The sequence below is a fragment of the Microtetraspora malaysiensis genome, from assembly GCF_001528665.1.
GTDB lineage: Bacteria > Actinomycetota > Actinomycetes > Streptosporangiales > Streptosporangiaceae > Microtetraspora_A > Microtetraspora_A malaysiensis.
Window position 1 is genome coordinate 1 of the sequence record NZ_BBYJ01000045.1, and the last position, 41,299, is coordinate 41,299.

25 protein-coding genes are annotated in these 41,299 nt (G+C 72.4%); 14 read left to right on the forward strand and 11 right to left on the reverse strand.

Annotated elements, in window-relative coordinates:
• The 7 genes from AWQ71_RS38300 to AWQ71_RS38330 all read left to right on the forward strand — a co-directional run.
• The coding region (locus AWQ71_RS38300; protein WP_067143844.1) for a lantibiotic dehydratase at window positions 1–1,764 on the forward strand (1,764 nt) is incomplete at its 5' end.
• A complete protein-coding gene (locus AWQ71_RS38305) occupies window positions 1,761–5,288 on the forward strand; it encodes a non-ribosomal peptide synthetase (protein WP_067143846.1) in 3,528 nt (1,175 codons plus the stop codon). The genes AWQ71_RS38300 and AWQ71_RS38305, both read left to right, overlap by 4 nt.
• Entirely contained in the window at window positions 5,281–10,749 is a 5,469-nt protein-coding gene (locus AWQ71_RS38310; protein WP_067143848.1) for a type I polyketide synthase, read from the forward strand. The genes AWQ71_RS38305 and AWQ71_RS38310 overlap by 8 nt, the downstream gene beginning before the upstream one ends.
• A gap of 67 nt (window positions 10,750–10,816) precedes the next feature.
• Window positions 10,817–11,002, forward strand: a complete 186-nt coding sequence (locus tag AWQ71_RS38315; protein WP_067143850.1) for an MbtH family protein — start codon at window positions 10,817–10,819, stop codon at window positions 11,000–11,002.
• Window positions 11,003–11,004: 2 nt separating this feature from the next.
• Window positions 11,005–14,250 (forward strand): non-ribosomal peptide synthetase, encoded by a 3,246-nt coding sequence (locus tag AWQ71_RS38320; protein WP_067143889.1) that lies wholly within the window; start codon window positions 11,005–11,007, stop codon window positions 14,248–14,250.
• Window positions 14,247–19,745 (forward strand): non-ribosomal peptide synthetase/MFS transporter, encoded by a 5,499-nt coding sequence (locus tag AWQ71_RS38325; protein WP_067143852.1) that lies wholly within the window; start codon window positions 14,247–14,249, stop codon window positions 19,743–19,745. Before AWQ71_RS38320 ends, AWQ71_RS38325 begins: the two co-directional genes overlap by 4 nt.
• Window positions 19,742–20,716, forward strand: a complete 975-nt coding sequence (locus tag AWQ71_RS38330; protein ID WP_067143854.1) for a TauD/TfdA family dioxygenase — start codon at window positions 19,742–19,744, stop codon at window positions 20,714–20,716. The genes AWQ71_RS38325 and AWQ71_RS38330 overlap by 4 nt, the downstream gene beginning before the upstream one ends.
• A 31-nt stretch (window positions 20,717–20,747) precedes the next feature.
• On the opposite strand, the gene AWQ71_RS38335 is transcribed toward AWQ71_RS38330, so the two are convergent.
• On the reverse strand, window positions 20,748–22,088 hold the full coding sequence (locus AWQ71_RS38335) for an ABC transporter permease (RefSeq protein WP_067143856.1): 1,341 nt from the start codon (window positions 22,086–22,088) through the stop codon (window positions 20,748–20,750).
• Window positions 22,088–22,864 carry an ABC transporter ATP-binding protein gene (locus AWQ71_RS38340; RefSeq protein WP_067143858.1) on the reverse strand — a complete coding sequence of 259 codons (777 nt, stop codon included), beginning with the start codon at window positions 22,862–22,864 and terminating at the stop codon, window positions 22,088–22,090. The genes AWQ71_RS38335 and AWQ71_RS38340 overlap by 1 nt, the downstream gene beginning before the upstream one ends.
• 97 nt (window positions 22,865–22,961) lie before the next feature.
• On the opposite strand from AWQ71_RS38340, the gene AWQ71_RS38345 reads away from it, so the two are divergent.
• On the forward strand, window positions 22,962–23,783 hold the full coding sequence (locus AWQ71_RS38345; RefSeq protein WP_157570837.1) for a TetR/AcrR family transcriptional regulator C-terminal domain-containing protein: 822 nt from the start codon (window positions 22,962–22,964) through the stop codon (window positions 23,781–23,783).
• A 137-nt stretch (window positions 23,784–23,920) separates the two neighbouring features.
• Window positions 23,921–25,597, forward strand: coding sequence for a flavin-containing monooxygenase (locus tag AWQ71_RS38350; RefSeq protein ID WP_067143863.1), 1,677 nt, complete (start codon window positions 23,921–23,923; stop codon window positions 25,595–25,597).
• A 93-nt stretch (window positions 25,598–25,690) separates the two neighbouring features.
• On the opposite strand, the gene AWQ71_RS38355 is transcribed toward AWQ71_RS38350, so the two are convergent.
• Window positions 25,691–27,031 carry an APC family permease gene (locus AWQ71_RS38355; protein ID WP_067143865.1) on the reverse strand — a complete coding sequence of 447 codons (1,341 nt, stop codon included), beginning with the start codon at window positions 27,029–27,031 and terminating at the stop codon, window positions 25,691–25,693.
• Window positions 27,028–28,659 (reverse strand): amidohydrolase, encoded by a 1,632-nt coding sequence (locus tag AWQ71_RS38360; protein WP_067143867.1) that lies wholly within the window; start codon window positions 28,657–28,659, stop codon window positions 27,028–27,030. The genes AWQ71_RS38355 and AWQ71_RS38360 overlap by 4 nt, the downstream gene beginning before the upstream one ends.
• 83 nt (window positions 28,660–28,742) lie before the next feature.
• On the opposite strand from AWQ71_RS38360, the gene AWQ71_RS38365 reads away from it, so the two are divergent.
• The 3 genes from AWQ71_RS38365 to AWQ71_RS44540 all read left to right on the forward strand — a co-directional run bounded on the left by AWQ71_RS38365 (window position 28,743) and on the right by AWQ71_RS44540 (window position 31,504).
• A complete protein-coding gene (locus tag AWQ71_RS38365; protein ID WP_157570838.1) occupies window positions 28,743–29,576 on the forward strand; it encodes a TetR/AcrR family transcriptional regulator in 834 nt (277 codons plus the stop codon).
• Between the two features lie 120 nt (window positions 29,577–29,696).
• Entirely contained in the window at window positions 29,697–31,052 is a 1,356-nt protein-coding gene (locus tag AWQ71_RS38370) for a transaminase (protein ID WP_067143891.1), read from the forward strand.
• The gene (locus AWQ71_RS44540; RefSeq protein ID WP_067143871.1) at window positions 31,049–31,504 is read left to right on the forward strand and encodes an Lrp/AsnC family transcriptional regulator; all 456 of its coding nucleotides are present in this window, start codon (window positions 31,049–31,051) and stop codon (window positions 31,502–31,504) included. The genes AWQ71_RS38370 and AWQ71_RS44540 overlap by 4 nt, the downstream gene beginning before the upstream one ends.
• Window positions 31,505–31,576: 72 nt before the next feature.
• Here the strand turns inward: AWQ71_RS44540 and AWQ71_RS38380 are convergent, their stop codons facing one another.
• The gene (locus tag AWQ71_RS38380; protein ID WP_067143873.1) at window positions 31,577–32,344 is read right to left on the reverse strand and encodes a transposase; all 768 of its coding nucleotides are present in this window, start codon (window positions 32,342–32,344) and stop codon (window positions 31,577–31,579) included.
• Between AWQ71_RS38380 and AWQ71_RS38385 the strand changes: the two genes are divergently transcribed.
• Window positions 32,325–32,804 carry a TIR domain-containing protein gene (locus tag AWQ71_RS38385; RefSeq protein WP_245658944.1) on the forward strand — a complete coding sequence of 160 codons (480 nt, stop codon included), beginning with the start codon at window positions 32,325–32,327 and terminating at the stop codon, window positions 32,802–32,804. The genes AWQ71_RS38380 and AWQ71_RS38385 overlap by 20 nt on opposite strands.
• A gap of 128 nt (window positions 32,805–32,932) precedes the next feature.
• The gene (locus AWQ71_RS38390; RefSeq protein ID WP_067143877.1) at window positions 32,933–33,706 is read left to right on the forward strand and encodes a class I SAM-dependent methyltransferase; all 774 of its coding nucleotides are present in this window, start codon (window positions 32,933–32,935) and stop codon (window positions 33,704–33,706) included.
• 96 nt (window positions 33,707–33,802) lie between these two features.
• Here AWQ71_RS38390 and AWQ71_RS38395 read toward each other — a convergent pair whose 3' ends face one another.
• The 6 genes from AWQ71_RS38395 to AWQ71_RS38420 form a co-directional block, all read right to left on the reverse strand.
• Window positions 33,803–34,252: a group II truncated hemoglobin gene (locus AWQ71_RS38395; RefSeq protein ID WP_067143879.1), complete on the reverse strand. Its 450-nt coding sequence runs from the start codon at window positions 34,250–34,252 to the stop codon at window positions 33,803–33,805.
• 354 nt (window positions 34,253–34,606) lie between these two features.
• Window positions 34,607–35,479 (reverse strand): potassium-transporting ATPase subunit C, encoded by an 873-nt coding sequence (locus AWQ71_RS38400; RefSeq protein WP_067143881.1) that lies wholly within the window; start codon window positions 35,477–35,479, stop codon window positions 34,607–34,609.
• Entirely contained in the window at window positions 35,479–37,614 is a 2,136-nt protein-coding gene (gene kdpB / locus AWQ71_RS38405) for a potassium-transporting ATPase subunit KdpB (protein ID WP_067143883.1), read from the reverse strand. Before kdpB ends, AWQ71_RS38400 begins: the two co-directional genes overlap by 1 nt.
• A 1-nt stretch (window position 37,615) precedes the next feature.
• On the reverse strand, window positions 37,616–39,277 hold the full coding sequence (kdpA, locus tag AWQ71_RS38410; RefSeq protein ID WP_067143885.1) for a potassium-transporting ATPase subunit KdpA: 1,662 nt from the start codon (window positions 39,275–39,277) through the stop codon (window positions 37,616–37,618).
• Complete coding sequence (gene kdpF / locus AWQ71_RS38415; RefSeq protein WP_067143887.1) at window positions 39,277–39,366, reverse strand: K(+)-transporting ATPase subunit F; 90 nt, start codon at window positions 39,364–39,366, stop codon at window positions 39,277–39,279. The genes kdpA and kdpF overlap by 1 nt, the downstream gene beginning before the upstream one ends.
• Window positions 39,367–40,310: 944 nt before the next feature.
• Window positions 40,311–41,299, reverse strand: a 989-nt coding sequence (locus AWQ71_RS38420; protein WP_157570839.1) for an HNH endonuclease signature motif containing protein, incomplete at its 5' end; no start/stop codon positions are given.

Consider the following 41,299-nt stretch of genomic DNA (forward strand, 5'->3'; position numbering starts at 1 on the left):
GCCTATGCCGACCACCTGGCCGCCGACCCCCGCGTGCGCCGCTGCTGGCCGCCCGCGCTGCTCCCGCACCTCACCCTGCACGAGCGCAGCATCCTGCGCCCGATGCAGCCGCCCCTCCCCCTGTCCGCCGCCGAAGCCGACCTGCTCGCCCGCTGCGACGGACGCACCCCCGCCCACCAGGTCGTCACGGCCCTCCCCCGCCCCGAGGACGGCTACCTCCTCCTCGAACGACTCGTCGAACGCGACCTCATCATCTGGGACGCCAACCTCCCCCTCGGCCACCAGGTCGAGGAGGCCCTCCGGGACCGGATCGCGGCGATCGACGACGACGAGCTGCGCGCCGAGGCCACCGCCGGTCTCGACCGGCTCTGCGCCGCCCGCGACGCCGTCGCCGCCGCGGCCGGCGACCCGGACGCGCTCAAGACCGCGCTCGCCACACTCGACGAGGAGTTCACCGCCCTCACCGGCGCGGCCCCCCGCCGCCGCGACGGCCAGATGTACGCCGGACGCACCCTCTGCTACGAGGACACCACCCGCGACCTCGACGTCACCATCGGCACCGCCCTCCTGGACGACCTCGCCGCCCCCCTGAACGTCCTGCTCATCACCGCCCGCTGGCTGTCGGCGGCACTGGCCGACGCCTACGCGGCGGCGCTGCGCGAGCTGTACGACGACCTGCGGGAGGGGGCCGACGGGCCGGTGCGGCTGTCCGACATCCTCGCCCTGGCGCCGGGCCTCTTCTGGGGCGACGGGCAGCGGCCGGCCGACGCGGTCGCCGCGGAGTTCGCGCGGCGCTGGGAGGGCCTGTTCGGGCCGGGGCAGGGCGAGGCCCCCGTCCAGGTGTCCTCCGCCGAGCTGGCCGAGCCGCTGGCCCGGCTCTTCCCCGCCGAGCGGCCCGGCTGGTCGGGCGGCCGGCTGCACAGCCCCGACCTGCAGATCTGCGCGCCCGACGTGGACGCCGTCAACCGGGGCGACTACCAGGCGGTCCTCGGCGAGATGCACGCGGCCTGGGCCACCTTCGAATCCGACCTCTTCACGGTCTGGCACCCGGAGGTGGACCGGCTCCGCGACGAGCTGAGCGCCGACCTCGGGTCGCACCGGATCCGGCTGGTCCTGCCGACCGACTGGCCCCGGCACACCGGCCGGGTCACGCAGTCGCTGACCGGCACCACCGACCGGCGGCTCGGGTTCGCCCCGGGGCGCTGCACCGAACCCGAACGGCTGCTGCCCGCCACCTCCGTCGTCGTCACCGACGAGGACGGGGCCCTGATCGCCACCGCCCCCGACGGGCACCGCTGGCCACTGCTCGAGATGTTCTCCGAGATGCTGAGCACGCTCGCCGTCGACGCCTTCAAGATCACCACGCCGCGGGAGCACACCCCCCGGATCACCATCGACCGGCTCGTCATCTCCCGCGAAACCTGGCGCACCACCATCAGCGAAACCGGGCTCGCCGGCATCACCGACGAGCGCGGACGCTACCTCGCCACCCGTGCCTGGCGAAACCGCCTCAACCTGCCCGACCGGGTATTCATCAAGATCGGCAGCGAAGTGAAACCCTGCTACTTCGACCTCACCAGTCCCCATTACGTCGGCGTGCTGTGCACCATGCTCCGCACCGCCGGACCGGACGTCACCCTCACCGTCAGCGAGGCCCTGCCCACCTCCGACCAGGCCTGGGTCCCCGACCACCGCGGCGACCGCTACTTCAGCGAGTTCCGCCTGCAGATCACCGACCCGCTCGTCCCCGGCGGCGCGCGATGAGCGACCGGCCGTCCCTCACCGGGCCCACCGTCGTCGACATGATCCTGGAGCGGGCGCGCGCCGTGCCCGACGCGATCGCGGTCGCACAGTGGGGCGAGGAGATCACGTACGCCGAGCTGGTCAGCCGGGCCGCGCTGCTGGCCTCCCGGCTCCGCGCGCTCGGCGTCGGCCCGGAGACCCGGGTCGGCGTCTGCCTGGAACGGCGGCCCGCGCTGGTCGTCGCGGTGCTCGGCGTGCTGCTGTCGGGTGGCTGCTTCGTGCCGCTGGACCCGGCCGGCCCCCGGCTGCGGCTGCTCGACATGGCCGCCGACGCCGGCCTGGACGTCGTGGTGTGCGACCCGGCAGGAGCCGAGGCGGTCAGCGAGGCGATGGGCGACGCCGCCCCGCGGCGACTCGCCGTACCTGACGGGACGGAGCAGCCGGACGCGGACCCGGACGGCGTCCCGTTCGCCTGCCCGGCGCGGCCGGACAACCTCGCCTACGCCCTGTACACCTCCGGATCCACCGGGCGGCCCAAGGGCGTGCTCAACACCCACCGCAACCTGCTCGGCTTCGTCACCGGATGGGTGGAGATCAGCGGCGCCCACGCCGGCACCCGCGCGCTCGGGATCACCTCGCTCGGCTTCGACCCCATCGTCATCGACCTGTTCGTCCCCCTGGTCGTGGGCGCGACGATATACCTGGCCGGCGACGCGGATCGCGCCGACCCGGCCAGGCTGCGGCGCTTCATCGCCGAGCACCGGACCACCTGGGGCTTCATCACCCCGGCCGTGCTCTCCCTGCTCGACCCGGCCGCGCTGCCCGAGTGGCGGATGGTGATGTGCGGCGGCGAGGCGATACCGCCGGCGCTGATCGACCGGTGGGGGACCCCGGGCCGCACGCTGCTCAACACATACGGCCCCACCGAGACCACGGTGGCGGTCGTGAGCGGCGCGCTGACCACGCCGCAGCCCGCGCCGGTGCCGATCGGCCACCCCACCCCCGGCCACCGCTGCTACGTCGTGGACGAGCGGCTCCAGCCGGTCGAGCCCGGGGCCGAGGGCGAGCTGCTCATCGGGGGCCCCGGCGTGTCCCGCGGATATCTCGACCGGCCGGGGCTGACCGCCGCGTCCTTCATCCCCGACCCGTTCTCCGGCGAGCCGGGCGCCCGGCTCTACCGGACCGGCGACATGGTCAGGTACGCCGAGGACGGACGGCTCGTCTACCTCGGCCGCCGCGACGGCCAGGTCAAGGTCCACGGCCAGCGGATCGAGCTGGGCGAGATCGCGGCCGTGTTCGAGGAGCATCCGCGGGTGACGCAGGCCGCCGTCGTGGCGGTGCCGCACCCCGGCGGCGGCGTGGAGCTGGTCGCCTTCCTCACCCCGGAGGACGCGCCGGACGACGTGGGCCACGCCGCCTCGCGGCTGACGGCCGCGATGCTGCCCGCCCGCGTACTGCGCCTGACCGAGCTGCCGATCAACGCCTCCGGCAAACTGGACCGCGCCAGGCTGCGCGCGTTGGCCGCCGCCGACCGCCCCGCCGGCGACGCGGCGGAAGGGACGACCACCACAGAACGGGCGCTCGCCGCGATCTGGCGGCGCCTCGGCGTCGGCGCGGACTTCTTCGCCGGCGGCGGCGACTCGATCACCGCGATGCGGCTCGTCGCCTCCGTACGGGACGAGCTGGGGCTCGACGTCACGGTGGACGACGTGTTCACCGGCCGGACCCTGCCCGAGATCGCGGCGCGGTTCGACAAGGCCACCCGGCGCACCGAGCCGGAGCTGACCCTCGGCAACCCGCCGACGCTGGCGCCGCCGCAGCGCCGCCTGTGGTTCCTGGACCAGCTCGCGCCCGACTCGGCGCCGTACAACATCGCGCTGGCGCAGCGGCTGCACGGCCCGCTCGACCGGCGGGCGCTGCGCGCCGCGCTGCGGTCGGTCGCCGAGCGGCACGACGTGCTGCGCTGGCGGATCCGGCAGACGGCCGGCGTGCCGTACGCCGTGTGCGAGCCGCCGTCGGACGTGGACCTCCCCGTCGTGGACCTGAGCGGGTACGCCCCGGCCGAGCGGGACGCCCGGCTGCGGACGCTGCTCGCCGCCGGTGCGGCCGCGCCGCTCGACCTGGCCACCGCGACCCCGTGGCGGGCCTGGCTGTACGCGCTGGGCCCGGACGAGCACGTGCTGGCGCTGACCCTGCACCACGCGGTGTTCGACGGCTGGTCCAGGGACACGCTCTACACCGATCTCGCCGCCGCGTACGCCGCCCTCGTCGAGGACCGGGCGACGGACCTGCCGCCGCTGCGCGCGTCGTACGCCGACTACGCCGTGTGGCGGGCCGACCGTGACCTGCGCGACGGCGCGGCGGACCTCGTCTGGTGGACCGAGCACCTGCGCGACGCGCCCACCGTGCTGGACCTGCCCCGCGACCGGCCCCGTCCGGCGGAGCAGACCTACCGGGGCGCGGAGGCGCGCCTGGCGCTCCCGGCCGAGACCGGCGCCGCCGTACGCGCGCTCGCCGCCGACCTCGGCGCGACCCCGGCGGGCGTGCTGCTGGCCGGGCTCGGGCGGCTGCTGCACCGGCTCACCGGCTCCGCCGACAACGTGATCGGCGCGGTCGTCGCCGACCGGCGGGTCGCCGCCTTCGACGACCTCGTCGGGTTCTTCATCGACATGGTGCCGCTGCGGCTGCGCTCGGACGACCAGGCCGACTTCGCCACCCAGGTGCGGCTGGCCACCCGCGAGCTGATGGACGTGGCCGCGCATCCGGCCGCGCCGCTGGAGCGGGTGGTCGAGAAGCTCGGCATCGCGCGAGACCCGTCCCACGCCCCGCTCACGCAGGTCATGTTCAACGTGCTGAACCTGACCGAGCCGCGGCTGGACCTCCCGGGGCTGCGCGGCGAGGAGATCGAGGTCGACAAGCCGGGCTCGCCGTTCGACCTGACCGTCTACGTGACGGAACGCGGCGACGGGTTCGAGGTCGAGTTCCTCTACAACCCCGACCTCTTCGACGCGGCCAGGATCGACGCGATGCTCGCCGACTACGCGAACGTGGTCGGCGCGCTGGCGGCGAACCCGGCGGTCCCCGCGGGGTCGGTCGCCCTGCCGGAGCGGCTCTCGCCGGAGGCCGCGCCCGGCGCGATGCGGGTCACGGAGGCGGCTGCGCCGCTCCCGCCCGTGGGGGCCGGGACCGCCGCCACCGAGGCGCTGATCGCCACGATCTGGCGCGAGGTCCTGGAACGGGACGGCTTCGGCCCCGACGACAACTTCTTCGACATCGGCGGCAACTCGCTCGCGATCGCCGCCGTCCACGCCCGCCTGCGCACCTGGCTCGGCCGCGACCTGCGCATGGTGGACCTCTTCCGCCATCCGAACATCCGCACCCTCGCCGCCCACCTGGACGCCCAGGCGGACGACACCGGCGGCTCCACCGAGGCCGTCAACCCCGAAATCGCCCGCGCCGCCTCCAGAGCCGAGGCGCGGCGAAACCGCAACCGGCGCCCACGACGCGCCTCCAGCACCACCGGACAGGAGAACGACCATGAGTGACATCACCGACGAGGGCGTCGAACCGATCGCCATCGTGGGGATGGCCGCCCGCGTGCCCGGGGCCGCCGACCTCGAGGAGTTCTGGCGCAACCTGGTCGACGGTGTGGAGTCCATCACCACCTTCACCCGCGAGGAGCAGGTGGCCAGGGGCGTCACCGAGGAGGACGTCGACGACCCGAGCTGGGTGTCCAAGGCGCCGTACGTCGAGGGGTACGACCAGTTCGACGCCGGCCTGTTCGGCCTCACCACGCGCGAGGCGGAGATCCTCAACCCGCAGCACCGGCTGTTCCTCGAGTCGTGCTACGCCGCCCTGAACGACGCCGGCACCGACCCGATGCGCTACGCCGGCGACATCGGCGTGTACGCGGGCACCGGCGGCAACCAGTACCTGTGGGAGAACCTGGCCCGCAACAAGAAGGTGTGGGAGACCCGCCACGGCATCGGCCTGGCCACCGCCAACTCGCCGAACTACGTGGCCACCAACGTGTCGTACCGGCTGAACCTGCGCGGGCCCAGCCTGACCCTGCACACCGCGTGCTCCACGTCGCTGGTCGCGTTCCACATGGCCTGCGAGGCGCTGCGCGGCGGCGAGTGCGACATGGCCCTGGCGGGCGGGGTCAACCTGGAGCACCCGCCGGCCACCGGCTACATCGGGGTGGAGGGCTTCACCTCCCCCGACGGCCACTGCCGGCCGTTCGACGCGGGCGCGAACGGCACCGTCTGGGGCAGCGGCGTCGGCGTCGCCGTGCTCAAGCGGCTCGAGGACGCCATCGCCGACGGCGACCACATCCGGGCCGTCGTGCGCGGCAACGCGATCAACAACGACGGCGCGACCAAGGTCGGCTTCTCCGCGCCGAGCGTGGACGGCCAGGCCGCCGTCGTCGCCCAGGCGATCGGACTCGCGGCCATCGACCCGCGTACCATCGGCTACGTCGAGGCGCACGGCACCGGCACCGCGGTGGGCGACCCGATCGAGGTCGCCGCCCTGAGCGCGGTGTACGGGCAGGGGGCGCGGGACCACAGCTGGTGCGCCATCGGCTCGGTCAAGTCCAACATCGGCCACCTCAGCCAGGCCGCGGGCATCATCAGCGTGATCAAGGCCGTGCTCGCCGTCGAACACGGGGTGATCCCGCCGACCATCAACTTCGAGCGGCCCAACCCGGCGATCGAGTTCGAGAAGACGCCGTTCTACGTGGCGTCCACGCTGGGCAAGTGGCAGACCGACGGCGTCCCGCGCCGCGCCGGGGTGAGCTCCTTCGGCATCGGCGGCACCAACGCGCACGTCCTGCTGGAAGAGGCGCCCGACACCCTCCCCTCGCGCGCGTCCCGGCCCGCGCACCTGCTGCAGGTGTCGGCCAAGACCCCGACCGCCCTGGACGCGGCGGTGGAGCGGCTCGCCGGCCACCTCGACACCAATGAGGGCCTCGACCTCGCCGACGTGGCGCACACGCTGCGCGTCGGCCGCCTCGAGTACCCCCACCGCGCCACCGTGGTCGCGGCCGACCGGGCCGACGCGGTCGCCGCGCTGCGCGACCGCAAGCGGCTGCGCAAGCGTGAGGCCGGCACCGTCCCGCCCGTCGCCTTCCTGTTCTCCGGGCAGGGCGCGCAGTTCGCGGGCATGGGCGCCGAGCTGTACCGCACCGAGCCGGTGTTCGCCGCCGCCGTGGACGAGTGCGCGAACCTGTTCACCGAGCACCTCGGCCTCGACCTGCGCGACCTGATGTTCGCCGGCTCCGGAAGCGGCCCAGTCGGCGCCTCCGAGGCCGCTTCCGAGGCCGACGAGCTGCTGCGGCAGACGCGCTACACCCAGCCGGCCCTGTTCACGGTCGAGTACGCGCTGGCCCGCCTGTGGCAGAGCTGGGGCGTGCGCCCCGCCGCGATGATCGGCCACTCCATCGGCGAGTACGCCGCCGCGACCGTCGCCGGGGTCTTCCGGGTGCCCGACGCGGTGCGCCTGGTCGCCGCCCGGGGCGCGCTGATGCAGTCGATGCCGCCGGGGGCGATGCTCGCCGTCCAGCGGGACGAGTCGGAGCTGGCCGGGCGGCTGCCGGAGGGCGTGTCGGTGGCGACCGTCAACGGCCCCGGCACCTGCGTGGTCGCGGGCCCCGTGGACGCGATCGAGGCGTTCGCCGCGACGCTGAAGGCGGAGAAGGTGGGCTGCAAGGCGCTGCGCACCTCGCACGCCTTCCACTCGGCGATGATGGACCCGATCCTCGCCGAGTTCACCGCGCTGGTGGCCTCGGTGCCGCGCCAGGCCCCGAGCCTGCCGTTCTGGTCCAACGTCACCGGCCTGCCGATCACCGCCGAGCAGGCGACGGACCCGGCCTACTGGGCCGACCACCTGCGGCAGCCGGTCAGGTTCGGCGCGTGCGTGGCCGGGCTGTTCGCCCAGTACGGCGACACGCCGCCGCTGCTGGTCGAGTGCGGACCGGGCCGGCAGCTCGCCGGGCTGGCCCGGATGCAGCTCCCGAAGGGCGCGCCGGTGCCGCTGCCCACCCTGCCCGGGCCCGGCGAGCGCGCCGGGGACGTCGTCACCGCCTACGAGGCCGCCGGCGCGCTGTGGGCCGCCGGAGTGCCGCTGACGGCCGGGTCGGAGACCGGGTTCGGCGGCGCGGGGCAGCGGGTGCCGCTGCCGGTCTACCCGTTCGAGCGGCGCCGGTACTGGATCGACGCCGACCCGGTGGACCAGGAGGCCGTCGCCGCGGCGCCGCGCCGGCGCGGACCGCTGCCGCTGGGCGAATGGTTCGCGGTGCCGACCTGGCGCCAGCTCGCCCCGGACACCCGCAGGACCGAGCTCGGCACGTGCCTGGTCCTGGCCGACGGGCCGCGCGGCGAGGAGCTGGTCGCCGCGCTGCGCGACCGGGGCGCCGCCGTACGGGTCGCCGGGCTCGGCGACCACGAGGCGCTGCTCGCCGGCCTCGGCACGCCGGAGGGCGGCGCGGCCGCGCCGGTCACGATCGTCCACGCCCTGGCGCTGGACGGCGCGCCCGCGAACGGCGACATCGCCGCCACCTGGGAGGCGCAGGAGCGCGGCTTCTTCAGCGTGCTGAGCCTGGTGCAGTCCCTCGCCGGAGCGGGGACCGCCGACGGCGTCCGCCTCGACATCGTGTCGTCGGGCACCACCGACGCACAGGGCGAGCCGTCGCGTCCCGAGCACGCCACCCTCGCCGGCATCGCCCGGGTGGTGCCGCTCGAACTGCCCGGCCTGACCGTGCGGCACATCGACGCCGACCCGCAGTCGAGCCCGGCCCGTACCGCCGACATCGTCGCCGAGCTGCTGCGCCCGGCCGACGAGCGTGAGGTGACGCTGCGCGGCGGCCGCCGCTGGGCGCTCGGCTACGCGCAGGTGCCGCTGGCCGAGGAGGACGCCGCGGCGCCGGCGGTCCGCGAGGGCGGCCGCTACCTGATCACGGGTGGCGTCGGCGGCATCGGCATCACCCTCGCCGAGGACTTCGCGCGGCGTTCCCGCGCCCGGCTGGCGCTGCTCAGCCGGGGCGGCCTGCCGCCGCGCGAGGAGTGGGACGCCCACCTCGCGGTGCACGGCGGCGCCGACCGCACCGGCCGGGCCATCCTCGCCATCCGGCGGATGGAGGAGGCCGGCGCCCAGGTGCTGGTGCTGGCGGCCGACGTCACCGACCCGGCCGCGCTGCGCGCGGCGCGCGAGCGGGTCGAGGCCGAGTTCGGCGGCCTGGACGGCATCGTGCACGCCGCGGGTCTGCCCGGCGGCGGCATGGCCGAGGTCAAGGAGCGCTCCGTGGCCACCGCGGTGCTGGCTCCCAAGATCGCCGGCACGCTCGCCCTGGCCGAGGCGTTCGGCGACCTCCCGCTCGACTGGGTGGCGCTCTGCTCCTCGGTGACCTCGGTGGTCGGCGGCTTCGGCCAGGTCGACTACTGCGCGGCCAACAACTTCCTCGACGCCTACGCCAAGGGCGCGCACGGCTGGCAGGCGCCGGTCGTCTCGCAGAACTGGGGCGGCTGGACCGAGGTCGGCATGGCCGTCGAGGTGACCGCGCCCGAGGGCCTGCGCGCCGCGCGCGGCGGGGTCGCCCAGGCGGTGGACCACCCGGTGGTCTCCACCCGCCTGACCGGCGAGGACGGGCAGGCCGAGTGCCACGGCCTGGTGTCGGCCGGCACGCACTGGATGCTCGACGAGCACCGCATCGGCGGGGTTCCGGTGGTGCCCGGCACCGGCCACCTGGAGTCGGTCCGCGCCGCTGTCGCCGCCTGCCTGACCGCTCCGGACGCCGACCACGTCGTGGAGCTGCGGGACGTGGCGTTCCTGGAGCCGTTCTCCGTCGCCGACGGGGCCACCGCGCAGTACCGGGTGGAGCTGAACGGCACGCCGGAGGGCGCCGAGTTCCGGGTGACCAGCCGTACGGCGGGCCGCTCCGCGGTCCACGTGCGCGGCTCCGCCGGGTGGGTGCGTCCCGAGGCCGCCGCCGAGGTGGACGCCGCGGCGATCGTGGCGCGCTGCCAGGCGAAGGCGGCCGGTCACGACGCCGAGGGCGGCCGGACCAGCATGCTCACCTTCGGCCCGCGGTGGGACGCCCTCGGCGAGCACCACGTCGGCCGGGACGAGGAGCTGGCCAGGATCATCGCGCCCGAGGCGGCCGCGGCCGACCTGGAGCGCTGGGTGCTGCACCCGGCCCTGCTCGACGTGGCCACCGCGTTCGGCGAAGGACGCGGGGAGGGCAGCTACCTGCCGCTCTCCTACGGCCAGGTGCGGGTGCGCGAGGCGCTGCCCGCGCGGTTCTGGAGCCACCTGCGGTACGCCGACGGAGGCGACGACGTGGTGTCGGCCGACCTGACGCTGTTCGACGAGAACGGCCGGGTGCTGGTCGAGATCGCCGACTTCGTGCTGCGCCGGGTGGACCGCGACGCCGTCGCCGGCAACCTGGCCGGCGACGCCCCGGCCGCCGCGCCCGCGGCCTCGGCCGGAGCCGGCACGAGCGGGGACGGCATCTCCCCCGTGGACGGCGCCGAGGCGTTCCGCCGGGTCCTGGCCGGCGGCCTCGGCTCGCAGGTCGTGATCAACCCGCTGCCGGTGGCCGAGCTCGCCGAGCGGGCCAGGTCCCGGACCACCGACACCGTCGCCGGCGGCGACGAGAACGTGGGCGAGCGGGCGGCGTCCGGCGACCTCGCGATGCCGCGCAACGAGCTGGAGGCCACCATCGCCCAGGTGTGGAGCGACGGCCTGGGCGTGTCCGAGGTCGGGATCGACGACGACTTCTTCGCGCTCGGCGGCAACTCCCTGATCGCGGTGCAGCTCATCGCCTCGCTGCGCAAGGCCGTCGGCGTGAAGCTGCCGATGCGCAGCCTGTTCGAGTCACCCACCGTGGCCGAGCTCGCGGTCGTCGTCGAGCGGCTGCGCGCCGACGCCGAGCAGTCCCCGGCCGCGGCCGGCGCGAGCGGCCAGGGCCAGGCCGCCGGCACCACCATCCCCAAGCTGGACCGTCGATGACCTCCTCTCCCCGGGCCACGCCCGAGGTCGCCGCGGCAGCAGACATTCGACGAACGAGGCAGGAACCATGACCGACGAGCAGTACGTCGTCGTACGCAACGACGAAGAGCAGTACTCGATCTGGCCCGCCGGGCGGACCCTCCCCGCCGGATGGCACGACGCCGGGTTCGGCGGAGCCAAGCAGGAGTGCCTGGACCACATCGAGACCGTGTGGACCGACATGCGGCCACTCAGCCTCCGCCAGGGCGGGTGACCATGGTGACCGCCAAGGAATGGGAGGCGCCCGCCTCCTTCGGCCAGGAACGGATCTGGCTGGCCGACCAGATGGACCCGGGCTCGCCGGTGTTCAACCTGCCGTGCCCGGTCGAGATCCCGTACGCGATCGAGGCGGACGCGATCGAGGCGGCGCTGACGGCGCTCGCCGAGCGGCATGAGGTGCTGCGCACGTCCCTCCGGGTCGTGGACGGCACCCTCCGCCAGGTCGTGCACGCCGGGATCACCCCCGACATCCGGGTGCACGACCTGCGCGGACTCCCCGAGGAGGAGCGCAGGGCCCGGACGCTCGGCCACATCCAGGCGGCCAACGGCGAGCCGATCCCGACCGACCGCGCCCCGATGTGGCGGGTGACGGCGGTCCGCGCCGAGGACGCCCGCTGGGTGGTCACCTTCGTGACCCACCACGCCGTGTTCGACGCCACCTCGGCGGTCATCCTGCAGAAGGAGACGGTCCGCCTCTGCGCCGCCGCCGCGGCCAGGGCGGACGAGGGCGGCGGGCCGGTCACCCCGGCCGGGCTGGCCGGGGCCGCCGGGCTGCCCGAGCTGCCGATCCAGTACGCCGACTTCGCGGCCTGGCAGCGGGACCGGATCGGCGACGAGGCGACGGCCGGGCAGGTGGAGTACTGGCGCACGCGCCTGGCCGGGCTGCCCGCCGTCCACTCCCTGCCCACCGACCGGCCCCGGCCGGCCCGGCTCGGCTACGCCGGTGACGAGGTCCGCTTCACGATCCCCGAGGGGGTGCGGGAGCGGGCCACCTCGCTGGGACGCCACTCCGGCGCGACGCCGTTCATGGTGTTCCTCACCGCGTACGTCGCGCTGCTGTCGCGGCTGTCCGGCGAGGACGACACGGTGGTCGGCGTGACCATGAGCGGGCGCGAGCTGCCCGAGGTCACCGGGCTGATCGGCATGTTCGTCAACCAGCTCGTGGTGCGGGCGGACGCGGGCGGCGACCCGACGTTCGCCGACCTGCTCGGCCGGGTGCGCGCCACGGTGCTCGACGCGATGGAGAACGGCCGGGTCCCGTTCCAGGCGGTCGTGGAGGCGGTCGCCCCGCCGCGGGACCCGGGGACGCAGCCGCTGTACCAGATCGGCTTCAACTACATCCCCGACTCGGGCATCGAGCCGATCCCGTACACGACCTCGAAGGACGACCTCGCCTTCGACCTGACCACGGGCACCAGCCGCCTGCTGTACCGGACCGACCTGTTCGACAAGGAGACAGCGGAGGCGTTCGTCGCCCGCTACCTGCGCGTCCTGGACGCCGGGGTGGCCGACCCCGGCACCGCGATCGGCGACCTGCCGCTCGTGGACGGCGCCGAGCGCGCCGCGCTGCTCGCGGCGAGCACCGGCGAGCCGCTCGCCCCGCGCGCCGCGACGGCGCTCCGCATGGTCGAGGAGCAGGTCGCGCGCGCCCCCGACGCGGTCGCGGTGGTCGCCGGTGACCGGCGGCTGACGTACGCGGAGCTGGACGAGGCCGCCGGGCGGGTGGCGGAGCGGCTGCGCGGCTCCGGCGCCGGCCCCGAGTCGCTGGTCGCGGTCTGCGCCGAGCCCTGCCTGGAGCTGCTGCCCGCGCTGCTCGGCGTGTGGAAGGCCGGGGCGGGGTACGTCCCGGTGGATCCGGCCTATCCGGCCGACCGGGTGGCGTACATGCTGGGCGACTCCGGCGCCGGCCTGGTCCTCACCCGGAAGCACCTGCTGGACACCGTGCGGCAGACCGGCCGGAAGGTCGGGCGGAACGGCGCGGAGCCGGTCGTGCTCGCGATCGACGAGCCCGCCGAGTGGCCCGCCGTATCGGCCGGGACGGCGGGCGACGCGCCCACGCCGGACGCGGTCGCGTACGTCATCTACACCTCGGGCTCGACCGGCACCCCCAAGGGTGTCGCGGTCGAGCACGGCTCGGTGGCCGCCTACCTCGGGTGGGCGGGCGCGACCTACCCCGGCCTGGCCGGGCAGGCGCTGCTGCACTCCCCCATCTCCTTCGACCTGACCGTGACCGCCCTGTTCGGGCCGCTGACGGTCGGAGGCTCGGTGCGGCTCGCCGCGCTGGACGACGAGCCGGGCGGCGACGGGGCCGGCCTGGCCACGTTCCTCAAGGTCACGCCCAGCCACCTGGCGCTGCTCGCCGCGCTGCCGGACCGGGTCGCCCCGGAGGCCGACGTGGTGCTGGGAGGCGAGGCGCTGCCCGCCGACGCGGTCGCCGCGTTCCGGCAGCGGCACCCCGGCGTCGCCGTCGTCAACGAGTACGGCCCCACCGAGGCCACCGTCGGCTGCGTGCTGGCGCGGGTCGCGCCGGGCGAGGAGCTGCCGGTCGACCGGGCGGGCTCGGTGCCCATCGGCCGCCCGGCCCCCGGCGTCGCGGCGTACGTGCTGGACGGCGGCCTGCGTGCGGTGCCCACCGGCGTGGTGGGCGAGCTGTACGTGGCCGGCCCGCAGGTGACCCGCGGCTACCTGAACCGGCCCGGCGCCACCGCGGCCGCGTACCTGCCGTGCCCGTTCGGCCCGGCCGGCGCCCGGATGTACCGCACCGGCGACCTGGCGCGCCGCCGCGCGGACGGGACCCTGGAGTACGTCGGCCGCGCGGACGACCAGATCAAGCTGCACGGCTACCGCATCGAGCCGGGCGAGATCGAGACGGCCCTGCGCGCCCGGCCCGGCGTGCGCGACGCCGCCGTCAGCGTGCGCGAGGACACCGTCGAGGGCAAGCGCCTGGTCGCCTACCTGGTCGGCGAGCCGGGGTCCGCCTCGGACGTCGCCGACGTGGACGTCGCCGCGGTGAACGACGCGCTCGCCGCCGCCCTGCCCGCGCACATGGTGCCGTCGGCGTACGTGGTGCTCGACGTCCTGCCGCTGACCGCCAACGGCAAGCTCGACCACGCCGCGCTGCCCGCGCCGGTCACCGCACCCGGCGAGAGCGAGTACGTCGAGCCGCGCACCGCGGCCGAGGAGCTGGTGGCCGAGGTCTTCGCCGAACTGCTCGGCGTGGAGAAGATCGGGGCCACCGACGACTTCTTCGAGCTGGGCGGCAACTCCCTGCTGGCGATCCGGGCCATCGCCCGGATCCGCGGCCAGATCGAGATCGACATCCCGGTCCGGGGCCTGTTCTCCTACACCACCGTCGAGGACCTCGCGGCCGAGATCGAGCGGCGGCTGTCCGAGGACCTCGACCAGCTCAGCGATGAGGATGTCGAGCGGATGCTCGCATCGGAAGGCGACGGCACATCATGACGACGCCCGCGCAGACCTCTCCGTCCGCCGCGCGCCGCGCGCTGCTGGAGCAGCGGCTCCGCCGGCGCGCCACCACCACGGTGCGGCCGCGGCCGGAGGGCGCCGCCCCGCCCCTGTCCTACCAGCAGGAGCGGGTCTGGTTCATGGAGCAGTTCGCTCCGGGCACCAGCCAGTACAACATCCCGGTCCCGATGCGGCTCACCGGGCAGGTCGACGTCGAGCTGCTCGAACAGGCGCTGCAGACGCTGCCAGTCCGGCACGAGGCGGTGCGGATGCGCTTCCCGGCCGACGCCGACGGACGGCCGACGGTCCGGGTCGAGGAGTCCGTGACGGTGCCGCTGCGCGTCGTCACGGCGGACGACGAGGCCGCCGCCCAGGCGCTGATCGACGCGGCCGCCGCCGAGCCGTTCGACCTGGTCGAGGGGCCGCTGCTGCGCGCCCTGCTGGTCCGGCTGGCCGACGACGACCATCGCCTGCTGGTCAGCACCCACCACATCATCAGCGACGGCTGGTCGGTGGACCTGCTGCTGCGCGACCTGGCCGCCGCCTACCACGCGGGCCGGTCCGGGGCCGAGGCCGCGCTGCCCGCCCTGCCGGTCTCGTACGGCGACTTCGCGCAGTGGCAGCGGCAGACCCAGACCGGGCCGGAGCTGGACCGGCAGCTGGACTTCTGGAGCGGGCGGCTGGCCGGGGTGCCGGCCCTGGAGCTGCCCGCCGACCGGCCGCGTCCGGCGACCCAGGTGTTCGACGGCGACTGGCACACCGTGCAGGTGGACGCCGAACTGGCCGACGCGGTCAACCGGCTGTCCAGAGAGCGCGGCACGACGCTGTTCATGACGCTGCTCGCGGCCTACCAGGTGCTGCTGTCGCGGCACTCGGGCCAGGACGACTTCGCAGTCGGCTCCTCGTCCGCGGGCCGGTCGCTGGCGGAGCTGGAGAACGTCATCGGCATGTTCATCAACATGCTGCCGATGCGCGCCCAGCTCGACGACGACCCGACCTTCGACGAGTACCTCGAACGCACCCGGGTGGGCGTCCTGGACGCCTTCGACCACGCGGAGGTGCCGTTCGAGCAGCTCGTCAACGCGCTCGGCGTGCCGCGCGACGTCAGCAGGCCTCCGGTGTTCCAGGCGATGTTCGCGCTGCAGAACTACCAGATGGGCCGCATCTCGGAGGCGGGCGAGTCCGACCTGGGCTTCGAGTGGCTGCCGATGGACCTGCGGTCCACCCGCTTCGACATCGAGCTGCACGTCATCGAGATCCGCGACGGCCTGATCGTCAAGTTCGTCTACAACACGGCGCTGTTCGACGAGGCGACCGTGGCGCGGATGGCGACGCGGTTCGTCACCCTCCTGCGCTCCGTCACCGCCGACCCGGCCCTCCGGGTGTCCGAGCTGCCGATGCTGGACGCCGCCGAGCAGACGCTGCTGGTGGACGGGTGGAACGACACCGCCGCCGAGCTGGACGAGGCGGCGACGCTGCACGGCCGGATCGAGGAGCAGGTCGCCCGCACCCCGGACGCCGTCGCGGTGACCTTCGAGGGCCGCGACCTGACGTACGCGGAGCTGAACGAGCGGGCGAACCGGGTGGCGCACCGGCTGCGTGACCTGGGCGCGGGACCGGAGACGCTGGTCGGCGTCTTCGCCGAGCGCTCGGCCGAACTGGTGGTGGCGCTGCTCGGTGTGCTCAAGGCGGGCGCCGCCTACCTGCCGCTCGACCCCGAGTACCCGGCCGACCGGCTGCAGTTCATGATCGAGGACGCCCAGGCGCCCGTGGTGCTGACCCTGGGCCGCCTGCGGGAGAGCGTCCCGGCCACCGACGCGGTCATCCTGGATCTGGACGACCCCGGCGAGTGGGCGGGTCAGCCCGCCGGCGACCCCGGCGCCCCCGTCATCTCCCGCAACCCGGCGTACGTCATCTACACCTCCGGTTCGACCGGCCGGCCGAAGGGCGTGCCGAACACCCACCGCGGCATCGTCAACCGGCTGGAGTGGATGCAGCGCACCTACCGGCTCGGCGGCGACGACGTCGTGCTGCAGAAGACGCCGGCCGGCTTCGACGTGTCGGTGTGGGAGTTCTTCTGGCCGCTGCTCACCGGCGCGCGGCTGGTGCTCGCGAAGCCGGGCGGCCACAAGGACGCGGCCTACCTGCGCGAGCTGCTGATCAGCGAAGGCGTGACCACCGCCCACTTCGTCCCCTCGATGCTGGGGGTGTTCCTCTCCGACGACGAGGACGCGGCGAAGGGCTGCACCGCGCTGCGCCGGGTGATCTGCAGCGGCGAGGAGCTGCCCGTGGCCACCGCGGTCACGTTCACCTCCGTGCTCCCCGGCTGCGAGCTGCACAACCTGTACGGCCCGACCGAGGCGGCCATCGACGTCACCTCCTGGCATTGCAGCCCCGAGGCGCTGGAGGGCGCCGTCACCCTGCCGATCGGTGCCCCGATCGACAACATCCGGCTCTACGTCCTGGACGGGCGGGGGAACCCGGCACCCCTCGGCGTGCCCGGCGAGCTGCACATCGGCGGCGTCGGCGTGGCCCGGGGCTACCACCGTCGCCCGGCGCTCACCGCGGAGCGGTTCGTCCCCGACCCGTTCGGTCCCGAGCTGGGCGGCCGGCTGTACCGCACGGGCGACCTGGCGCGCTGGCGCGCCGACGGGAACCTGGAGTTCCTGGGCCGGATCGACCACCAGGTGAAGCTGCGCGGCCTGCGCATCGAGCTGGGTGAGATCGAGACGACGCTGCGCGAGCGCGACGAGGTCGCCGACGCGGTCGTGATCGTCCGCGAGGACACCCCCGGGGACAAGCGGCTGGTCGCCTACCTGACCCCGGCCGGCGAGGCGGAGATCGACGTCACCGAGCTGCGGGCCGCGCTCAAGCAGGGCCTGCCCGACTACATGGTGCCGACGGCGTTCGTCACGCTGGACGCGCTGCCGCTGTCGCCCAACGGCAAGCTCGACCGCAAGGCGCTGCCCGCCCCGCAGGCGACCCGCGACGCCTCCGCCGAGCTGGTCGAGCCGGAGACCGCCACCGAGCGGATGCTGGCCGCGATCTGGACCGAGGTGCTCGGCGTGGAGCGCATCGGCGTCCACGACGACTTCTTCGACTCCGGCGGCCACTCGCTGCTCGCCACCCAGGTGGTGGCCCGCATCCGCAAGGCGTCCGACGGCACCGGCCGTCCGGTCGGCGTGATGGACCTGTTCCAGAACCGCACCATCCGCGAGCTGGCCGTGTTCATCGACGCCGGCAGCGACGCGGCGGACGGGCCGCAGCCGCTGCTGTACGAGCTGACCCCGAAGGGCGCCACGCGCACCCTGTCCTACGTCTGCGTGCCGTACGGCGGCGGCAGCGCGATCGTCTACCAGCCCCTCGCCGACGCGCTGCCCGCGGGGAACGCGCTGTACTCGGTGGCCATCCCCGGCCACGACGTGGGGCTGAACGAGGAGGCGGTGCCCTTCCACGAGCTGGTGGACCGGATCGTGGCGGAGGTCCGGGAACGGGTCGAGGGCCCCCTGGTCCTGTACGGCCACTGCGGCGTCGGCAGCGCCATCGCGGTCGGCGTGGCGCGGAAGCTGACCGAGTCGGGCCGTGACGTGGACGCCGTCTACATCGGCGCGATGTTCCCGTTCGCCCGGCTCAAGGGCGTCATCGGCACCCTGCGCGCCCGGCTGGAGAAGCTGCGCAGCAACCGCGAGTACGCCAACTGGCTCAAGGGCATGGGCGTCGACACCGACGAGCTGGACCCGGAGCAGGCGGACCGGATCATCGCGAACATGCGGGCCGACTCCCGGGCCTCCGAGGAGTACTTCACGACGCTGCTCGACCAGCACCCGGAGCCGATGTCCGCCCCGATCATCTCGATCGTCGGCTCGGAGGACCCGGTCACCGACTACTACACCGAGCGGTACCGGGAGTGGGAGTTCCTGACCGAGACCAGCGGACTGGTGGTGCTCGACCAGGCCGGCCACTTCTTCCTCAAGCACCGCTCGGAGGAGCTGGCCGAGATCGTCACGAAGGTCCATCCGGCGATGGCCCGGCGCGACACCTCCGAGCACGGCGAGGCCGCCAGGGGCCCGGACTCGGGATGGGCGGTGAACGACACGCACTACCCGGCCGAGCCGGGGACGGCCGAGGAGAAGCCGGCGGTGCAGCCGAGCGGCGGCCGGTTCCTCAGCGTCGCGATCGGCCAGCTCATCTCGGCGACCGGATCGGCGCTGACCGGCTTCGCGGTTCCGGTGTGGCTGTTCGCCGGTACGGGGTCGGTGACCGACCTCGGCCTGCTGTGGGCGCTGACGCTGATCTGCGGTGTGGCGATGATGCCGATCGCCGGGCCGCTCATCGACCGGTTCGACCGGCGCCGCGTCATGATCGTCGCGAGCGGCGTGGCCGGCGTGGTCCAGCTCACGATCGCGCTGCTGCTGTGGACCGGACGGCTGGACCTGTGGGTCATCTACCTGCTGTTGCCGATCAACTCGATGGCGGGCACGTACCAACGACTGGCCTTCCAGACCGCGGTGCCGCAGCTCGTGCCCAAGCGCTACCTGGGCCACGCGATCGGCCTCACGCAGCTCACCAACGGCTTCGCGATGCTGTTCGCGCCCCTGCTGGGCGCCGGTCTGTACGTCGCGATCGGCCTGCCCGGCATCCTCGCCATCGACATGGCGAGCTACGTGTTCGCCCTCGCGGTGCTGCTGGTGATCCGCTTCCCCGACACGCTCGGGTTCCGCCGCAAGGAGCCGCTGCTGACCTCGATCGCGGAAGGTCTGCGGTTCTCCTGGCACATGCGTGGCTTCCGGTCGATGGTGATCTACTTCGCGATCGCGAACATCTTCCTGGGTCCGGCCCTGGTGCTGACCGTCCCGCTGACGCTCTCGTTCGGCACGGTCGACCAGGTGGCGCAGGTGTCGGTGGCGGAGGCGATCGGCGCCGTGGCCGGCGGCATCGTGATGGCGCTGTGGGGCGGCCCGCGCAAGCGCCGGATGATCGGCGTGTTCCTGGGCAACCTCGGCATGGCGGTCGGCTGCCTGGTGATGGGTCTGCGGCCGTCCCTGGCCGTGGTCGTGACCGGCATCTTCCTCCTGGCCATGTCGATGACGATCTCCCAGGGCATCTACGTGACGCTGATCCAGGTCAAGGTGCCGCAGCGGTTCCACGGGCGGGTGCTCGCGCTCAACCAGGCGCTCTCGTGGTCCACCCTGCCGATCGGGTTCGCCGTGCTCGCGCCGGTGGCCACGTCCCTGTTCAACCCCATGCTGCAGCCGGGCGGCGCGCTCGCCGAGTCGGTCGGCGCCGTCATCGGCGTCGGTGAGAGCCGGGGCGTGGGCCTCACGTACATCGTCTTCGCGCTGATGATGGCCGCGGTCACCATCAGCGCGTCCACCATCCGGCTGCTGAGGCGCTTCGACACCGAGGTGCCGGACTCCCTCCCCGACGACCTCATCGGCATGCAGGAGAGGCAGCGTCGCCTCAGCCTCGTGAAAGGAAGCAGCGAATCATGACCGGAGTCACCCCCACTGAGGCGCCCCGGCTGGGGTCGGTGGCCGGACACGTCGAGGGCAACGGCCACACCGCCATCACGGTGTACGCCCTCGGCCCGGACGCGACCGGCCACCTCGACTGGGTGACCGCCCACCGCGACGGGCTGCGGGCCGCCCTCGCCGAGCACGGCGCGGTGCTGCTCCGCGACCTGCCGGTCGATCTGGAGCTGTTCGACCAGATCGTCCGGGTGGTCGGGGGCGACCCGCTGCGCTACACCGAGCGCTCGACCCCGCGCACGTCGGTCACGGAGTCCATCTACACCTCCACGGAGTACCCCGCCGACCAGCCGCTCCCGATGCACAACGAGAACGCGTACTCGGACACCTGGCCCGGGCACCTGTTCTTCTTCTGCGAGACGGCGGCGGCGACCGGCGGGGCCACCCCCATCGCCGACAGCCGCGCGGTGTTCCGCGCGGTCCCGGAGGAGGTGCGGGAGCGGTTCGCGGCCGGCGTCGTGTACGCCCGGGCGTTCCGCGAGGGGCTCGGCCTGTCCTGGCAGGAGTCGTTCCAGACCGACGACCGGACCCAGGTCGAGCGGTACTGCGCCGACCACGGGATGGCGTACGAGTGGACCGACGAGGGGCTGCGCACCCGGCACCACCGCCCGTCCTGGCAGACCGAGCCGCTGACCGGGGAGCCGGTCTGGTTCAACCAGTCCAACCTGTTCCACGTCAGCAGCCTGGACGAGGAGGTCCGTGAGGCCCTCCTCAGCCTGTACGGCGAGGCCGACCTGCCCCGCAACGCCTACCTCGCCGACGGCTCCCCGATCACCTCCGCCGACCTCGACGCCGTCACGGCCGCGTACGACAAGATCTCCTACGCGTTCCTCTGGCGCGAGGGCGACCTGATGATCATCAACAACATGCTGTGCGCGCACGGCCGGGACCCGTTCACCGGCGCCCGCCGGATCCTGGTCGCGATGACCGCCTGACGGCGGCTCCGCCCGGCCGGGGCACGCGGGCTCACACCGAGTTCAGGGCCTCGACCGGGCGGACCCGCAGCGCGGACACGGCGGTCGGGATCGTGGCGACCAGCACGAGCAGGAGCGCCGCCCCGATGATGGCGGCGTACATCCACCCCGGCCCCGTGGCGATCGGCGATCCGGTCTTGACCAGGCTGTACGGCACGGTCGTCGCGGCGACGGCGACCGTGCCGAGCACGACCGCCAGGATCGCCGTGATCCCGCCCTCGGCGGCGACCATCCACAGCACCTGCCGCCGGGTGGCCGCCGACAGCCGCAGCAGGCCGAACTCCCGGCGGCGCCGCCGGGTGGCCGCGATCAGGGTGTTGACCACCACGATCGCCGTGAACGCGATGATCATGGCGACGACCAGGTAGTTCACCGGAGCGAGCTGCGCACTCACGTCATCGCCCCTGTGGATGACGCTGTCCTCGGTGGACTGCATGTAGAGCGTCCCCCCGGCGATGCCGACCAGGAGGATCAGCGGCGCCGCGACGGCGCCGCCCTGCCGGGCCCCGGCCTGGAGGTTGCGCGCGGCCAGCCGCACGGTCGCGCCCAGCCGGGCGTCCGACAGCAATCTGACCGGCCGCAGGGCCGCCGGGCTGAGCAGGGCGAGCCCGACGGCGACCGCGACGCCCGCCGGCCCCGCCGTGCTCGACAGCAGCGGGCCGTTCTCCATGAAAAGCGTCCCGCAGGACAGCGCGAGGCCCACGGCCAGCAGCGCCGCCCCGGCGAGCACCCGGCCGCGGCCCAGAGCCCGTGCGGGCTGCGGGGCCGCCGCCGCCAGCGCGCGCACGGGCGGGATCGAGACGGCGCGCCGGCTGGAGATCAGAGCGGCCCCCACCGCGGTCAGCAGCGACATGCCCGCCACGAGCGCGACGCCCCGCCAGCCCACCTGGACCGTGGTGCCGTCCGCGACCAGCCCGGCGTCGACCAGCCGTCCGAGGACGATCGCGCCCAGCCCCACGCCGGGCGCCACCCCCGCCGCGATCGCGGGGACGGCCGCGATCATGGTCTCCCGCAGGACGTTCCGCCGGACCTGCCGCGGGGTGGCGGCGATCGCGCGCAGCAGCGCCAGCTCCCGCTCCCTGTGCTGGATCGTCAGGGACACGGTCGAGACCACCCCGAACCCCACGATCGCCACGGTCCAGCCGCCCAGGATCGCGGGCAGCATGATCAGGAATCCGCTGTCGCGTCCGGTCGTCAGCCCGGTCTCCAGCAGGCTCGCGAACGCGGTGAGCAGCGCGGTGCCGGCCAGCGTCACCCCGGCCGACGCCAGGTACGACCCCCGGTGCGCCCGCACCGTGGCGAACGCCAGCCTCCAGCTCGTCAGGCCGCTCATCAGGCGGCCCCCCTCGCCGAGAGGCGGGCCATCCGCGCGGCCACCGCCCCCGCGTCCGGCCGCGCCAGGTGGTCCACGATCCGCCCGTCGGCGAAGAACACCACCGAGTCGGCGTACGCGGCCGCCACCGGGTCGTGCGTCACCATCACGATCGTCTGCCCGGACGCGGTCACCGCCTCGCGCAGGATGCCGAGCACCTCGCGTGCGGCCTGGGTGTCGAGGGCGCCGGTCGGCTCGTCGGCGAAGATGATCGCCGGTTGGGAGAGCAGCGCGCGGGCGATGGCCACCCGCTGCTGCTGCCCGCCGGACAACTCAGCCGGGCGGTGGTCGATCCGGTCGCCGAGCCCCAGCCGCCCGAGCAGCCCGCGTACCCGCTGGCCGTCGGCCGGGCGACCGGCGAACTCCAGGGGCAGCACCGCGTTCTGCGCCACGGTCAGCGTGGGCACCAGGTTGAACGACTGGAAGACGAAGCCCATGCGCTCGCGCCGCAACCGGGTCAGCGCCGTCTCGTCCAGGCCGGTCAGGTCACGCCCGTCGAGGACCACGGCCCCGGAGTCCGGCCGGTCGAGCCCCGCAGCGCAGTGCAGCAGCGTGCTCTTTCCCGACCCCGACGGGCCCATGACGGCGGTGAACGTGCCGCGCGGGATGGACAGGGACACCCGGTCCAGCGCGGTCACGGCGGCGGCGCCCGCGCCGTGGCGCTTTGTCACGTGATGGAGCTCAAGTGCGGCGGTGACGGAGTTCGTCACGCGCTCGTCGTACAGTGCACGAGTCATAAATACACCGTACATCAATTTGCTTAATGCCTTATTAGCCAGGATGCTTTATAATTTCGACACGAAATAGCTCCGTGACGAAAAGAGGACGGCGACCGTGGCGACATGCGAGATGTGCGGGCGCGCGTTGCGGCCCAGCGTGCGGGGACGTCCCCGGCGGTACTGCTCCCGCGCCTGCAGCGCCCGGGCGTACCGGGCGCGGGTCGCCGACCGCCCGGCCACCGTGGAGGCGCGGCGGACGCCCGAGGTCGCCGAAGCCGGCCTGGACCAGGACGTCATCGTGCGGGCGGCCGTCGCGGTGGCCGATCGGGAGGGGGCCGGCGCCGTGTCGATGCGCCGCCTCGCCGGCGACCTCGGGGTCGGCGTGATGTCGCTGTACCGGTACGTGGCCGGCCGCGAGGAGCTCAACGACCTGATGGTGGACGCCGCCTTCGGCGCGCGGCCCCTGCCGGAGCCCGGTCCCGACGGCTGGCGGGCCAAGCTGGAGCTGTCCGCGCGCGAGGAGTGGGCCCTCTACCGCGCGCACCCCTGGCTGTCACATCTGGCCGCCGCCACCACGCGCCCGCCGAACGCGCCGAACCTGCTGGCCTACACCGACTGGCGGATGCGCGCGCTGGACGGCCACGGCCTCGGCTTCGCCACCCTCGTCCAGATCGCCATCATGATCGGCACGTACCTGCAGAGCGCCGCAGTGCCGCTCGCCTACGAGGCGCAGGCCGCGCGCAGGACGCGCCACACGCGGCGGCAGTGGGCGGCCGCCCGGCAGGAGGCGTTCGAGCGCACCATGCGCGACCCCCGCCTGCCGATGGTGTCGGAGTTCGGCGCCGAGGCGTTCGAGGCGTCCGAGCCGGAGAACATCTTCGAGTTCGGCCTGCACCGCATGCTGGACGGCGTCGCGGTCCTGCTCGAACGCGGCTGAGCGGGTCCGGACATATGCCACTTTCGCCGACGTTGACGGGATTCGTCAGGCGTCTTACGTTCGTGAGGTAGATCACATCCCCGGACGAAGGCGGCGAGGGGTCGGCCCGGCCTCCGGATTCACCAGCGAGGTGATTCATGGCGCGCGACGAGACGGCCGCGGCCCACTTCGACGCGGTCGTGGTGGGGGCGGGACTGGCCGGCCTGTACACGCTCCACCGCCTGCGGCGGCTCGGACTGCGCGTACGCGTGTACGAGGCCGCCGCCGGCGTCGGCGGCACGTGGTACTGGAACCGCTACCCCGGCGCGCGCTGTGACATCGAGAGCATGGAGTACTCCTACTCCTTCTCCCCCGAGCTCGAACAGGAGTGGGTCTGGACGGAGAAGTACCCGAGCCAGCCGGAGCTCCTGCGGTACATCGAGCACGTCGCCGACCGGTTCGACCTGCGCCGCGACATCCGGCTCGGCACACGGGTGGCGGCCGCCCGCTTCGACGAGGCGGCGAGCCGCTGGATGATCCGTACGGAGCCCGGGGAAGGCGCCGCGCAGGTCGCCGGGGATGGCCTCGGGACGGACTCCGAGGAGGACGCCGGGCAGACCGTGTCGGCGCAGTTCCTCGTCATGGCGACCGGCTGCCTGTCCGCCGTGAAGGGCCCCGAGGTCGAGGGGCTGGAGCGGTTCGAGGGCGACTGCCACCACACCGGTCGCTGGCCGCACGAGGGCGTCGACTTCACCGGGCGGCGGGTCGCCGTCATCGGGACCGGCTCCTCCGGCATCCAGTCCATCCCGATCATCGCCGAGCAGGCCGCTCATCTGACCGTCTTGCAGCGGACGCCGAACTTCAGCATGCCGGCCCGCAACGTCCCCCTCGATCCCGAGACGCAGCGGACCAGGAAGGCGGAGTACCCCGAACATCGGCGGCTGGCCCGCGAGTCGGTCTTCGGCATTCCCGTCGACTTCCCGGTGAAGTCCGCGTTGGACGTACGGCCCGAGGAACGGGAGCGGCGATACCAGGAGAGCTGGGAGAAGGGCAACCTCGTCGACATCCTGATCTCCTACACCGACATCCTCTTCGACAGGAGGGCCAACGACACCGCGGCCGAGTTCATCCGCGGCAAGATCCGCGAGATCGTGGCCGACCCGGACGTGGCCTCGGCGTTGTCGCCGACGGACCATCCCGTCGGCACCAAGCGCCCCTGCCTCGACTCCGGCTATTACGCGACGTACAACCGGGACGACGTCACCCTCGTCGATCTCCGGCGGTCCCCGATCGTGGAGATCACCCCAAAGGGGATCCGGACCACGGAAGGGGAGCACGAGTTCGACGACATCGTGCTGGCGACCGGCTTCGACGCCATGACCGGCGCCCTGCTGTCCATCGACATCCGGGGGAAGAGCGGCAGGTCCCTGAGGGAGAAGTGGGCCGAGGGCCCCCGGACCTATCTCGGCATCGGCACGGCCGGCTTCCCCAACCTGTTCATCGTCACCGGCCCGGGCAGCCCGTCCGTGCTCAGCAACATGGTGGTGTCCATCGAACAGCACGTCGAGTGGATAGCGGACTGCGTCGCGTTCCTGCGCCGGCGCGGCTTCGCGTCGATCGACGCGACCGTGGAGGCCGAGGACGCGTGGGTCGAGCACGTGAAGGAGGTGGGCGACCTCACGCTCTATCCCACCGCCGACTCCTGGTTCATGGGGGCGAACGTCCCCGGCAAGCCGCGCGTCATCCTGCCCTACTGCGGCGGCGTCGGGGTCTACCGGCAGAAATGCGACGAGGTCGCCGCGAAGGACTACGAGGGGTTCACCCTGTCGTCGTAGCCGATCTGCGACGCCGGGGCCCCGATGGAAGGAGCCCCGGCGGAGTGGACTTCAGACGCCTCCGATCAAGCGATCGCGTGGATCAGGAGCGGATCAGGTGGTGACCGGGTCGGCGTCGGAGAAGGTCATCATCGGGGGCCTGCGGCGGAAGAACCGGGTGAGGCCGACGAGGTAGACCAGGCCGACGGCCATCCAGACCAGCCCGACCTGGAAGGTCACGCCCGACAGGCTCGTCCACAGCCAGACCGTCAGGGCGAAGCCCACCAGCGGCAGCAGGCCGTAGTGGAACAGGTCGCGCGCCGAGCGCCGCCCGCCGTCCACGACGTAGTGCTTGATCACGGTGAGGTTGACCATCGAGAAGGCGATCAGCGCGCCGAAGTTCACCATCACGACCGCGTGGTCCAGGCTGATGAAGAGCGCGACGAGCGACACCACGGACACGACGGACACCGCGAAGATCGGCGACTTGAAGCGCGGGTGCAGCAGGCTGAAGACGCGCTTGGGCAGCACGCCGTCCCGTCCCATGGAGTACAGGATGCGGGAGACGCTCGCCTGCGTGGTCATCGCCGACCCGAAGGCGCCGATCACGTAGATGCCCACGAAGATCGTCTCGAACGCGGCGCCGCCCAGCGCGGCCATGATGTCCACGCCGGCGGTGTCGGGGTTGGCGAAGTCGCCGTACCCGGGGTGGGTCAGCCCGCCCATCCACGCGACCAGGACGAACAGCAGCCCGCCGATCAGCGTGGTCAGCACGATCGCCCGCGGGATGTCGCGGCGCGGCTCCCTGGCCTCCTCCGACAGCGTGGAGACGGCGTCGAACCCGAGGAAGCTCAGCGCCAGGATGGCCGCGCCGGCGAACACGCCCTCGCCGGGCGTGAAGACCTCGAAGGGCGCCGGGGAGGGCTGGCCCGACAGGTGCTTGAGCGCCAGCGCGACGAACACGAGGATCAGCACCACGGAGGCGCCGACGACCACCACGTTGACCCGGCTCATCACGGTGATGCCGAGGACGTTGAGCCCGAACACGACGAGCAGCGCGGCCAGCGTGAACGCCCATTGCGGCACGGCGGGGAACTGGCTGTTCAGGTAGATCCCGATGAGCAGGAAGTTGATCATCGGGAGGAAGAGGTAGTCGAGCATCAGTGTCCAGCCGGTCATGAAACCGACGTGCCCGCCGAAGGTCTGCTGCGTGTAGGTGTACGCCGACCCGGCGGTCGGATACGCCCGCGCCATCCGGCCGTAGCTGATCGCCGTGAACAGCATGACCACGAGGGCGACCACGTACGCCGACGGCAGGTGGCCCTTGGTGGTCTGCGCGACCGTGCCGTACGTCGTGAAGACGGCCACCGGGGCGAGGTAGGTGAGCCCGAAGAGCGTCAGGCCCGGCACGCCGAGGACCCGCTTCAGCCCCGAGGGGGCGGCGGATTGGTTCATTGAGCGCTTCTCCTGTCGGAAGGGGGGTGGATTCGCGCGCCGGACATCCACGTGCCGCGAACGGCCGACCGGAGCGCGACGTCGTGCGGATCCATCAGGCGTATGTCGGCGTCGAGCCAGACCAGGTCGGCGGCCATGCCGGGGACCAGCAGGCCGCGCTCCTCCTCGGCGAACGCCTGGTAGGCCACACCGGCCGTGTATGCGGACAGGGCGGCGTCGAAGCCGACGCGCTCCTCGGGCAGCCAGCCGCCGGCCGGCTTCCGCTCCGCGTTCTCGCGGGTCACCGCGACCGGCAGCCCGGCCAGCGGGCGGTGGTCGCTCACCGGCCAGTCGCTCCCGAAGGCCACCGTCACCCCGGCGCGCAGCAGCGAGCCGATGAGGTACTGCCGGCGGGCGCGCTCGGCGCCGATCCGCGGGAAGGTCAGCTCCTTCATCGCGGCGTCGGTGCGCGCCCACAGGGGCTGGAGGTTCGCGATCACCCCGAGCCGGGCGAAGCGCGGCAGGTCCACCTCGTCCAGGAGCTGCACGTGGGCGATGACCGGCCGCCGGTTCCGGGGCCCGTTGACCCGCGTCACGCGCTCGACCGCGTCCAGCGCGGCCCGCACGCCCGCGTCGCCGATCGCGTGCAGGTGCGCCTGCAGGCCCAGCGCGTCCACCGCGGTGAACGCCTCGACCAGCTCCTCGTACGGCCAGACGGGCATGCCGCGCGTGCACGGGTCGTCGCTGTACGGCGCGAGCAGCGACGCGGTGCGGTTCTCCAGGATGCCGTCGACGAAGAATTTGACGGTGTTGGCGGTGAGCCGGTCGCCGCCCAGCGCGCGGACGCGCTCCCGGTCGGCGGCGAACTCGGCGAGCTGCTCGCGCCAGCGTTCGGGGTCGGCGCGCAGGCCGAGGTTCACCCGGGTGGCGAGCACGCCGCGGCGGGCCGCCTCGACGTACGCGTCCACGGAGGTGTGCTCCACCCAGGCGTCCTGGATCCAGGTGACGCCGGCCGCCGCGTAGGCCTCGGTGGCGATCTGGAGCGCCCGGACCAGGTCCTCGGTGGTGCGGGCGGGCGCGGCGCGCAGCACGGCCTCCACCGCGTCCCATTCGTACATCGTGCCGAGCGGTTCGCCGTCGGCGCGGCGGGCGAAGCGGCCGCGCTCCGTGTCCGGCGTGGCGGCGTTCACGCCGGACCGCCGCATGGCCTCGGTGTTGCACCACACCGTGTGGTAGTCCCAGGCGCGCAGGACGACGGGCCGGTCCGGTACGGCGGCGTCCAGCCAGCGGGCGTCGAACACGCCCTCGGGGGCCAGGGTCGAGTCGTAGCTGGCGCCGATGATCCACTCGTCCTCCGGGTGCGCGAGCGCGTACTCGCGGACCGCCTCGACGATCTCCTCCACACTGGCCCGGTCCCTGATCTCCGGGCCCATCGCCTCGAACCCGGCGTGGTCGGGGTGGCAGTGCCCGTCGCCGAAGGCGGGCAGCAGCAGCCCGCCCTCAAGGTCGACGACCTGGTCGGCATCTGGCTGGGCGGCGAGAGCCTCGGCCCCGACGGCCTCGATGCGGCCGTCCCGCACGGTGAGGGCGGTGGCGGTGTGTCCGGTGCCGGTCCAGATGGTGCCGTTGCGGAAAAGAGTGCGTGACATCGCCGTCCAAAAAGAATGACGTTCGTTTAGTGCCGGAAGGATAAGTTGTCCGGAGGCCAAAGCGGAAGGGGTCGGCCGAGGAAATGAGAAGACGGGCGGGCCGACCGGCCACACCGGTGCTGAGCAGGGAGATCATCGCGCGGGCCGCCCTGGGCCTCATCGACGACGCGGGCGCCGACGGGTTCTCCCTCGCCGCGCTCGCCAAGCGGCTCGGCGTGCGGCCCTCCTCCTTCTACAACCACGTGGACGGCAAGGACGACATCCTGGCCGCGGTCCGCGAACTGGTCTCCGACTCGATCGACGCCTCGATGTTCGCCCGGCTGCCGTGGGACGAGGCGCTGATCGTGTGGGCGCACGGCTACCGCGACACCTTCGCCGCCCATCCGCCGGCCATATCGCTACTGGCCACCCTCCCGATCACCGGCGCCCTGCGCACCCTGCGGATGTACGACCAGGTCGTCTCCGGGTTGCAGCGCGGGGGCTGGCCCGGCGAGATGATCATCCCGGTCATGGTGTCGGTCGAGTCGTTCATCCTCGGCTCCGCGCTCGACATGGTGGCCCCGCCCGACATGTTCGACTGCGGGCCGCTCTCGTCCGAGGCACCCTCCTTCGCGGCGGCCGTACGCGCCCGCGACGCGGCCTCGGCGGCCCATGGCCGCCCGCCCGCCGACCTCTCGTTCGAGGTCGGACTCGCGGCGATCGTCGACGGGCTGCGCGGGACGCTGCGCGCACTCGGCGGCCCGCGCGGACCGCGCGGGCTACTCGAACCGCTCGGGCCGGTCGAGTCGCCCGGGCCGCTCGGTCCGCTCGGGTCGCCGCCGGACGGCACCGGCGCGGAGCACCCCACCGTGCCCCTCCCCCGGGACATCACGCGGGACATCACACCGGACACGGACCTCACGGAGGAGCCGGCCTGATCCCCCGGCCCCACCCCCTCCCCGCCACTCCCCCTATGAAGAATCGAACGTCGTGGGGTACGTTGACTTCAGATTCACAGACCGGAACCGGTTCTCTCGACGTTTTCTAAGGCAGTGATCATGATCGACCGTGCCCGTCTCGCCGAGCTGCTCGACCGCGAGCGCCGGACGTTCCGCGACCGCAACCCCCGATCCGCCGCCGCGTACGAGCAGGCGCGCGCCCACCTGTTCGGCGGCGTGCCGATGACGTGGATGAACAAGACCGCCGCCGGCTTCCCGCTCTATCTGGCCGAGGCCAGGGGCGCCCGGATCACCGACGTGGACGGCCACACGTACGTGGACCTCTGCCTGGGCGACACCGGCGCCATGGCCGGGCACTCACCGCAGGCCACCGTGGACGCGGTCGCCGACCGCTTCGGGGGCCGCGGCGGCGCGACCGTGATGATGCCGACCGAGGACGCGACCTGGGTCGGCGCCGAGCTCGGCCGCCGCTTCGGCGTGCCGTACTGGAGCTTCTCGCTGACCGCGACCGACGCCAACCGCTGGGCGATCCGCCTGGCGCGGGCGATCACCGGCCGGCCCAAGATCCTGGTGAACAGCTACTGCTACCACGGCAGCGTCGACGAGGTGCTGCTCGTGGTCGGCCCGGACGGCGAGCAGGTCTCCCGCGAGGGCAACGTCGGCGCCCCCGTCGACCCGACCGTGACCTCCCGGGTGGTGGAGTTCAACGACCTGGCGGCGCTGGAGCGCGAGCTGGCCCACGGCGACGTGGCCGCGGTCCTCATGGAACCCGCGCTCACCAACATCGGCATCGTGCTGCCCGAGCCCGGCTACCTCGACGGCGTGCGCGAGCTGACCCGGCGGTACGGCAGCCTGCTCATCAACGACGAGACGCACACGTTCTCGGCCGGTCCCGGCGGCTGCACCGGCGCGTGGGGGCTCGACCCCGACATCGTCACGATCGGCAAGGCCATCGGCGGCGGCATCCCCAGCGGCGGGTACGGGCTGTCCGCCGAAGTGGCGGCCCGGATCGATCAGATGAGCGGGCTCGACCTGGTCGACATGGGCGGCGTCGGCGGCACGCTCGCCGGCAACCCGCTCTCGGTCGCCGCCATGCGCGCCACTCTTGAGCACGTCCTCACCGACGACGCCTTCGCCGCCATGACCGAGCTGGCCACCCGCTTCACCAAGGGCGTCCAGGGGGTCATCGACGAGCACGCGCTCCCCTGGTCGGTCACCCAGCTCGGCGCGCGCGCCGAGTACCGCTTCGCCGCCCCGGCGCCGCGCAACGGCGGGGAGTCCAACGCGGCCGGCGACCCCGACCTGGACGACTACCTGCACGTCTACCTGGCCAACCGCGGCCTGCTGCTCACCCCGTTCCACAACATGGCGCTGATGTGCCCGGCCACCACCGAGGCCGACGTGGACCTGCACCACGAGGTTTTCGCGTCCGCCGTGTCCGAACTCGTGCGATGAGCCGCGTGCACCTCGACGACATCGACCGAACCCTGCTGCGCGAGCTGCAGCGGGACGGTCGGGCGTCCTACACGGCGCTCGCCGAGACGACGGGGCTCTCGGCCCCCGCCGTACGCCAGCGGGTGCAGCGGCTGCGGGACGAGGGCGCCGTCCAGATCGTCGGCGTGACCGACCCGATGGCGCTGGGCCTTCCGGTGATGGCGCTCATCGGCGTACGCGTCGAGAGCGACGTGCACACCGTGGCCGACCGGATCAGCGAGCTGTCCGGGGTGATCTACGTGGTGCTCACGTCCGGCTCGTTCGACATGTTCGTGGAGGTCGTGTGCAAGGAGCCCGCCGAGCTCCTCGCCGTCCTCAACGACCACATCAAGCGGGTCCCCGGGGTCACCCGGGCCGAGGCGTTCACCTATTTCGGGATCCACACCCACCGCTTCGCCTGGCCCGGCACCTAGCCCGGCGCCTGGCCCGGCACCAAAGGTCCGCCCGGCGGATCATGTGAACACTAGATGATCTATTCCAAGGGGTCAGTGATCGTAGGCGATCAGTGAGCGTAGGACGGTTTGTCCGGTGGCGTCGTTGTGCCAGATCGCGGCGGTCAGCGCGAGGATGCGTTGCATGACGCGGGCTATGACACCTCCGGGTGTGCGCCCTCGGTGCCGTTCGAGGTCAAGCTGTCCCTTGAAGGTCTCGTTGATCGATTCGATGACCTGTCGCGGCGGCTTGAACAGGGCTGCGCCAGGCCGTTCCCGTTCACCTTTACGGGCAGGCCGCAGCAACTGGACTCCATGCTCGGACAGTTCGCGTTCGAAACCACGGCCGAAGTAGTTCTTGTCTCCGATGAGAGTCTGTCGGGGGCGCTCTCGCAGAAGCTCGCATTCGGCCCAACCTGCCAGGTCGGAGCGTTTGACGGTCTCGCGGGAGCGGCCGCATTCCACCGGGGTGGAGTCCACGACCCATACGTCATCGCTCCACACCGAGGTGGTGGTGGCCAGGATCCGGTTGACGCTTCGCATCAGACCGGCGGCCTTGCGCAGCCGCTTGTTGTAGCCGGGCTGCTGGGGCAGGTAGGGGAAGAGGTGGCGCAGGTGGGCACGGGCATGGCGGAGCCATTTGGCCTCGGAGGTGTAGCCGAGTATGGCCTGCATCGTGGCGAGGGTGACCAATTCGGCATCGCTCAGGCGGGGCGTAATGCCGACCGGCGGGCGCCACGGCGCCAGGTCGGGATGCTCCTTCAGCATGCCGTCGGTCGTCACATAGCGTGCTGTCGCGAGGGTGTCCACGTCGTTCGTCACAAAACGATCTTGGACACTTTCGTTCTCGTCTCCGCAGGCACCCCTTGGACCACACCACCAGGAGGAACCAGTGTCATACCCGCAACTGCTCACCCCCGAGGAAAAGCTCGCCGACGCGAAGAAGCTGTTGAGCCTCCCGCGTATCGTCGTGATCTGCGGCTCCACCCGCTTCATGACCGAGATGAACGAGGCCGATCTGCGGGAGACCAAAGCCGGAAAGATTGTCGTCAAACCGGGCTGTGACATGAAGTCGCCGCACGAACTTTGGTCCGATCCTGTCGAGGCCGAGGCGCTGAAGGTTCGACTCGACGATCTGCACCGGGCGAAGATCCGGCTCGCTGATGAGGTGCTCGTAGTCGGCGACTACATCGGAGACAGCACCCGAGCCGAAATCGCCTACGCCCGGTCGCTGGGCAAGCCCGTGCGGTTCACGCACCCCGAAATCGACCCTGACGCCTGACCGCCCGCTGCCACCTCGACAACCAGGGCCGGCAGCCCGCCGCCTGACCATCTCGCGGTGGCTTCGGCCGCCGCCCACCCCACACCCTCCGCAGGCATCCCTTGGAATTGATCATCTAGGCTGCGACGATGGAACGCGTAACCGACGTGCCCGAGAGCTTCGCCCCGTCTGCGGATCGGGACCAGGTGAATGACTACGACAGCTTCGCCGAGGCGTACTCGGCGGACAACGAGAACAACCTCGTGAACGGGTACTACACGCGACCCGCGATGGTAGCCCTCGCCGGAGACGTGGCCGGCCGTCGGATCCTGGACGCCGGTTGCGGCTCCGGCCCCCTGTCCGCCGCGCTACGCGACCGCGGTGCGGTCGTCACCGGCATCGACGCCAGCACCGGGATGCTGGCGTTGGCCAGGCGGCGGCTGGGTGCCGACGCGGCCCTGCACATGGTCGACCTGCGCGACCCCCTGCCGTTCGCCGACGGTGCGTTCGACGACGTGGTCGCGTCGCTGGTGCTGCACTACCTGGAGGACTGGGGGCCGACGCTGGCCGAGTTGCGGCGGGTGCTCAGGCCCGGCGGCCGGCTGATCGCGTCGGTGGACCACCCTTTCGTGGCCTACACGTTCCAGGATCCTCGGCCTGACTACTTCGCGACCACCAGCTACAGCTTCGATTGGCCATTCGACGGGCAGCTCTACCCGATGAGGTTATGGCGCAAGCCGTTGCACGCGATGACCGATGCCTTCACCGCCGCCGGTTTCCGCGTTGCCGTCATCAGCGAGCCGCAGCCCGACCCGGCCGCCCGTGAGCTGTTCCCCGACGGCTTCCATGACCTTTCCCGCAAACCCGCCTTCCTGTTCTTCGTCGTCGAGGTACCGCCGTCGGCTCCCGGCTCGGACGACTAGGGCGCGTATCGGCAAGGGTTGCCCGTGGCGGGAGGGGCACCAGCCAGTCGCGGACCGCGAGCGGAGCCAGAGCCGGATCGAGGCGTCGATGAAGGGCTACACCGACGGGCCGGGCCACTCCCAAAGAGGGACGTCGCGCAGCGGATGCAACTGATCGTCGCTTTCCGCGTGGGAGTTCTGCACGGCCACCTGCGAGCCGAACTCCACGTGGGACCGCAGCGCATCGCGGAACGCCGGGTCGTCCGGCAGCCCGGCACTGTCGGCGGCCGCCAGGTACAGCTCGACGAACCGCTGCCGCTGCTCTTCGCTGATCTTCAGGCCTCGGTGTGCCGCGATCAGCATGGGGAACCCGCCCATGTCCTGGGAGAAGGCATCGGGGCCGCCGAAGGACTCGGCCGTGAAGGCCGTCAGGTGCGTGACGTGGCTGGCGCGCCCGGCACCGAACAGCGGCTGGAGCAGCGGGTCGGCCAGGACGCTGCGATAGAAGTGCTCGTTGAACCGGTGGAGACCTTCGTGCCCACCCGCGTATTCGAAGAGGCTCACCATGCTTACAGCATTACCTCCGCAATCGGCACCTTTCCAGCTTCCACCGCGAAAGTGGCTTAACCGGACACCCGCGAAATTCAGCGGCCACGCCTGAGAGGTGACTCTCCTACGGCCGCGATACGCGGGTTGAGCTGCGTGCTTCGCCCGGCGCTCGACCGGAGGGCGACCGACCGGCCCCGGTTGCGGCCGGCCGTTACTTCCCGTCTGCTTCCCGCGTCTACTTCCCGCGCCCAGCTCTTGATCGGTGACCGCATGTGGTTGAGGCCGGCCGATACTCTCGCGTCTACTTACCGCGTCCAGATCGGCGACCGCGTGTGGTTGGGGCCGCCCACCGCGGGCGACCCCGACCCACGGTCAGCCCTTGTCCAGCGCCAGGTTGAGCGTGAGGACGTTCACCGCGGGCTCGCCCATGAAGCCGAGGGCCCGCCCGGACGTGTTCTCGTCGATCAGATGCCTGACCCGCTCCAGCGGGAGCCCCCGCTCCCGCGCCACGCGGGACGCCTGGAGCCGCGCGTACGCGACGGAGATGTGCGGGTCGAGGCCGGAGCCGCTCGCGGTGACCGCGTCCGCCGGGACGACGGCCCGCGCCGTCCCCCGCACCGGGACGGTCCGCCCCGCCGAGTAGTCCTCGCCGGGCCGGCCGCACTCCACCTTCACGCCCCGGTACTCGGCGACGAAGGGCGCGGCCGGACACGCCTGGTTGACGCTGACCACCCGGGTCGGCGTGCCGACGGCCGGGAAGACCTTCAGGACCGCGCCCACGCCGTCCGGCGTGCAGTACGGCCGGGCGCCGCTCACGCCTTCGAGCGCGCCGGCCGCGCGGCTGCGCGCGCACACCTGGGTGAGCAGGCTCTGCCGTCCGGTGTCCGGCTTGCCGTGGGCGTCCGTGGCGCCGGGGACCGCGAGCACATCCAGGACGTTCTCGGGGCCGAGGTTGCTCGCGCCGCTCGCCATGGGGTCGTAACCGGCCCCGGCCGCGCTCGGCCGGCTCTGGAAGTACTTTCTGATCGGGGCGCCGTCCGGGCCGGTGAAGGACTGGCCGATGAGGGCGCTCCCGACGACCCGGCCGTCCTTCTCGACGGGTGAGCCGTTGGCCCGGCCGTTGAGGAGCGCCTGGGCGACGCCGGTGACCGCGAGCGGGTAGAGCACTCCGAGGAGCACGGTCAGCACGAGCAGCGCCCGCAACGCGGCGATGTGCTGGCGGAGCCAGCCTGGCATGCGTTCCATCACGACATCCCCGGGATGAACTGGACGAACAGGTCGATGAGCTTGATTCCGACGAACGGCGCCACAATGCCGCCGAGGCCGTACACGTAGAGGTTGCGGGAGAGCAGCTTCGAGGCGCTGGACGGCCGGTAGCGCACCCCGCGCAGGGCGAGCGGGATCAGCGCGACGATGACGAGCGCGTTGAAGATCACCGCCGAGAGGATCGCCGACTGGGGGCTGGCCAGGCGCATCACGTTGAGCACGCCCAGGCCGGGGTAGACCGCCGCGAAGATCGCCGGGATGATCGCGAAGTACTTCGCGATGTCGTTGGCGATCGAGAACGTGGTCAGCGCGCCGCGCGTGATCAGGAGCTGCTTGCCGATCTCGACGATCTCGATGAGCTTGGTGGGGTTGGAGTCGAGATCGACCATGTTGCCCGCTTCCTTGGCGGCGGTCGTACCGGTGTTCATCGCCACGCCGACGTCCGCCTGGGCGAGCGCGGGCGCGTCGTTGGTGCCGTCGCCGGTCATCGCGACCAGCCGGCCGCCCTCCTGCTCCCGCCTGATCAGCGCGAGCTTGTCCTCCGGCGTGGCCTCGGCCAGGAAGTCGTCCACCCCGGCCTCATCCGCGATCGCCCGGGCCGTCAGCGGGTTGTCCCCGGTGATCATCACAGTGCGGATGCCCATCCGGCGCATCTCGTCGAACCGCTCCCGCATCCCGGCCTTGACCACGTCCTTGAGGTGGATCACGCCCAGGACGCGGGCCTTGCCGTCCGCGATCTCGCCCACCACCAGCGGGGTGCCGCCGGACGCCGAGATCCCGTCGACCAGGTGTCCGACCTCGTCGGTCGGGTGCCCGCCCGCGTCCCGCACCCATTTCATGACCGCGGTGGCCGCGCCCTTGCGCACCTGGCGGCCGTCCACGTCCACGCCCGACATCCGGGTCTGGGCGGTGAACGGCACCCACACCGCGTGCGCCAGTTCGCCCGGCCGCCGCTCGCGTAGGCCGTGCGCCTCCTTGGCGTACACGACGATCGAGCGGCCCTCGGGCGTCTCGTCGGCGAGGCTCGCGAGCTGGGCGGCGGTGGCGAGCTCCTCGGCGCTGACGCCGCTCGCGGGTACGAACTCCGACGCCTGCCGGTTGCCCAGCGTGATGGTGCCGGTCTTGTCCAGCAGCAGCGTGTTGACGTCGCCGGCCGCCTCCACGGCCCGGCCGCTCATCGCGAGCACGTTCCGCTGGACGAGCCGGTCCATGCCCGCGATGCCGATCGCGGACAGCAGCGCGCCGATCGTGGTCGGGATCAGACACACCACCAGCGAGACCAGCACCACGCCGGTGACGCCGTCCGCGGTCAGCGCCGGGGAGTCCGGGATGCCGGGGTTGACGCTCTTGGAGTAGATCGCCAGCGGCTGCATCGTCGCCGTCGCGACCAGGAAGACGATCGTCAGGGCGGCCAGCAGGATGTTGAGCGCGATCTCGTTGGGCGTCTTCTGCCGGTTGGCCCCCTCGACCAGCGAGATCATCCGGTCGATGAAGCTCTCCCCCGGCTTCTGGGTGATCCGCACGATGATCCGGTCCGAGAGCACCTTCGTGCCGCCCGTGACGGCCGACCGGTCGCCACCGGACTCGCGGATCACCGGGGCCGACTCGCCGGTGATCGCCGACTCGTCGACCGAGGCGATGCCGTCGATCACGTCGCCGTCGCCCGGGATGATCTCCCCTGCCTCGACGACCACGACGTCGCCCTGCCGCAGTTCGGTCGCTCCGATCGTGTCCCAGGCGCTCGGGTCGTCCGGGGCCCGCAGACGGCGCGCGGTGGTGTCGCGCTTGGCCGCGCGCAGCGTCGCCGCCTGGGCCTTGCCCCGGCCCTCGGCCACGGCCTCGGCCAGGTTGGCGAACAGCACGGTCAGCCACAGCCAGACCACGATCGCCCAGGCGAAGAACGACGGATTCACGATGGCCAGCACGGTCGTGAAGACCGCGCCGATCTCGACGATGAACATGACCGGGTTGCGCCACAGCGTCGCCGGGTTGAGCTTGCGCAGCGCGTCCGGCAGCGAGCGGATCATCTGCCTGGGGTCGAGCAGGCCGCCGCCGACCCGGCCTTTCCTGGGTGCGGGGGAACGGCCCGCCGCTTTCCGCGCGGGTGTTGACATGTCAGTGGATTCCTTCTGCGAGCGGCCCGAGCGCCAGGGCGGGGAGGAACGTGAGAGCGACCAGGATGACCGTGACCCCGGCCACCATGCCGACGAACTGCGGCCGATAGGTGGGCAACGTGCCCGCCGACGCCGGGGTGGGCGCCTGCCGGGCCAGCGAGCCGGCCAGTCCGAGAACGAACACGATCGGCAGGAACCGCCCCAAGGCCATGCACAGGCCGAGCGCGGTGTCGTACCAGGGGGTGTTGACCGTCAGGCCGGCGAACGCCGAGCCGTTGTTGTTGGACGCGCTGGTGAAGGCGTAGAGGACCTCCGACAGGCCGTGCGGCCCGCCGTTCAACATGCTCGCGCGCTGTTCCGGGGACGCCATCGCCAGCGCCGTGCCGATCAGGACGAGCGCCGGGGTGGTCAGGAAGTACAGCGAGGCGAGCTTGATCTCCCGGGCGCCGATCTTCTTGCCCAGGTACTCCGGCGTCCGGCCGACCATCAGCCCCGCCACGAAGACGGTGATCACCGCGAGGACGAGCATGCCGTACAAACCCGAGCCGACGCCTCCGGGCGCGACCTCCCCGAGCATCATGTTGCCCATCGCGATCATGCCGCCGAGCGCGGTGTAGGAGTCGTGGAAGGAGTTCACCGCGCCGGTCGACGTCAGCGTCGTGGCGGCGGCGAAGGTGCCGGAGTTGGCCACGCCGAACCTGGCTTCCTTGCCCTCCATCGCGGCCCCGACCGCCTGCGGCACGGTCCCGCCGTGCGCGAGCTCCAGCGCCGTCAGCGCGCTCACGCTGGCCAGGGCCAGCACGCCCATGACCGCGAGGATCGCGTACCCCTGCCGCCGGTCGCCGACCATCTGCCCGAACGTGCGCGGCAGCGCGAAGGGGATGAGCAGGATCGCGAAGATTTCGACCCAGTTGGTCCAGTTCGTCGCGTTCTCGAACGGGTGGGAGGAGTTCGCGTTGTAGAAGCCGCCGCCGTTGGTGCCCAGCTCCTTGATGATCTCCTGGCTGGCCACCGGGCCGCCGGTGAGCGTCTGGTGCCCGCCCGCCACCGTCGCGACCGCGTGCGGCTCGGCGAAGTTCTGGATCAGGCCGCCCGCGACCAGCACCAACGCGCCGACGAAGGCGATGGGCAGCAGGATACGGAGCGAGCCGCGCACCAGATCGACCCAGAAGTTGCCCAGTTCGTCGGTCCGCTTCCTGGCGAAACCGCGTACCAGCGCGATCGCGACCGACATCCCCACCGCCGCGGAGACGAAGTTCTGCACGGCCAGGCCCGCCATCTGCACCAGATGGCCCATCGTGGACTCACCCGAGTACGCCTGCCAGTTGGTGTTGGTCACGAAGCTGACGGCCGTGTTCCACGCGATGTGATCGGGTACCGGGCCGAAGCCCAGCGACAGGAACAGCTTGTCCTGCAGGCGCTGGAACGCGTACAGGAGCAGGATCGACACCGCCGAGAACGCCAGCACCGAACGGGCGTACACCGTCCAGCGCTGCTCGGTGTCGGGCCGCACACCGATGAGGCGGTAGATCAGCCGCTCGACGGCGAGATGTCTGGTGCCGGTGTAGACGCGGTACATGTAGTCGCCGAGCGGCCGGTGCGTGATCGCGAGGGCGACGATCAGGGACGCGATGAAAACGATCCCCGCCACGGTCGGCGACATCAGAACCGCTCCGGGAACAGCAGGGCCGCGATCATGAAGACCACCAGGCCGATGACCACGACCAGACCGGTCGCGTTGACGGCGCTCACAGCCGTTCCACCGCCTTCACGACGAGCCCGAGAACCGCGAAGATCGCGATCGTCAGGGCGACGAAGATGACGTCTGCCATCCCCACTCCTCAGATGCCGGATGAGTGCCTCGGGCCGCCCAGGTGAGCAGCCCCAAAGCAAGCAAATCGCGGAGTTTGGGAGCCTTCGCCCCGTCTTGACGGCTTTCCTACGCCGCCATGGGGATTATTGACAGCTTTCCTACGCTCACCATCCCCCCCAGGTCGCCTCCTGGCTCAACCTCGACCTGGCCAGGCTGACCACACCGCCGGACGGGAACGCCTGCCACCCGATCTGAACATCTCCGGCCTTACGCCGGTGCCGTACGTGACCTGACCGCCACTCGCGCAGTCGACCTGATCGACGTGCTGACCAGCAGTAACGCGAAGCCCTCGCGGACAAGGGCGACCCTCCCCTCGCTTCGCCTCTCGGCGTGTGCAATCGATCATTGCCTGCCCGCCCACTGTCTCGGAGGGGGCCCCAACGGGAGCCCTGGCGCATGGAACCCCGGCATGGGTGCCCCAGCACGCTGCCTTCCGGCGCGTGCAGCCTGACGCGTGGATCCTTGGCTTGCTGCCGGGCCGGCCCGTGGGGGGCCTGATCCCCGGTGATCGATCGCCACGCCGGGCCGCTGCCTGTTCGCGCATCGTCTGCGGCGGCCTGGGGCAGGCGCGTGCGGAGCTCCGGCACGCGCACGTCCACGCGTGCAGCCTTGGCGCATGCAGTTCGGGCATGTGAATGCAGCCCGTATGAGCAAGTTCGGGCATGCTGCCAGGCCGGTCCGTGAGGGGCGGATCACCGGGTGGCCGCCGCGATCAACCTCGCTGATCACGGCTGGTAGGCCACGGCTCGCCAAGCCCTGTTCGCAGCTCGCAACCCGCTGATCACGGTGGCGGGTCATGAGGTCGTTGTTCAGTGATTGTTGGTCACTGTCTGTCGGTCCAGCGTCGGGGGCGGAGCTTGGAGTACCGGTGGAACCGCATCGACACGGTCCCGTCCCCTTGATCGATCACCTCTACCCGGTCCGGGTGGCGGGACTTCCACTTGTTGTCCGCCGCACACAACGGCGCCAGGTTGTCCAAATCGGTGCGGCCGGTCGGGTACCAGGGCTCGATGTGGTCGATCTCGGCCAAGTAAGCGGGAACGTCACACCCTTCACGGCAGCAGGTCCGATACATGGCCAAGATCGCTTCCCGCTGGTCGGCCGAGGCCAGCCGGCGCGCCCGCCCGAAATCCTTCATGATGCCGTCCGCGTCGCGGAGCACCCTGCGTAGTTCGGCGGTGTAGGCCATCCGGCGCGCGTCCTGCGCGGGGATCGGGGTGCCGTCCTCCAGAAAGGCCGGCTCCTCCGACTGCCCGGTCAGGGTCTGCTCGGTCACCGACACGTGCATCACGGTGCGCCTGCCGCCCTGCGACAGGCGGATGGCGAGGGCGTCGGCCATACGGCGGCCGTGGTTGCGCAGGTCGGTGCTGTCGGTTTTGACCGCCAGCGGTTCCAGCCAGGTCTTCAGCTGCATCTTCAGTTCCGGGTCGAGCAGCCCGCTGACGCGGCCCATCCCATCGGTGGTGTCGGAGATCGTCAGGTGCTGGCGTTCGGTCTTGGCCGCCGCCCGCGCCAACCTCCCGTCCGGGTCGATGGTCTCGATGATGGTGTGGCCGGCGCGGGCCACGTCCTCCACCGTCGACGCCGACGCCTGCGCCAACTCCACCAGGATCGGCTCAGCCAGTTCGGTTTCGGCGTCGTCCAGGTGGCGGGTGGCGGACGCGATCGTCGCCGCATACCCGTATGACAGGCGGCCGGAGGCGAACAGGCGGGCGGTGTGGGGCAGGCGGGGGAGTTGCCGGGAGAGTGTGACACGTTCCCCGGCGCGGGCGGTGCGTGACCCGGTGGCGGCTGCCAGCCATGCTCCGATCG

Excerpts from the sequence above, each read along its gene's own strand:
- AWQ71_RS38305 (WP_067143846.1), top strand. The coding sequence starts at position 1,761 with ATGAGCGACCGGCCGTCCCTCACCGGGCCCACCGTCGTCGACATGATC.
- AWQ71_RS38310 (WP_067143848.1), top strand. The coding sequence starts at position 5,281 with ATGAGTGACATCACCGACGAGGGCGTCGAACCGATCGCCATCGTGGGG.
- AWQ71_RS38315 (WP_067143850.1), top strand. The coding sequence starts at position 10,817 with ATGACCGACGAGCAGTACGTCGTCGTACGCAACGACGAAGAGCAGTAC.
- AWQ71_RS38320 (WP_067143889.1), top strand. The coding sequence starts at position 11,005 with ATGGTGACCGCCAAGGAATGGGAGGCGCCCGCCTCCTTCGGCCAGGAA.
- AWQ71_RS38325 (WP_067143852.1), top strand. The coding sequence starts at position 14,247 with ATGACGACGCCCGCGCAGACCTCTCCGTCCGCCGCGCGCCGCGCGCTG.
- AWQ71_RS38330 (WP_067143854.1), top strand. The coding sequence starts at position 19,742 with ATGACCGGAGTCACCCCCACTGAGGCGCCCCGGCTGGGGTCGGTGGCC.
- AWQ71_RS38335 (WP_067143856.1), bottom strand. The coding sequence starts at position 22,088 with ATGAGCGGCCTGACGAGCTGGAGGCTGGCGTTCGCCACGGTGCGGGCG.
- AWQ71_RS38340 (WP_067143858.1), bottom strand. The coding sequence starts at position 22,864 with ATGACTCGTGCACTGTACGACGAGCGCGTGACGAACTCCGTCACCGCC.
- AWQ71_RS38350 (WP_067143863.1), top strand. The coding sequence starts at position 23,921 with ATGGCGCGCGACGAGACGGCCGCGGCCCACTTCGACGCGGTCGTGGTG.
- AWQ71_RS38355 (WP_067143865.1), bottom strand. The coding sequence starts at position 27,031 with ATGAACCAATCCGCCGCCCCCTCGGGGCTGAAGCGGGTCCTCGGCGTG.
- AWQ71_RS38360 (WP_067143867.1), bottom strand. The coding sequence starts at position 28,659 with ATGTCACGCACTCTTTTCCGCAACGGCACCATCTGGACCGGCACCGGA.
- AWQ71_RS38365 (WP_157570838.1), top strand. The coding sequence starts at position 28,743 with ATGAGAAGACGGGCGGGCCGACCGGCCACACCGGTGCTGAGCAGGGAG.
- AWQ71_RS38370 (WP_067143891.1), top strand. The coding sequence starts at position 29,697 with ATGATCGACCGTGCCCGTCTCGCCGAGCTGCTCGACCGCGAGCGCCGG.
- AWQ71_RS44540 (WP_067143871.1), top strand. The coding sequence starts at position 31,049 with ATGAGCCGCGTGCACCTCGACGACATCGACCGAACCCTGCTGCGCGAG.
- AWQ71_RS38390 (WP_067143877.1), top strand. The coding sequence starts at position 32,933 with ATGGAACGCGTAACCGACGTGCCCGAGAGCTTCGCCCCGTCTGCGGAT.
- AWQ71_RS38395 (WP_067143879.1), bottom strand. The coding sequence starts at position 34,252 with ATGGTGAGCCTCTTCGAATACGCGGGTGGGCACGAAGGTCTCCACCGG.
- AWQ71_RS38400 (WP_067143881.1), bottom strand. The coding sequence starts at position 35,479 with ATGGAACGCATGCCAGGCTGGCTCCGCCAGCACATCGCCGCGTTGCGG.
- kdpB (WP_067143883.1), bottom strand. The coding sequence starts at position 37,614 with ATGTCAACACCCGCGCGGAAAGCGGCGGGCCGTTCCCCCGCACCCAGG.
- kdpA (WP_067143885.1), bottom strand. The coding sequence starts at position 39,277 with ATGTCGCCGACCGTGGCGGGGATCGTTTTCATCGCGTCCCTGATCGTC.